The organism is Shewanella sp. 125m-1 (genome assembly GCF_052977065.1).
Genome location: NZ_JBRILT010000018.1, coordinates 1 through 57,671 on the forward strand (window position 1 = coordinate 1; position 57,671 = coordinate 57,671).

General features: G+C 43.6%; 40 protein-coding genes (1 of these 40 running past the window's edge). 23 read left to right on the plus strand and 17 right to left on the minus strand.

Annotated features, from left to right (window positions below):
* Positions 1 to 224 precede the first annotated feature (224 nt).
* Positions 225 to 743, minus strand: a complete 519-nt coding sequence (locus ACVBIK_RS10065) for a hypothetical protein (protein ID WP_447169599.1) — start codon at positions 741 to 743, stop codon at positions 225 to 227.
* Between the two features lie 1,037 nt (positions 744 to 1,780).
* Between ACVBIK_RS10065 and ACVBIK_RS10070 the strand changes: the two genes are divergently transcribed.
* The 3 genes from ACVBIK_RS10070 to ACVBIK_RS10080 all read left to right on the plus strand — a co-directional run bounded on the left by ACVBIK_RS10070 (position 1,781) and on the right by ACVBIK_RS10080 (position 4,999).
* Positions 1,781 to 2,143, plus strand: coding sequence for a hypothetical protein (locus ACVBIK_RS10070; RefSeq protein WP_447169600.1), 363 nt, complete (start codon positions 1,781 to 1,783; stop codon positions 2,141 to 2,143).
* 206 nt (positions 2,144 to 2,349) lie between these two features.
* Complete coding sequence (locus tag ACVBIK_RS10075) at positions 2,350 to 3,318, plus strand: dihydrodipicolinate synthase family protein (RefSeq protein WP_447161731.1); 969 nt, start codon at positions 2,350 to 2,352, stop codon at positions 3,316 to 3,318.
* Between the two features lie 637 nt (positions 3,319 to 3,955).
* Positions 3,956 to 4,999: a helix-turn-helix domain-containing protein gene (locus tag ACVBIK_RS10080; RefSeq protein ID WP_447161730.1), complete on the plus strand. Its 1,044-nt coding sequence runs from the start codon at positions 3,956 to 3,958 to the stop codon at positions 4,997 to 4,999.
* A 34-nt stretch (positions 5,000 to 5,033) separates the two neighbouring features.
* On the opposite strand, the gene ACVBIK_RS10085 is transcribed toward ACVBIK_RS10080, so the two are convergent.
* From ACVBIK_RS10085 to ACVBIK_RS10100, 4 genes are all read right to left on the minus strand, one after another.
* Positions 5,034 to 6,224, minus strand: coding sequence for an SO2930 family diheme c-type cytochrome (locus tag ACVBIK_RS10085; protein WP_447169601.1), 1,191 nt, complete (start codon positions 6,222 to 6,224; stop codon positions 5,034 to 5,036).
* Positions 6,225 to 6,359: 135 nt separating this feature from the next.
* Complete coding sequence (locus tag ACVBIK_RS10090) at positions 6,360 to 9,011, minus strand: parallel beta-helix domain-containing protein (RefSeq protein WP_447161728.1); 2,652 nt, start codon at positions 9,009 to 9,011, stop codon at positions 6,360 to 6,362.
* Between the two features lie 404 nt (positions 9,012 to 9,415).
* Positions 9,416 to 10,528, minus strand: a complete 1,113-nt coding sequence (locus ACVBIK_RS10095; RefSeq protein WP_447161727.1) for a DUF481 domain-containing protein — start codon at positions 10,526 to 10,528, stop codon at positions 9,416 to 9,418.
* 137 nt (positions 10,529 to 10,665) lie between these two features.
* Positions 10,666 to 11,295 carry an arylesterase gene (locus ACVBIK_RS10100; protein WP_447161726.1) on the minus strand — a complete coding sequence of 210 codons (630 nt, stop codon included), beginning with the start codon at positions 11,293 to 11,295 and terminating at the stop codon, positions 10,666 to 10,668.
* On the opposite strand from ACVBIK_RS10100, the gene ACVBIK_RS10105 reads away from it, so the two are divergent.
* Positions 11,276 to 12,034 (plus strand): ABC transporter ATP-binding protein, encoded by a 759-nt coding sequence (locus tag ACVBIK_RS10105; RefSeq protein WP_447169602.1) that lies wholly within the window; start codon positions 11,276 to 11,278, stop codon positions 12,032 to 12,034. The two genes, ACVBIK_RS10100 and ACVBIK_RS10105, sit on opposite strands and share 20 nt — an antisense overlap.
* Positions 12,025 to 14,478, plus strand: a complete 2,454-nt coding sequence (locus ACVBIK_RS10110) for an ABC transporter permease (RefSeq protein WP_447169603.1) — start codon at positions 12,025 to 12,027, stop codon at positions 14,476 to 14,478. Before ACVBIK_RS10105 ends, ACVBIK_RS10110 begins: the two co-directional genes overlap by 10 nt.
* Positions 14,479 to 14,649: 171 nt before the next feature.
* On the opposite strand, the gene ACVBIK_RS10115 is transcribed toward ACVBIK_RS10110, so the two are convergent.
* Together ACVBIK_RS10115 and folX are read right to left on the minus strand one after the other, a co-directional pair.
* Positions 14,650 to 15,558 carry a TIGR01777 family oxidoreductase gene (locus tag ACVBIK_RS10115; protein ID WP_447161723.1) on the minus strand — a complete coding sequence of 303 codons (909 nt, stop codon included), beginning with the start codon at positions 15,556 to 15,558 and terminating at the stop codon, positions 14,650 to 14,652.
* An 86-nt stretch (positions 15,559 to 15,644) separates the two neighbouring features.
* On the minus strand, positions 15,645 to 16,010 hold the full coding sequence (gene folX / locus ACVBIK_RS10120; RefSeq protein WP_447161722.1) for a dihydroneopterin triphosphate 2'-epimerase: 366 nt from the start codon (positions 16,008 to 16,010) through the stop codon (positions 15,645 to 15,647).
* A gap of 88 nt (positions 16,011 to 16,098) precedes the next feature.
* On the opposite strand from folX, the gene ACVBIK_RS10125 reads away from it, so the two are divergent.
* Complete coding sequence (locus ACVBIK_RS10125; protein ID WP_447161721.1) at positions 16,099 to 17,250, plus strand: AI-2E family transporter; 1,152 nt, start codon at positions 16,099 to 16,101, stop codon at positions 17,248 to 17,250.
* Positions 17,251 to 17,255: 5 nt separating this feature from the next.
* Positions 17,256 to 18,164, plus strand: a complete 909-nt coding sequence (locus ACVBIK_RS10130; RefSeq protein WP_447164152.1) for a class I SAM-dependent methyltransferase — start codon at positions 17,256 to 17,258, stop codon at positions 18,162 to 18,164.
* Positions 18,165 to 18,742: 578 nt separating this feature from the next.
* On the opposite strand, the gene ACVBIK_RS10135 is transcribed toward ACVBIK_RS10130, so the two are convergent.
* The 3 genes from ACVBIK_RS10135 to ackA all read right to left on the minus strand — a co-directional run bounded on the left by ACVBIK_RS10135 (position 18,743) and on the right by ackA (position 23,337).
* Entirely contained in the window at positions 18,743 to 19,201 is a 459-nt protein-coding gene (locus ACVBIK_RS10135; protein ID WP_447161733.1) for a hypothetical protein, read from the minus strand.
* A gap of 688 nt (positions 19,202 to 19,889) precedes the next feature.
* Complete coding sequence (pta, locus tag ACVBIK_RS10140) at positions 19,890 to 22,037, minus strand: phosphate acetyltransferase (RefSeq protein WP_447164153.1); 2,148 nt, start codon at positions 22,035 to 22,037, stop codon at positions 19,890 to 19,892.
* A gap of 103 nt (positions 22,038 to 22,140) precedes the next feature.
* A complete protein-coding gene (gene ackA, locus ACVBIK_RS10145) occupies positions 22,141 to 23,337 on the minus strand; it encodes an acetate kinase (protein ID WP_447161718.1) in 1,197 nt (398 codons plus the stop codon).
* Between the two features lie 195 nt (positions 23,338 to 23,532).
* Between ackA and yfbV the strand changes: the two genes are divergently transcribed.
* Positions 23,533 to 23,976, plus strand: a complete 444-nt coding sequence (yfbV, locus tag ACVBIK_RS10150) for a terminus macrodomain insulation protein YfbV (protein ID WP_447161717.1) — start codon at positions 23,533 to 23,535, stop codon at positions 23,974 to 23,976.
* Between the two features lie 24 nt (positions 23,977 to 24,000).
* Here yfbV and pflA read toward each other — a convergent pair whose 3' ends face one another.
* Both pflA and pflB read right to left on the minus strand, forming a co-directional pair.
* Positions 24,001 to 24,741: a pyruvate formate lyase 1-activating protein gene (pflA, locus tag ACVBIK_RS10155; RefSeq protein WP_447161716.1), complete on the minus strand. Its 741-nt coding sequence runs from the start codon at positions 24,739 to 24,741 to the stop codon at positions 24,001 to 24,003.
* Between the two features lie 64 nt (positions 24,742 to 24,805).
* A complete protein-coding gene (gene pflB / locus ACVBIK_RS10160; protein ID WP_447161715.1) occupies positions 24,806 to 27,088 on the minus strand; it encodes a formate C-acetyltransferase in 2,283 nt (760 codons plus the stop codon).
* Between the two features lie 1,409 nt (positions 27,089 to 28,497).
* On the opposite strand from pflB, the gene focA reads away from it, so the two are divergent.
* The 3 genes from focA to yfcC all read left to right on the plus strand — a co-directional run bounded on the left by focA (position 28,498) and on the right by yfcC (position 33,061).
* Positions 28,498 to 29,445: a formate transporter FocA gene (gene focA, locus ACVBIK_RS10165; RefSeq protein WP_447161714.1), complete on the plus strand. Its 948-nt coding sequence runs from the start codon at positions 28,498 to 28,500 to the stop codon at positions 29,443 to 29,445.
* A gap of 454 nt (positions 29,446 to 29,899) precedes the next feature.
* Positions 29,900 to 31,345 (plus strand): sodium/pantothenate symporter, encoded by a 1,446-nt coding sequence (panF, locus tag ACVBIK_RS10170; protein WP_447161713.1) that lies wholly within the window; start codon positions 29,900 to 29,902, stop codon positions 31,343 to 31,345.
* 135 nt (positions 31,346 to 31,480) lie between these two features.
* Complete coding sequence (gene yfcC / locus ACVBIK_RS10175; RefSeq protein ID WP_447161712.1) at positions 31,481 to 33,061, plus strand: putative basic amino acid antiporter YfcC; 1,581 nt, start codon at positions 31,481 to 31,483, stop codon at positions 33,059 to 33,061.
* A 104-nt stretch (positions 33,062 to 33,165) separates the two neighbouring features.
* On the opposite strand, the gene ACVBIK_RS10180 is transcribed toward yfcC, so the two are convergent.
* The 3 genes from ACVBIK_RS10180 to ACVBIK_RS10190 all read right to left on the minus strand — a co-directional run bounded on the left by ACVBIK_RS10180 (position 33,166) and on the right by ACVBIK_RS10190 (position 38,607).
* Positions 33,166 to 35,889, minus strand: a complete 2,724-nt coding sequence (locus ACVBIK_RS10180) for a TonB-dependent receptor domain-containing protein (protein ID WP_447169604.1) — start codon at positions 35,887 to 35,889, stop codon at positions 33,166 to 33,168.
* Between the two features lie 507 nt (positions 35,890 to 36,396).
* Positions 36,397 to 37,383 (minus strand): TDT family transporter, encoded by a 987-nt coding sequence (locus ACVBIK_RS10185; protein ID WP_447169605.1) that lies wholly within the window; start codon positions 37,381 to 37,383, stop codon positions 36,397 to 36,399.
* Between the two features lie 150 nt (positions 37,384 to 37,533).
* Positions 37,534 to 38,607, minus strand: coding sequence for a methyltransferase (locus ACVBIK_RS10190; protein ID WP_447161709.1), 1,074 nt, complete (start codon positions 38,605 to 38,607; stop codon positions 37,534 to 37,536).
* A 171-nt stretch (positions 38,608 to 38,778) separates the two neighbouring features.
* Between ACVBIK_RS10190 and ACVBIK_RS10195 the strand changes: the two genes are divergently transcribed.
* Complete coding sequence (locus ACVBIK_RS10195) at positions 38,779 to 39,471, plus strand: TetR/AcrR family transcriptional regulator (RefSeq protein ID WP_447161708.1); 693 nt, start codon at positions 38,779 to 38,781, stop codon at positions 39,469 to 39,471.
* A 30-nt stretch (positions 39,472 to 39,501) separates the two neighbouring features.
* Here ACVBIK_RS10195 and cysK read toward each other — a convergent pair whose 3' ends face one another.
* A complete protein-coding gene (cysK, locus tag ACVBIK_RS10200) occupies positions 39,502 to 40,470 on the minus strand; it encodes a cysteine synthase A (protein WP_447169606.1) in 969 nt (322 codons plus the stop codon).
* Positions 40,471 to 40,698: 228 nt separating this feature from the next.
* Here cysK and ACVBIK_RS10205 point away from each other — a divergent pair, with 228 nt between their 5' ends.
* Complete coding sequence (locus ACVBIK_RS10205; protein WP_447169607.1) at positions 40,699 to 41,976, plus strand: RDD family protein; 1,278 nt, start codon at positions 40,699 to 40,701, stop codon at positions 41,974 to 41,976.
* Positions 41,977 to 42,174: 198 nt separating this feature from the next.
* On the plus strand, positions 42,175 to 43,422 hold the full coding sequence (locus tag ACVBIK_RS10210; RefSeq protein WP_447161732.1) for a GGDEF domain-containing response regulator: 1,248 nt from the start codon (positions 42,175 to 42,177) through the stop codon (positions 43,420 to 43,422).
* Positions 43,423 to 43,492: 70 nt separating this feature from the next.
* Here the strand turns inward: ACVBIK_RS10210 and cysZ are convergent, their stop codons facing one another.
* Positions 43,493 to 44,266 carry a sulfate transporter CysZ gene (gene cysZ / locus ACVBIK_RS10215; RefSeq protein ID WP_447161705.1) on the minus strand — a complete coding sequence of 258 codons (774 nt, stop codon included), beginning with the start codon at positions 44,264 to 44,266 and terminating at the stop codon, positions 43,493 to 43,495.
* Between the two features lie 217 nt (positions 44,267 to 44,483).
* On the opposite strand from cysZ, the gene smc reads away from it, so the two are divergent.
* The 9 genes from smc to ACVBIK_RS10260 form a co-directional block, all read left to right on the plus strand.
* Positions 44,484 to 47,939 carry a chromosome segregation protein SMC gene (gene smc, locus ACVBIK_RS10220; RefSeq protein ID WP_447169608.1) on the plus strand — a complete coding sequence of 1,152 codons (3,456 nt, stop codon included), beginning with the start codon at positions 44,484 to 44,486 and terminating at the stop codon, positions 47,937 to 47,939.
* Positions 47,940 to 47,962: 23 nt separating this feature from the next.
* Complete coding sequence (gene zipA / locus ACVBIK_RS10225) at positions 47,963 to 48,877, plus strand: cell division protein ZipA (RefSeq protein WP_447169609.1); 915 nt, start codon at positions 47,963 to 47,965, stop codon at positions 48,875 to 48,877.
* A 133-nt stretch (positions 48,878 to 49,010) separates the two neighbouring features.
* Entirely contained in the window at positions 49,011 to 51,014 is a 2,004-nt protein-coding gene (gene ligA, locus ACVBIK_RS10230; RefSeq protein ID WP_447169610.1) for an NAD-dependent DNA ligase LigA, read from the plus strand.
* Positions 51,015 to 51,536: 522 nt separating this feature from the next.
* The gene (locus ACVBIK_RS10235) at positions 51,537 to 52,019 is read left to right on the plus strand and encodes a DUF2919 domain-containing protein (protein WP_447161701.1); all 483 of its coding nucleotides are present in this window, start codon (positions 51,537 to 51,539) and stop codon (positions 52,017 to 52,019) included.
* 551 nt (positions 52,020 to 52,570) lie between these two features.
* Positions 52,571 to 53,767, plus strand: a complete 1,197-nt coding sequence (locus ACVBIK_RS10240) for an HD-GYP domain-containing protein (RefSeq protein ID WP_447161700.1) — start codon at positions 52,571 to 52,573, stop codon at positions 53,765 to 53,767.
* A gap of 96 nt (positions 53,768 to 53,863) precedes the next feature.
* A complete protein-coding gene (locus ACVBIK_RS10245; RefSeq protein ID WP_447169611.1) occupies positions 53,864 to 54,721 on the plus strand; it encodes an SDR family oxidoreductase in 858 nt (285 codons plus the stop codon).
* A gap of 281 nt (positions 54,722 to 55,002) precedes the next feature.
* Complete coding sequence (locus ACVBIK_RS10250; RefSeq protein WP_447161698.1) at positions 55,003 to 55,641, plus strand: thiol:disulfide interchange protein DsbA/DsbL; 639 nt, start codon at positions 55,003 to 55,005, stop codon at positions 55,639 to 55,641.
* Between the two features lie 547 nt (positions 55,642 to 56,188).
* Positions 56,189 to 56,596, plus strand: coding sequence for a GNAT family N-acetyltransferase (locus ACVBIK_RS10255; RefSeq protein ID WP_447164444.1), 408 nt, complete (start codon positions 56,189 to 56,191; stop codon positions 56,594 to 56,596).
* A gap of 185 nt (positions 56,597 to 56,781) precedes the next feature.
* On the plus strand, positions 56,782 to 57,671 hold the 5' portion of the coding sequence (locus ACVBIK_RS10260; RefSeq protein ID WP_447169612.1) for a PP2C family protein-serine/threonine phosphatase. Its footprint extends 4 nt past the window's final position; only the first 890 of its 894 coding nucleotides appear in the window; the start codon lies at positions 56,782 to 56,784; its stop codon lies beyond the right edge, outside the window.

The window sequence follows — 57,671 nt, forward strand, 5'->3', positions numbered from 1 at the left end:
TCATGAGTATATGCCTATCCTTGACTCTTTTTAGAGTACAGTTTGATAAGCAGTTACACAAAGTTAGTTACAGTCTCGTCAAAAGTGACATTTAAGATAAGCCACCTAAACCAGCGTGAACTCTCGCGCCGCAATTTACTATATAAAGGTATTAGTCGGGCTTGTTCAACACTCGGGATAAGGACGCGGCTGCGCGCGGCCTATCCTTATTTGTTAGCAATAATTTACGCCATAGCCTTTATAGTTTTTAAAGCCTCTTCATATTGAACAGACAAAACTTCATTAATTGCAGTTGGCAACCTAGATATAATTTCACGTGCTTCATTTTCAGGTTTTTGTAGCAACAATGAAAATAGTTCGCCAGATAAAGGGCCTATATAATCATCTGCCATTGATTTTACGCCTGTAGCAAGAACCTCTGAAAATTTCTCAGCGGATTGTTGGTGCTCCTCAATTTTACTTTCATGGGCACTTATTTGTTCTTTATAATCTAATGTGACTTCGCGCTTAATTACAGATTCTATTTTTTCTAAATCGAATGCTTTGGAATACTCTAGTGCTGTATCAACAACAAGTTTTTGGCTTTCAATTGCTTTGGCTTGTTGCGTAACAACATCTTTAGTTTCACGAAGTAAATTTGATTGCTCTGTAATCCTATCTGCTAGGACTTTATTTTTGCTTTTTTGATACCAAAAAATAGCAATTAATAGAATGGTATTAATTATACTTGCTAGATTATCCACTGAACCCTTCCTTTATTGCTAACAGCTTTATTATCTAGCGGCTCGATAATCTTCCGACTAAAATTCAACTTAGCAGTAACCATACCAAGCCAACATACTGTTTTATAGTTAAAAAATAAAATTTAAGACCGATTTTATTAACATCAAGCCCGCAAAAGTGAGCGCCTTGATGTAGAGGTCTCTAAAACCTTTTATCAATCATCGTAAATTCAACAGGTTATCAAGAAAGTAGAAGTTTATCGAGAATAAAGCACCCTATTTTTGCTCACTTTACTCAAGATTTATCTGCGATAAGTTATAACTGTGTATTTATCTAGTACTTTAAAGTCTGCTCTGAATGCCCAAAACATTAAGAAATATAAGCCGCTATTGCTGTTCTCAGGCGCATAAATTTCTCTCGCTAGCTCGTAATGGGGCATTTTCAATTTAGAAATTGAATCACCACGACCAAAAGAAGGCTCCAATTATCCAGTGTAGATGCGGCCGTGACCGTCCATGACATGGACGTCATGGCAGAGCTTCCAGGGACGGACTTGCTGCGTGTCACGGCAGTATCTGCACATACCCCCTGGAGGCGATTAATAACCATGAACTTAAAGGTTCAAACGCACTACTTAGTAACACCAATCCAAAAATAAATGTAATCAGCCTTCATTCCAAGGCTAACCAACTTTGGGGCATTTCCAAGCTAGCAATCAAACCTGCACGGCCCAAATGAAGGCACCAATTATCCGGTGTAGATACAGCCGTGACCGTCCATGACATGGACGTCATGGCCGAGCTTCCAATGATGGATTTGTTGCGTGTCACGGCAGTATCTGCACATGCGCCCGCTGCAGGCGATTGGTAACGGTGAAGCGACAATTGAGAACTCGCTTCCCCGTAGCAACTACTCAAAAAATGTAATCAACCTTCATTCGAAGAGCAACCAACTTTGGGGCATTTCCAAGCTAGTACTCAAACCTATACGGCCCAAATGAAGGCACCAATTACCAGTGTAGATGCGGCTGAGGCCGTCGAAAACAGGGACGTTTTCGTTGAGCTCACAAGGACGTGCTCGCAGCGAGCCTCAGCAGTATCTGCACATTCCCCCGCTGGAGGCGATTGATAACTACGAAGCAACAAGTTCAAAAACTCTACTTGATAACACCAACCCAAAAATAAATGTAATCAATCTTCATTTGAAGGCTAACTCACTTTGGGGCATTTTCAAGTTAGAAACCGAACCATTAGTTCCTAATTTTGTACAGCAATTACCACGTGTAGATACGGCCGTGACCGTCCATGACATGGACGTCATGGCCGAGCCTCCAGGGAAGGACTTGCTGCGTGTCACGGTAGTGTCTGCACATACCCCGCTGGAGGCGATGGATAAAAACATGATAGACAGGCATTGTTAATGGCATCAATAGGATTAATCATGCCTGGCTTGTTGGTTTAGTTATGTTGGTTTATCGAAGAGGCATCTAATGAAGGAACATATTCACATGTTGTTTGTTGCCAATAAGGCCTAGGTTTGCCGAAGGGGTTTAACTTATGTGGTTTGTTTGGTATATTTTATACAATGAGTTCAGTGTGATGTAATTTTTAATAAAAAGGTAATATGATGGAAACAAATAGTACAGATTGGCGATATACAGTTATGCCGGCCGTGTTTACATGGCTAAAAGAGTCAGAATCCGGTGCCGTTGAAATAGACCTTGAAGCAACCCAAAAATACGCTGCAGATATTTTGAAAGTTCAAGGCAAGGGCGGAAGCAGAATGGGTGGGCTTGTCGGCTCAGGCACTCTGGGTGAGAATAGCTACCTAAGCTCTGAACAGCGTCTTTCTTTACTTAAAGCCCTTTCTGATGTTGCTAAACAATATAATGTTCCATTAATCAGCGGCGCTGCGGCCGAAACTAAAGAAGAGCTGGCTAAAATCGTTGCAGAACTCGCGACGGTTGGAGTGGATACTGTAATGGTGATGCCACCCAAAACTAAGGAAGCGCCTTCTGATGAAGAAATGTATGCTTACTATGAGCTTTCTGCAATAGCTGCAAAAGAGGCGGGCATAACAATTATGCCTTACAACAACCCAGATGCAGCCGGATATCATGCGCTTTCAACAGATATTCTTAGAAAACTTGCAGCTCTACCTGAAGTAACGGCTCTTAAAATATCAACTACAGATGTTTCAACTATCGAAACGCTGATGTTAGAGAACAAAGATTTAAAAATCTTGGCAGGTGTTGACACTGTAACTGTACATGCAGGACTTGCTGGCGCATGCGGTGGTATTACCGGTGTAGGGTGTATATTCCCAAAAGCGAGTGTCTCTATGCAAGAGTACGTTAATAATGGCGAATGGGCTGAGGCAAACAAAATTTCTCAGGCTATGAATTCTATCTCATACCTTGATGCTCAACCATTGCTTATGGAATACCTTAAGTTTGCTTTTGGTATTCACCATAATGACGCTGATGGCGGTCTTCTTACCCTTGGTAAGAAGCTAACTCAAGAGCAAATTGATGATGTCCGCGCAAGATATCTTCTAGCGAAAGAAAGACTTGAAGTTCTGGGTTTAGCTGACTAATCCTTTCAAATCTTCAAAAAGAGAAAGCTCCGTTTTTACGGGGCTTTTTGTTTCCGCCTTCAGAATTAAAAAGCGTGCTTAATTTGGAGGGAATATCAAGATATTCCTTTTTTAAATCTTGTAGCCTACAGGCAAGTCATAATCGGTTATGCCTATTGCACCAATATCATGGTCTATTGCTTTCTTAAATAATGTAACAACGTAATTATCCCTGTCAGTTCCATTTTCGCCACTCAGGACCCTTAGGGTAAATTTGCATTGTTAACTCCATTTAAAATTAAAACTTTTAGACTGAAAACATTTAGGTGCCTAAGAAATTAGGGTCTTACCAGACCATCCAGACCATCCAGACCATCCAGACCATCCAGACCATCCAGACCATCCATGTTTCTCGTTCGTAGCACAAAGCTTTGCTTTACTCGCTGGCTTCAGTAATGTTTGCGCATGCGCCCGCAGCAGGCGATTGATAACCATGAAGCAATAATCCAGAACACACTTCCCCGTAGCGAATACAAAAAATGCAATCAGCCTTCATTCGAAGGTAAGCATATTTTTTAAGCTTAAATTAATAAAAGGCTATTAATTCTTATTTAGATCCGCTAAAAATATTATTACCGTTCATCAGTTTTTGAGTGCAATGCAACAGGCCTGCAGTTATAAACCACATATGAGGGTAGGTGATCAGTCATATCCTGCCTATGAGCTAAAGAACTTACTTTGCTATCTTAAACAGCATTATTCGCCAGCATCTGTCGCTCAGCTATATGCAGATATTGGCATCGGTGAGGCTGAACTTATGCTGAGTGAGTTTGTGTATGTGTGGCAGGTTGATTATGCCATGAGCTATATCCGCCGCTTGAGCCAAGATCCTGAGGTTGCAGCAAAAGCTGCAACGGCATATCGAGTGATAGATCTGGCTGTATTACTGCCTTATTTAGCTGAATTTAACACTTTGGGTCAATGCTTACAGTTCGCTGTCTCTCACCCTGAACTTGTAGGCAGCTTTTCTGACACCTTGCTGAGAAATTATGACGGTAAGCTGCATGTTAGATGGTTAAATACCAATAAAGTCGATACAGAGCGTTATAGCAGTCAGTTCCAGCATAGTCTCTGCTCTTTGTTGGCATTTGCTAAGGAGTTGACAGGGAACAATATCCGGCTCTGTCAGGTGAATTTTGCTGAGGCTGAACGTGGGGCTGAGTTTCTCATTAACCAGTCTGGTGCTGACGTTCATTTCAACTGTGAATTTTTTGAGTGGTCGATTGAGCACCGATATCTTAATTTGCCGATAATCTTTAAGTTTGAGCAGCCTGTTAATCGGCTATGCATTGATAATTCGGGATCTTATGTTTCTGATGTTTTGAGTGTTTTACGATTACACGCACCAGAGCTACCGAGCATGGAGGCGATGGCTGAAACACAAAATATGAGTGCTAGAACCTTTAGGCGTAAGTTGGCCAATGCTAATACCAGTTATCAAAAGTTGGTGGATCAAGTTCGCTGCCAAATGGCGATAGACTTGATTTTAACCAGTGATTATTCGATTGAAGCGATCTCGGAACTGATGGGCTTTAGCGATGTGAGCCATTTCAGACAGAGTTTTAAGCACTGGATTGGTCATCCTCCTGGTCACTTTCATCGGTTAAATCGCCCACTTACAGAGAGTGTTACTCGTAACTAGGCGACGGTTCTGCCGCCTATATCGCGAATTAATTTCAGTGCTGACAGTTACCTACCTCAGGTGCCATCTCATCAATCCATTGCTCAATGAGCGCTACTGCATCAGTATGAGCGATACTGCGGCCAATGGGCGGCATCCTGTCCTTGGCTGAATTTAACTCCTGTCGATACACCAAAATCGAATGGTCTCCGTCTCCAGGAATAATATCGTAAGACAGTCCTCTTTCACCGCCATCCCAACCAGGAGGTTGTTTACAAATCCCGTATTCAAAGCTGGTATGGTCAACATAGAAGCCCAGTCTTAATCCTGAAATACTGGCAAACCCTTGCGGGTTATGACAATGGGCGCAATTAATGTCGAGATAGCCTTTTGCTCTGCTTGTGAGTGGTGCTGACTCATCAAAAATATCATAAGCCTTACCGACATTGCCAAGAGCGGGTAAACCCGTTAGCCTGCCAGTTTGTTGCCAAAGGTGGAGCTGGTTTATCTGAGAACCTTGATAACGGACTTCGCGATTAAGCAGGTGCGCTTTTAAGCCGATCGGCTCAATACGACTGCTATCGCTACTGGTTTGGTGGCATAACTTACATTCAGCTCGACTGGGAACGTGATAATCAAAACTTTGGCTCGTGCCTTTATGGTTTAGTGTATGTGAAATGTCTTTTCCGGCGACCTGCAGTGTTGCTTCTCCGTCTTGCCAGATATAGGGCAGCGTCGTCCAGCCAGTGTCTCTGTGGATCAAAAGCCGTGTTTCAATCAATACTTCGTTATTTGCACCGGTAACTTGCGTATCAAATGGCAAAGAGAAGGTTTTCACCAGCACCGTTCCAACTGGCATATCGAAGGTTCCGGTAGGGTCAAAAGCGATAACTTTATCTTCAGGCACAAAAATAAAGCGGTGTTTGCTGGCATAGTTAGAGAAAAGTTGAGTCGATAGTTGGTAGTTTATCCCCGGAGCCACAGGGGAGCTTGTAGGGATACTGGGGTCGATAAATAAGCCATATTGAGCCAAAGAGTCACACTCTTCATTCATCAATGCGTCCCAATTGACCTCAGTCGTATTGGCTTCGCAGGCAGAGCTTGGAGACGAGTCTGGTGTGGGATCTGGAGTGGGTTCAGGAGTGACGCTAGGAGTATCTGGCTGTATAGCCACTTCAGCCGGCTCATCAGAGCCACCGCAGCTCATTAAAGGCATGAGTAGGGTAAGTAAAATGAGTTTACGCATACATCACCTAGGGTTATTTTGGTGTTAGAAAAAAGGCCGGGAGTTCCCGGCCTTTATATTAATGAGTGCTGCGCTGACTTATGTAAGCTAAATCATTAGCAGCGCTCTCATACCATTACTCTTGCAGTCAGTCAGTTAGTTAGAGCAGCTTGCTTGTGGTAAGCGCTTAATCCACTCGTTGATGAGGGCGACACCTTCAGCGTGGGATAAGCTACGTCCAATCTCAGGCATTCTGTCACCAGGGTTATTGGTTTCCATTCTAAAGTGAAGAATTGACTCCTCAGGTTTACCTGGAACGATATCAAAACCGAGTGATCCACCGCCATAAGCAACAGGTGACTTACAGGTACCGTGGGATAGACCCGCATCATCAGCATAGGCTCTCCAATACTCGAGCTTGAGGCCGGTATTCGATGCATTACCCTCAGGGCGGTGACAATGGGCACAGTTTATATCTAAGTAGCCCTTAGCTGCATCCATGAGATCGCTATCTGATAGCTGAGCAACACTGGCTTCATCACCATCGTTATAAGCGGGCACTGTATCAATGGTCGCAATATCTGGTACACCTTGCAAAATACCTGCTGCTTGCCACTTTAATAGCTGGTTCATGCTGCCGTCACTGTAGGCGTAATCTTTATTCAGATGACGTGCTTTAGGACCAATAGGCACAAATTTAGCGGGGCTGTCAGCATCAGGTTTAAACTGATGACACTGCTTACACTGGTTCATGCTCGGTACAACATAGTCAAACTCCATGTCTGCACCGTTATGCATAACGCTCTTGCCTTGGATTGCACCAGCTTTTGCTAATACGGCATCAGATTTTTGGGCATTCCACACATAAGGTAGTGCAGTCCAACCTGTTGCACGGTTGATTAGTAGACGTGTTTCAACTAAATCTTCGTTAGTAATACCGCGTTTGCTGGTATCTGCAGGTAGCGCGAATGATTTCACTATGACAGTACCCACAGGGAAGTCCATTGATTCTGTTGCCGAGTAGTTGGCTTTCATTCCTTCAGGCACAAATACATAGCGGTACTTACTCGAATAATCGGTAAATAGCTGGGTATTCATATCGTAAGGAATACCGCCAGAGTTTGGCGCGTCGGTTGGGTTGCTCATATCAGAGAACAGGTTATAGTCAGATAGGTTCGGGCAGTTAGCCTTGAGTAGGGCATCCCAAGATGCGTTTGCCCCTTCAGCCTTACAAAGACTTAAGTCACCATCACCCTCTAAGCCACCTTCGTTTTCGCCGATGCTGCCACCGCCGCCAATGAGGTTACCGCCATCACAGCCTTCGGTTTCATCATCGACACCGCAACCAAAGATTTGGTCACCAAAAGTAACGGTATGAACAGGCAAGCTGACTTGTTGACACTTCATGATGTCGGCTTGAGTTTTCTCATACAGGAATTCAGGGCGGGCCACATCAGTGTTGTCATTTGCATATAAACGACCAAAAGAGACGTCGCCATTGTCGCTGGCACACACGTTATCACTCCCGTCGGCGGCGAATGGCAGTTCTTGTAGACCTAAATAAGCGGCGGTACCGTTGTTTGACAGTAACTCACCGAGTCCATCGTAAAGAACGCCCGGGAACTGACCGTGAGTAAACAGATAGCCTTTAATAATATCGTCAATCAGATAGCCGTTTGGCTTTTTGCCGTAACCTTCAATAACATTATCGTGAAGGTAGATATTGCGTGGCGTAGGTCGCCAGCCATCTTCGATCGGCTGACCTGGTTGACCGTAATTAGCAACAAAGGTCGAGATATCGGGCTCTGCGATGAAGAAACTTGAGATGGTTACACCCATGGTATCGTGGTTAGTGATCTCATTGTTGAAGATCTCGACATCATCGGTAGACAGAATAATCATCCCAGTTCCCGGTGGAACGATATGTACACCTGCTGGGTTGGCTGAGGCGTTAGCAAAGTTCTTTGTATTGTTATCATAAACTTTGTTATTAAAAATTCGCACACTTGAGCCGTACCTGTGGTTACCAATGGGTAAGTCAAATACTAAAATACCACCGGTATTACCCATGGCTTCGTTATCATATACGTCGGCATACTTTGAATTTTCAATCTCAATACCAGCCACGTTTTCTTTGGCGATATTGCGACGTACAACGATATATTGTGACTGACCGACATAAATACCAGCGTCTGCACTACCACGGACATAGGTATCTTCAATAAGGATATTTTCACACTCTACCGGGTAGAGACCGTATGCCCCGTTGCCTTCATCTAGCTCACCTTCCCATACTGTCGCGAGGCGGCGTAAGATAATCCCATTAGTATTTTTGAGCTTAATACCATTGTTTTTGGCTTCGTTAACCGATAGATCCTGAATGATAATGTTGACCGCATTCTGAACAAAAATACCATCACCTGAGTTAGCGTTTGAGAAGTCTAGAACCGTCTCTTCCATGCCGTAACCCATAATGGTCACGTTCTTTGCATAGCTGCCGTCACCATCAACATCGCCATCAAATAGCAAGGTTGATTCGATCTCAAAGTTGCCCTTAGGCAGAACGATGACATCGCCACTTTGGGCATTAATCAGCGCTTCCTGAATACGGATAGTTAGGTTTTCACCCTCTTCTATCATGATGGCGCCATCGGGGAAGGCGGGACTCGGTTCTGGTGCAGGTGTTACGACTTCTGTCGTTTCGTCTACTACCTCATTTTCGTCATCTGATGAACAAGCCCCTAAGCTTATTGCAATAGCGCTGGCTATCAAAGTCGGCATGAGCCATGAAGGTTTCTTGTTGAGCATAGCGTCTCCAAAATTATTGTTATTATGCGACTACTAGATTGCACTGACGTACAATATAAGCAATGTGAAATGTGGACAACAATTTCGCAACATGGTGTTATCAATTGCTTTTTGGGCATGGCTTAAACAAGGCCGGTGGTTTTAACTACTGAAAAATATTGTGAAGACGGTCACATTTAAACGCGCGTGTTAAAACAGCATGATTGAATGTATCGATTGATATTTTACCGAACCCTTACTGGTTTATTGGCCTCTTTCACTCAATTCATTTAGTGGCAGCTGAGCAATATGCAGCGTAGATAGAGGGCGGGAGACAGGCAAATACTGACAACATAACCAAAAAATCCCTGACATGGAACATGGCAGGGATTTTATTTAAAGCGTCAATACACTTACAGCGGATCTTAGATATCGATACCAAAACCGACGATAAACTGATAATCGTCTTGCTTAGGGATAAAGCCATTTGAGTCTGGCTGCGGATTATTGATGCGATCCCAAACAAATGACAAATCTAAGTCGAATATGCTCGTTAGCTCAATCGCTAATGTTGCAATTGCATGGTGGGTGTAGCCACCTGATTTTTCGTTGCCGTACTGAATGCGGTACAAGGTATTGAAATCGATATCACTGGTGATTTCGGTGTCATACACAGTTTCAACCACCATGGCGGCACTGCCGTCGTCAATTTTTTCGCCTGCTGCTACTTCATCAAAGCGAGTGTAAGTATATGCAGGACCGCCACTGATACTCCATTCTGTTTTAGAGTTGTCTATGATGTTGTAACCCAAACCCGAACCGACTGTGATTCGATAAGCGATGTTTGAGAAAGGGTCTTTATAGACTTCGGCAAACACAGGTCTTAAGTAGAACTGCTTTGAGATAAACCAGTCAAAGTTAGTGTTGATACGGTGGTTATTAATGCGGTTTTCACCATCAGTTTTAGAGTAGTTACCGATGTAATCTAGGTTAAATCGAGACTCGGTTGTACGGCGCATCGTTTTTGCTAGTGCGCTGTAATCGATTTGATCTGTATTTCCACTTCTAAAGTTGGCACCTAAGCTGATTTTACTCGACCAGTAATTGGCCTCAGATTGATCGCCAGCAATAATCGTCATGATCTGTGAGTTATCAAACTCCTCACCATTGATATAAGACTTACCGTTCTCTACTAATAAGTGACCCGTTTTAGTCGTAAGATCGGTAAAACCTATGCTGACGAGATTGCTACTTTGTAGCACTTTAACGTCTTCCCAGTCGATATAAACGGTATCGAGTTCATCACTTTCAAACTCTAGCTTATCGTCATAAAGGTTTTTAATTTCACCTTTAAGTAGTTCAAGAGACGTGAGCTGTAGCCAATCATATTGACTATCCACTGGTGGGTAGAGCAGCTCTGGTGTCATCGACTGCTCTTGAGCGACGGCTTGTGCTTTTAGTGTGGTATCTTCTGCAGACAAGGCAGAACTGGAGTAAACGGCGGCGAGACAACTCGCCGCTATAAGTGTATAGCGCATTTGGTATTCCATTAAAATCGTCCTGAGTTACAACTGTCCTATGGCTGACTTTATTATGTTGAGATCAGCTTTTATTAAGATACGAATTCGCGAGTCAGGTTAAATATTAAACAATTGGTGCAATGATTTAATGCAGATTATAAGGCCTGCTCAAACCATGGCAACATAAAATCGGCAATTGTTGGCTGCGCTTTTTGGTTAGGATGAATACCATCTCTTTGCATTAATGAGGAGTCGGTGACTATCTGCTCCATGAAAAATGGCATCAAGGTCAGCTCATGTTCTGTTGCGAGCTCTGTAAAAACGGTACGTATTTGTGACGCATACCTTGGCCCATAATTTGGGGGCACCATGATCTCGCTAAGCAAAATAGTGATTTGCTGCGCTTTTGCAAGCTCAATGATTTTTGTAAGATTTGTTTTCAACTGTTTTGGTGGAAAACCACGTAGTCCGTCGTTACCGCCAAGTTCAATTAATAAGACTTCAGGCTGAGCAGACTCAAGCAGAGCGGGCAGTCTACGTAGACCGCCTGCGGACGTTTCGCCGCTAACCGAGCCATTTACAATGGTGTGCTCTGGCATTTTTTCACGTAATAATTGTACCCAGCCTTCATTTTCAGGCATACCATAACTTGCACTTAGGCTATCACCTAGGATTAATATAGGGGCAGCACTCAGTGGAAAGCTGCTGAAAATCAATAATAAGACCAAACCGCCGAGCCGGCTTTTTAAGTCGAAGAAGGATTCTATGTCTGAAAATAGCGCCATAACCGTAAGTCACCTAGTTAAATCAGTTGTTACTCAAGAGGGAGAACTGACTATCCTCAACGGCATTAATATGGATGTCAAGCAGGGAGAGAGTGTGGCGATCCTTGGACCATCGGGTTCGGGTAAATCAACCTTGTTAGGACTACTCGCCGCATTAGACTCACCAACCAGTGGTTCGATACACCTCGATGGTGTGGCTTTAGAAAACCTAAATGAAGAGTCTAAAGCTGCACTACGTAAGCAAAAGGTCAGTTTCATTTTTCAATCTTTTATGTTGGTCGACACCTTAAATGCACTTGAAAATGTGATGTTGCCGGCTGAACTTGCCGGTGTGACGAAGGCTAAGGAGAAAGCCGAATCGATGCTTGAACGAGTGGGACTAAGCCATCGTTTAACTCATTTTCCGAATCAGTTATCTGGTGGTGAACAACAAAGAGTGGCGATTGCCAGGGCGTTTATCTGTGAGCCTAAGGTGTTGTTTGCCGATGAACCAACAGGGAATTTAGATTCGGCTAATAGCGATAAGATTGCTGATATGCTGTTTGAACTGAACCGTGAAAGTGACACGACCTTGGTTCTGGTGACTCATGACATGCAGCTTGCGAGTCGTTGTGAACGTCAGTTAATTATGGACTCAGGCCATTTGAGTGAAAAAGGTGTGCAACAACCGACCAAGCAAGATGTTAGTCATACCGAGGCGGGTACGGATGACGCCGAAGAGGCAAGCGCATGGAGTTAAGTTTAGCTTGGCGATTATTTAAAAGAGAGCTGTCCCAGGGGCAATTGTTGCTGATTATTCTGGCCATTACCTTGGCCGTATTGTCGGTAACAGGACTTGCGAGCGTGAGTGAGCGCTTGCAGTTAGCCATTAACGGTCAAGCCTCAAAGTTTATTGCCGCTGATCGTATTATTGACTCTCCGGATCAAATTGATCCGACAATATTAACCTTGGCTGACGAGCTAGGTTTAGCTCGCGTAGCAAGTATGCAGTTCAACTCGATGGTGTACGCTGGCGATGCGTTTCAGTTAGTTACCGTCAGAGCGGTCGAGCAGGGATATCCATTAAAAGGGGATATCGAACTGAGCAGTGGCGCAGCTAATGGCTTACCTCTACCAAACACTATCTGGTTTGAAACCCGCTTAGGCGGCTTATTAAGTTATCCAGAGCAGATAGAACTTGGCAATGCGAACTTCACTTTATCCAATGAAATTATTCGCCTGCCTGATGCTGGCTTTAATCCGTTCGCATCATCCCCTGTGGTGTTGATGCGGATTGAGGATGTGGCTAAAACGAAGGTCATTCAACCGGGTAGTCGAGTGACTTATCGTTACCAATTTACGGGTGACTCAGGGCAATTAGCGGCATTTGAACAACAGGTAAAACCGCTGCTAAATACGAGCCAACGTTGGGTTGATGTGCAGTCTGGAGATTCTCCTATTGCCGAGGCGGTAAAGCGTGCTGAGCGTTTTTTACTGCTAGCCAGTTTGTTAGGAATTGCGCTTGCCTGCGCAGCCATAGGTATTGCAGCGCAGCGTTATTGCCAGCGCCATTATGATGTGGTGGCCATGCTAAAGACATTTGGCGCCTCAGCAAAACAAATTCGTGTTCTTTTTGGTACTCATCTATTGCTGGTTACCGCCGTCGGTGTGCTACTTGGTTTACTCGGTGGTTTTGTCTTAGATAGAGGCATTACCGCATTTTTACCGGCAGAAATTGCTGCTTATACGCCACCAATCGGCAGGCCAATTATGTTGGGGATAGGCACGGGCTTTATTAGTGCTTTTATGTTCTCGGCATATCCACTGATGCGTTTATTGGCCATTCCCCCTTTAAGAGTGCTTCAACGTCAGCTTGAAGGGTTACAGCTAGGCATGTGGTTACATCTTTTGTTAAGTCTTAGCGCCATGGCACTGCTTGGATATTTATATTCGCAAAGTTTAGCGCTGACATTAACCGTTGTTGCTGCGGTATTGTTACTGGGGCTCTTACTGAGCGTGCTGGGTTTTTTCATGATCCGCTTGGGCCACAGCGTGGGCATGAAAACGACTAACCCACTGCAATTGGCATTAGCGGGTCTTAGACGCCGTGCTAAACAAAACGCGGTGCAGCTTGTCGGCTTTAGTAGTGCGCTAGTATTACTACTGACGATTTTGGCCCTTAGGCAAGATTTATTGCAAGAGTGGCAAAAGCAGCTTCCAGAGAACTCACCTAACTATTTCTTGGTTAATATCGCACCGGAAGAGACACAAACCATTAGCGACTTCTTGGCGCCACACCTTAAGTCTGCACCGGTTATTTATCCAGTGATCCGTGGTCGGTTAACGGCGATTAATGGACAAGAGTTGATCTCCAGAGCACAAGAGCAAGATGGCGTAGAGGGTAGAGTCGGAATATCCAGAGAGTTGAACTTAACCTATAGAGAGAGCATGCCGCCCAATAATGAAATTTTAGACGGGCAGTTTAACCAAGATAAGTCCGATGTTTCAGTTGAGTCCGGGGTTGCCGAGCGTTTAGGCTTATCAATGGGGGATAGCTTAACTTACACCATAGATAACCAAGATCTTACGGTAAATGTGGCTAGCATTCGCGCCGTTCATTGGGAAACGCTGCAGCCTAATTTCTTTATGATTTTTACTAAAGAAGCGCTAGCCCCATTTGCGTATACCTCGATGTCGAGTTTTCATTTAGAGGATTCTCAGCGTGGGCTAATTCTGGATTTGATTAAGCAATTTCCGACGGTATCAATTATTGATGTGGGGGCCATGGTAAGCCAGCTAAGGCAGATTATCGACCAGGTTTCCTTATCACTCACTCTTGTATTGATATTGGTGTTACTTGCTAGTGCCTTGGTGATGATAGCTCAGACTGAAGCTGGTATGGCAACCAGACAAAGAGAGTTGGCTGTATTACGTACTTTTGGTGCATCAGGCTGGTTATTGCGCGCAGCAACGGGGCTTGAGTTTGCGCTGCTTGGCACCATAGCGGGGGTACTGGCGGTGATCGTTGCCGAGTTCACCTTATATTTATTAAAGACACAGGTGTTTGAACTTAACGTGTATATGCACTGGCCATGGTGGGGAATTGCGCCTTTATGTGGCGGCTTAGTGGTTGCGCTATTGGGTATTTGGCGTTGTAGACAATTGCTCAATAAGTCATGTGGTGAGTTACTTAAGGGGCATTAATGGCGGTCCATTGAAAAAGAGAACAGTTTCGAGATTCTCAATTCGAGCTTCTTAATTCGATAATAAAAACCCAAAAAGAAAAGGGGTAGCTTAGCTATCCCTTTTCTTTTTTGCTTTTTAACTTTTTATTGTTGTCGATTTTGATGGGGTATCATTGAGATCTAAGTAACGTTACTTAAGCAGCACCTGCTTGAGTGCGAGTTCCAGTTCTGGATATTCGAACTGGAAACCAGAGGCTAATGTGCGCTTAGGCGTAACGTATTGCCCCTCAATTAATAGGCAAGACATCTCACCGAGAGCGAATCTCAGTGCAAAGGCCGGCACAGGAATAAAGGCGGGTCGTTGTAATACGCTAGCAAGAGTTCGGGTAAAGTATTTGTTGCTCACAGGGTTAGGGGAGCTGCCGTTGTATACGCCTTTACAATCAGGGCTGTTGAGTAAGTGAAGGAACAGTTGAATAAGATCCGATTGATGGATCCAGCTCATACCTTGCTCCCCATCGGCAATGGGGCCACCAAGTCCTAATTTAAATGCGGGTAACATCTTAGCGAGTGCTCCGCCCGCACTGCCAAGAACCAGCCCAATACGGACAATGCATACTCGAGTTTGCTCACTATCTGCCGTCAATGCGCCTTCTTCCCAGCGCTGACAAACCTGGTGGGTAAATTCGGCTAAATTGGTACTGCTGGTTTGATAGTTTTCATCGACCGCGTGTTGACCTTGATTACCGTAATAACCCACAGCAGAAGCACTTATAAAAGTGTGTGGAGGCGTGGTACTTTTCGCAATCAATGAAGTTAGCTGCTCGGTGAGGGTCCATCTACTGTTGCAGATCGCGAGTTTTTGTAAGCCGCTCCAGCGCTTGGCTGCGATGGGCTCGCCTGCGAGGTTAATTACAGCATCAAATTGATCTAAGTTATTTAGCTCATCGAGCGAAATGATGTAATGATGTTTAGCGCCGAGCTTAATGGCTGAGCGCTGGGGATCACGACTAAGGATGGTTAATTGGTGTTGCGGATCGATGGCATTAACCAGTTGCGTACCGATAAACCCGCTGGCGCCAGTCATTAATATATTCATAGGCTTAAATAGATATTCTCAATTTAGGGGCTAATCATGATGATTAAGGCCATGACATTTAGTACGCCAGAGAGTGAGTGTTAGATCTATTGCTTTTGATAGCATAGCTCTAGTGACACTGAATCTGCGAAGCGTAAAGCATGTGGTTTATCAATTTCTACTTTAGCAAAGTCGACCCATGGGTGTTCACTGGCAATATCTAAGACTTGGCTAGTAAGGTTTTCCAATAAAGAAAAGCGGTTGTTTTCAACTAAAGCAATGATCTTTTTCGTAATCGTGCGATAATTCAAAGCATCATCCATATTATCGCTGTTTCTCGCTCTATCAGCACAGTAGTGAATAACTACGTTAATGGTGACATCTTGCTTATTTTGTATTTCGTCTTCCTTAATGCCAATAAAGGTACGTAATCTTAGGTTCTTAATACGGATCACGGCGATTTCTGGTTTCATAGATAACGATGTCCCTGTTGTAGTGTTATAAGAAGCAGTTTATATAACCCTATCAATATTATAGTGAATCAAGAAGGATTTTATTGTAATGACTCGATTTGAGAATCAAGGCGTGGCATTTAAGGGCTTTGCTATTTCAGCGTTTATCGTTGTTATTTTAGCAGGCATTAAAGCTGCTAGCCCGATTGTGGTGCCTTTTGTGCTATCAGTGTTTATCGCAGTGATTTGTAATCCAATGATCAGTTGGATGACACGTCACCGAACACCACGTGGCTTAGCTGTGCTGCTGCTGATGGTGTTTATTGTGTTGATGGGGCTATGGCTTGCATCGGTGGTGGGCACCTCGATTAACGAGTTTTCGAAACAACTCCCTTTTTACCGCGATCAGCTGATAGGGCATTTTTCTTGGGTAGTGGAGAAGCTCGCGTCGTTTAATATCCACATCTCCAAAGAGCAGATCTTGGCATATTTCGATCCTGGGGTCGCATTGTCGATGACGACAAATATGTTGTCTGGTGTGGGCAGTGTGATGGCTAACTTATTCCTGATTATTTTGACAGTTGTATTCATGTTATTTGAATCGAATGGTTTTTCGACCAAAATGCATTTGGCGCTGGACGATCCAGATATGCGCTTAAAGCAGGTAGACCGATTCTTACATTCAGTGAATCAATATATGGTGATTAAGACGCTAGTCAGTTTAGCGACCGGCCTTATTATTGGTGTTGGTCTTTACTTTATTGGCGTCGACTATGCTTTGCTATGGGGCGTGATAGCGTTTCTGTTTAACTACATTCCTAATATCGGTTCAATCATAGCCGCTATTCCTTCTGTACTATTGGCATTTATCCAATTAGGCCCTGGAGCGGCTGGTGGCGTGGCGTTATTGTATCTTGGTACAAATACGGTTATGGGCAATGCCGTTGAGCCTAGATATATGGGCAAGGGCTTAGGTTTATCGACCTTAGTGGTATTTTTATCATTGATCTTCTGGGGCTGGTTATTAGGCTCTGTAGGCATGTTATTGTCTGTGCCATTGACTATGATTGTAAAAATAGCTTTAGAGTCGAGCTCTGGCGGCCGCTGGCTAGCGGTGTTACTCGGTGATGATATCTCAGAGGCACAACTTCAAGAGGTAAAAGAGCCCGGATCAGCTACGTCAGAAAATGAACTGTTAGAAAGTAATCCGTTAGAGGGAGCTCAATTAGAGAGTTCAGAGTTAAAGAATAGAGAAAAGTGAGTTTGATGCAGTTATTTATTGAAGCAGTAAAGCAAGTTGAGCTGTCAGAAGATGTGAGCAGACTATTTCATGGGCGAGGAGGGCGTTTTAAAGGTTCAGAACATCTTTGTCTAGATTGGTTCTCACCTGTGTTGTTGTTAACCAGCTTTAAAGTGTTAGAAAGTGATGACTTGAGTCGCTTATGTGATGCGATAGAGCAGCGCTGGCTTGAGCTAAAAGGTGATGAACCACTGAATTTGGTGTTCCAGTATCGCCGAGGTGGAGAAACTCATACCGAGATCATTGAGGGGGAAGTCCCTGAGAAGCATATTGTCAGTGAAAATGGTGCTCATTTTCAAGTGCATCTTATGCGCGGTCAAAACCACGGCTTGTTTCTCGATATGCGTAATGGACGTCAATGGATCCGTGAACATAGCGCCCATAAAAAGGTGTTGAACCTGTTTGCTTATACCTGTGGTTTTTCAGTCGCAGCGCTGCAGGGTAAGGCTGATGAAGTCGTTAACATCGATATGAGTAAAGGTGCCCTATCTATAGGTAAACAGAACCATCTGCTAAATGATTTAAAAGCGGGGGCGCGTTTTCTTGGTCATGACATCTTTAAATCTTGGGGAAAGCTGACCAAACTCGGTCCATATGATTTGATCATTGCGGATCCGCCAAGTAATCAAAAGGGCAGCTTTGTCGCGACTAAAGACTATGCTCGCTTATTAAAGAGGTTGCCAGAGCTTCTAGCCGATGACGGTGACATGTTACTTTGTTTAAATGCACCAGAACTCAGTATTGAGTTTTTAATGGAGCAGGTTAACGAGTACAGTCCAAGCTTAGTTTTCTGTGAACAGCTTGATAACCCCGCGGTGTTTGAAGATATCGATCCTAACAAAGCGCTTAAAGTGCTACGTTACCAAAAGAGTTAGTCTGTAGACTGAGATCTTAAAAGCCAAACATCATGTTTGGTTTTTTTATGCCCTAACATTAAGAGGCTCTATTTGATGATGAGAGGAGGGCACTATTTGGTAGATTTTTTCGACGTATAAAGTTGGCTGTTAAGTTCATTTTTGAATTAAAAGGTGAAAGACTTTCATGTTGATCGACAGGAACACGTGCTTTATCGGGTTATTTTGTATTTAAGTGCTGCCTTTGAGTGCTATTTCTGAAAGTTTTCTGTAAGTCTCTTGGCGATGCTGTTATACTCGCGGTTAGAAACAAAGCATAATTGGCATGTTTTTAAAAAAAGGCAAAATGACACACTTTTGATGTCATGCCTTTGTACCCTACACCTTAATCAAAGATCCGGAGTTATTATGGAAGTTCAGGAATATGAAGGCGCATACTATCAACTACAAGATGAGATGTTAGAGTCTCTACCAGTTGAAATGGATGAAGAAGCGTTTTTAGATTAAGGACAATATCCTAAAGCCAGAAAATAGCTGAGCTTTAAAGATAAAATAGCAACCACTAGGTTGCTATTTTTTGTTGAGCTTGGAAGCTGGGTTTAGCCATTCACTTGGCGCTTTTCTGGCATGATTTCTACAATAATCCAGTTTCCCTGACGCTTGTGTAAACGAAGCGTACGATCATCAATCCAACTTCTTCCGCCACGTAAGCCTTTAATTTTGACGATGACAGTAACGTCATCGGTGAATTTTCTAAAGAAATCGATATCGACTTCATCTACTTCAAGCTCAACGTCTGTCATCGACAGGTTCAACATATTACGCTGCACTGAAGCTGCAATATAATAATGACTCAAGATCTCTTTAAGTGAGTCATCAACATAAAATTTGGCATTTTCCACATTTCTATCGATGTAAACCGCGCTTAAGAAGCCTATAGAGGTTAATTCTGGCGTTCTAAGGGATTGCTTGGCTGAAAGACTTGTGTCATTGCTGTGCTGCTCTGAGGGGCTACATGCTACAAGCCCTAAAATTGCTGCAAAAAGTAACGGTTTAATCATGTTATAAGTGATGAAGGATTTGCTGCAGTATTACGATTCTTTTGTATCAAGGCAAGTCATTCATAAAAGATCGCTTGAAAAGCTTGACCTAGATAAAGATCTGAGGCATATCTGTATAGATAGCTTAAACATGTTATCCACAGAATCTGTGGACAAGTATGTTGAAGACTATTTTTAACTTGTTTAAGTTGTTGATATATAGCAAGTAAAAGTGCTGGTTATTTTTTGACTCATTCCTGGTTTCCCTCTTTTTTCGCCTGCAATCTTTGTTAATAGCTAACTTAATACTTGTATTAGCGATCTCTCGATTTATTTTTATCCCTATCAAGAAGCCTTATCTATCTAGTGGATTTATTTCAGATTAACTTGACGTTATTCAATGGTAATCACTCATGATTACTCCGAACTTTCTATACAGCGTTTTCACTAAACGGATTTTCTACATACCGACTTGGTACATACAAACTCTCTATTTACTGACGTTCCTTATACTGAGAGGGTTGTCTTTAGGGATGTTGCATGAGGTCGACTGACAATAAAGTAAGTTTATTATTGAGAAGGATTTTTTTGCCATATGCGGCAGAAGCGCTCAAAGACAGGCACTGCACTCCTGAAATCGCCATATCGATAGATACAAAAAAGCCTGCTGATGCAGGCTTTTTAATGGCTTGATTAGATAGGCTAATTAAGCTTGTTCGTTTTGTGCCGCTTGAATTGCTGTTAGTGCAATCGTGTAAACGATATCGTCAACTAATGCGCCGCGAGATAGATCGTTCACTGGCTTACGCATACCTTGAAGCATTGGGCCAATAGAGATCAAATCAGCACTACGTTGTACCGCTTTGTAAGTTGTATTACCCGTGTTTAGATCTGGGAATACAAATACTGTCGCTTGGCCTGCTACAGGGCTGTTAGGCGCTTTAGAGCGAGCAACGTTTGGCATAACAGCTGCATCGTACTGAAGAGGACCGTCGATGATAAGATCTGGGCGCTTCTCTTTTGCAATACGGGTCGCTTCACGTACTTTATCGACATCAGAGCCAGTGCCTGAACTACCTGTTGAGTAACTGATCATTGCTACACGTGGCTCGATACCAAATGCAATTGCAGATTCTGCAGATTGAATTGCGATATCAGCTAATTGCTCAGCACTTGGATCTGGGTTAATTGCACAGTCACCGTAGATGTAAACTTGATCAGGCATTAGCATGAAGAAGATAGAAGACACTAGGCTTGAACCTGGTGCAGTCTTAATTAACTGTAGTGGTGGACGAATTGTGTTAGCTGTAGTGTTAACCGCACCCGATACGATACCGTCTACTTCACCTTGAGCAAGCATCATAGTACCTAGTACCATGTTGTCTTCTAATTGCTCTTTAGCAACAACTTCAGTTAGACCTTTACCACGACGTAGCTCTAGCATAGCTTCAACGTAGCGACCACGAGATGCTTCCGGATCAACGATTTCTACGCCATCACCTAATACAACGCCTTGCTGAGTAGCAATACGTTCAATTTCTTCGCGGTTACCTAAAAGAACACAACGAGCGATACCACGTTCAGCACAGATAGCTGCAGCTTCGATGGTTCTTGGCTCATCACCTTCTGGTAGCACAACAGTCTTACGCGCAGCTCGAGCAAGTTCAGTTAGCTTGTAACGGAATGCTGGTGGCGATAAACGGTGCTCACGTGGAGAGTTTTTAGTGATGCTCTCAACCCAGTTTTGGTCGATATGGCTAGCAACGTACTCTTGAACTTGTTCAATACGTACCGCATCATCTACAGGCACTTCATGATCAAAACGCTGAATGTTTAGCGCAGTTTGCCATGTGTTAGTATCGATTAAGAATACTGGTAAGCCAGTTTCAAAAGCTTGCTCACAAAGTTCCATGATCTGTGGTTCAGGCTCATAACCGCCTGTTAGCAACAAGGCGCCGACTTTTACGCCGTTCATTGATGCAAGACAAGCTGAAACGATAACGTCTGAGCGGTCGCCTGAAGTCACTAATAGTGAATCAGTTTTAATATGAGAAACCATATTAGGGATGCTGCGTGCACAGAAAGTCACTTTGCGCATACGGCGAGTGTTCATCTCACCAGCGTTGATGATTTTAGCGCTCAAGTGCTTAGCAAGATCTGATGCACGTGGTGCAACAAGATCTAAGTTGTAAGGCACGCTACCTAAAATACGTAGTGGGCTCTTACCTGGCAGTTGGAACATGCTCGCTGCATCTGGGCGTTGCAGTTCGTCGTGATCAAATACTTCTGATAGATCTGGACGTGCACGGCCTTCGTCATCAACCGGTGCGCCAATCTTGTTGACGATAGCACCGATTAAACGTTTGTTTTCGCTACCACCCCAAGAGTTGTGTGAAATCTCTAGGCGGTTCATTAATGCTGTTGCACTTTCGTTACCTGGAGTGGCAACAAAAATGATATCAGCATCAAGTGCTTTAGCGATTGCATGGTTAACATCGCTAGAGAAAGGGTGATTACGAGTTTGGACTAAACCTTCAACGATCAACGTTTCAGTATCATCAGCGCATTCTGTTGCACGAGCAATGATCTGCTCCATCAACACGTCAGTTTGGTCTGCACGAATTAGTTTTTCTGCATGCTCCATCTCGAATGGCTCGAGTGGATTAACGGTTGGAGACTTGCTCAAAATAGTCGTTGAGCGCTCTGGACCATTGTCGTTTGGACGTTGCTGGGCGATTGGTTTGAAAAAGCGTACTTTAACGCCATGGCGTTCAAGTGCACGAACCATACCTAGGCTGATGGAAGTTAAACCAACGCCTGTACCCACTGGAATGAGCATAATGTTACGAGACATATTGACCTCTTGAAACTCGGTGATGCCATACAAGGTATGGCTAAAATCTATACAGCGCTAACAGCAGCTAATACGAGGTATTAGCTGCATTTTGTTGCTTAAATTACTTGATTAGTTCGATTGCGTCTTGCGCAATAACCCACTCTTCATTAGTTGGGATAACCATAGCAACTGTACCTTCGTCGGTAGTGATCTTGCCACCATTACCAAAACGTGCAGCAGCGTTACGCTCTTTATCAACGTTGAAGTTGAAAATCGCTAGAGAGTTAAGTACTTTCTCACGGATTAGGTCAGAGTTTTCACCGATACCGCCAGTGAATACTACAGCGTCTAGACGCTCTAGTGGCACAGTGTAAGAAGCGATGTACTTAGCTAGACGGTAGCAGAAGATTTCTAGTGCTAGCGTTGCGCCTTTATGACCACTTTCGAAACCTTCTTCGATGCCGCGGCAATCGTTAGTTAACTCAGAAATACCGAGTAGACCACTTTGCTTGTTCAGTACAGATTCAACTTCATCTAGCGTGTAACCAAGACGGTTAACTAGGTGGAAGATAACTGAAGGATCAACGTCACCACAACGTGTACCCATTACCAAACCTTCTAGTGGAGTTAGACCCATAGAAGTATCAACACTCTTACCGCCTTTAATAGCAGTAACAGACGCGCCGTTACCTAAGTGAGCACAAATGATGTTTGTGTCAGCTTCATCTTTACCTAGTGCAGCAGCAGCTTCGCGGCTGATGAATAGGTGGCTTGTACCGTGCATGCCATAGCGACGGATAGCATTTTCGCGGTATAGCTTGTATGGAAGCGCGTAGATGTATGCTTTTTCTGGCATAGTTTGGTGGAACGCAGTATCGAACACAGCTACTTGTGGTAGTTGTGGGAAAGATGCTTGCGCTGCACGAATACCGATTAGGTGAGCAGGGTTGTGAAGTGGTGCTAAAGTTGCACAATCTTCAATACCGTGAATCACAGAATCGTCAATAATGACTGAGTGAGTGAACTTCTCACCACCGTGAACAACGCGGTGACCAATTGCTTGGATCTCTGCAGCGATTTCTGGGTGAGCACCTAGAATGTCTTTAACAATGTATTCAACAGCTTCTCTGTGAGCAGTGAAAGCACCTAGGCTCGCTTCACTTTTCTGGCCGTTAACTTTCCATTTGATTCTTGAATCTTCAAGACCAAAACACTCAGCTAGACCTGAAATTTGGTCATCGCCAGAAAGCGCATCAATTACTGCAAACTTTAGAGATGAACTACCGCAGTTAAGCACCAATACCAGTTTGTTTGACATGTTTAAACCTTTCGCAATAAAGGGTGAAGCCGTTTGACTCACCTAATAACAAAACTTCATATGGCAACTATAGCCGAAGTCGTAAAGTATGCTCTTTAAAAGAGCAAAATTGTGTCTTACTCTGCGCTAGCCCTTGGGGCAGGCCGAGTGTTTATGCTAAAGTTAGGCTGTTAATTTTATTTATAGGTGCCATCGTTGAGCATTCAAGTTCTCAAAACATTGGGCGAAGGTCGTCGTTATATGAAAACCTGGCCTATGGTTCGACAACTCAGTTTTTACTTTCCTGAGTATCGCGTTATGCAAGCGACTAAACTTGCATTGCCTTTAATGCCTGTGTTGGCTATTTTGGCGGCAGCGAGTCAGCTGTATCTTCATGGTTGGGGCTATCTGCCCCAGGCCATAACCATCGCATTATTCTTTATCAGCTTGCCTATTCAAGGCTTACTCTGGTTAGGCTGGCGTTCTCGCCACCCTTTACCCTTATCTCTGCTTGACTGGGGTAACCAACTATCGACTAAATTATTGCAAATGGGCGTTAATTGTCGACCACTTGGCGCTAAAGCCTGTTACTTCGATATGGCGTTAATACTAAAAGCGGCTTTTGAACGCTTAGATGCCAGTTATTGGGAAGAACTTTAGTTTAGCGCTGAGGATTAAACGCGGTTAATAAACTGCGTTTATTCCCATATCGGTAAAGACTTTCTTAATCTGTTCCATGGTTTCGGTGCTTGGCGGAGAAATAGTATTAAGTTCATATTTCTCTCCCATGGCTTCCCATTTATGTTTGCCTAGCTCGTGGTAAGGGAGTAACTCGACCTTTTCCACGTTAGTCATAGGCTTAATAAATTCAGCTAACGCTTGAGCTGATGGGATATCGTCGGTATAGCCACCAACAACCACATAGCGAATCCATGTTGTTTGCCCACGCTTATGCAAATATTCTGCAAACTGCAGCGTGCGCTGGTTGCTGACATTGGTCAGAGCGATATGCTGTGCATCATCAATCTGCTTAATATCTAGCATCACTAAATCTGTATTATCGAGAAGTTCATCGATAATGGGGGTGTGTTTACGAACGAAGCCATTAGTATCAAGACAGGTATGAATACCTTCTTTTTTACAGGCTTTGAAAAGTTCAGCAACAAAATCAGCTTGTAAAATCGCTTCTCCGCCGCTTGCGGTCACACCACCGCCACTGGCTTCAAGAAAAGGTCGATAACTAATGATTTGACTCATTAAGTCATCGACTTTCATTTCTTTACCACCGTGTAAGTCCCAAGTGTCGCGGTTATGGCAGTATAGGCAGCGCATTAAGCAGCCTTGCATAAAGGTGATAAACCGAATGCCTGGGCCATCTACTGTTCCAAAAGATTCGATAGAATGAATCCGACCGATAACTGCCATTGATACTCCTGTTAGGCTGACGTGTGCTTTGCACAACATCAGCCGAATCGACACTTAAATTAACTTACAGACCTTTAGTAAAGGTACGGGTAATAACGTCTTGCTGTTGCTCTGGTGTTAGTGAGTTAAAGCGTACTGCATAACCAGAAACACGAATTGTCAGCTGTGGGTACTTGTCTGGGTTAACCACGGCATCTTCAAGCATTTCGCGGTTCATTACGTTAACGTTTAAGTGTTGACCACCTTCACGGCTATCGTTATGTGCGAAGTAACCATCCATAAGCGCTGCAAGGTTAGTCTTACGTGCATCATCATCTTTACCTAACGCGTTAGGAACGATAGAGAATGTGTAAGAAATACCGTCTTGTGCGTGAGCAAATGGTAGTTTAGCAACTGATGTTAAAGAAGCAATTGCGCCTTTCTCATCACGACCGTGCATTGGGTTAGCACCTGGAGCGAATGGTGCGCCAGAACGACGACCGTCAGGTGTGTTACCTGTCTTCTTACCATAAACCACGTTAGAGGTAATAGTTAAGATAGACTGTGTTGGGATCGCGTTACGGTACATCTTCATGTTACGGATCTTCGCCATGAAGCGCTCAACCAATTCAGTTGCGATATCATCAACACGTGGGTCGTTGTTACCGAACTTTGGATAGTCGCCTTCGATGTCGAAATCAACAGCAATGCCATTTTCATCACGGATTGGCTTAACTGTTGCGTACTTAATCGCAGCAAGTGAGTCAGCAGTGATAGAAAGACCTGCGATACCACACGCCATAGTACGACGTACGTCACGGTCATGAAGCGCCATTAGAGCAGCTTCATAAGAGTACTTGTCGTGCATGAAGTGGATAGCGTTAAGTGCAGACACATACTGTGTAGCAAGCCAGTCCATCATAGTGTCTAAACGACCCATAACGTCATCATAGTTCAGTACTTCGTCTGTGATTGGAGCAGACTTAGGACCGATTTGAGCGTTAAGTTTTTCGTCAACACCACCGTTAATAGCGTAAAGCATCGTCTTGGCAAGGTTGGCACGCGCGCCGAAGAACTGCATGTGCTTACCAACAACCATTGGGCTAACACAACAAGCGATAGCGTAATCGTCAGATTCGAAATCTGGACGCATTAGGTCATCGTTTTCGTACTGGATAGAGCTAGTATCGATAGATACTTTAGCCGCGTACTTCTTGAAGTTTAGTGGTAACTGCTCAGACCATAGAACCGTGATGTTTGGCTCTGGGCTAGGACCCATGTTGTATAGAGTGTGCAAGAAACGGAAGCTTGACTTAGTAACAAGTGTACGACCGTCAAGACCCATACCCGCGATAGACTCTGTTGCCCAGATTGGGTCGCCAGAGAATAACTCATCGTATTCTGGAGTACGTAGGAAACGAACCATACGTAGCTTCATTACGAAATGGTCAACCATTTCTTGAGCTTCTTGCTCAGTCAATGTGCCATTCTTAAGATCGCGTTCGATGAACACATCTAGGAAGCTAGAAGTACGACCTAAAGACATAGCCGCGCCGTTCTGGCTCTTAACTGCAGCTAGGTAGCCGAAGTAAGTCCACTGGATAGCTTCTTTAGCGTTAGTCGCAGGTAGAGAGATGTCGAAGCCGTAGCTTGCTGCCATCTTCTTCATTTGACCTAGTGCTTTGTGCTGTTCTGCAATTTCTTCACGAAGTTGCATAGTGTAAGACAAGTCTACGCCAGTTTCGAAATCAGACTGTAGAGATCCGAATTGAGCAAACTTGTCTGCCATTAGGAAATCAATACCGTATAGTGCGATACGACGGTAATCACCAATGATACGGCCACGGCCATATGCATCTGGTAAACCAGTCAATACGCCAGACTTACGACAACGCATGATTTCTGGAGTGTAGATGTCAAACACACCTTGGTTGTGTGTCTTACGTAGTTCTGAGTATACGTACTTAACGTCAGCATCTAGTTCGCGGCCGTATGCAGCACAAGAACTTTCAACCATACGAATACCACCGTTAGGCAACATAGCACGCTTTAGTGGCGCTTCAGTTTGCAGACCAACGATAGTTTCTAGATCTTTAGTAATGTAACCGGCTTCGTGAGAAGTGATTGTTGATACACGTGAAGTATCAAAATCAACAGGTGCGTGAGTGCGGTTCTCTTCCTTAATGCCAACCATAACTTTGTCCCAAAGTTCGGTTGTTGCTTCAGTAGCACCAGCTAGGAAAGACTCATCGCCTTCATAAGGAGTGTAGTTAGCTTGAATAAAGTCACGCACATTGACTTCAGTTTTCCAATCGCCAGCGGTGAAACCTTCCCACGCGGTTGCAAACTGTTCAGTTTTATCGGTCATCGTACTATTACCTTCTGTTTTAGATAAAGGTTATTGGGTATCGATAAGGCTCAAAAACGAGGCGTGCGATACACCAATAGCTAAGTCTTAAACGCCCCAAAAGGCTGGAAGCCTAATTTAACTTGGCGCGTTTTCGAAGTGAATTCACTTCATTGTAATCTGTATTGGTTAACCATCTTTCGTTCCCCAGTATATATTCTGACTGAAGATGTGGAATTGGTAAGACCAATTAACCATGAATATATTAGCATAACCTAGGATGCGCTGCACTTAAATCAGCTTCCAATTGCTTGAGAAATGCAAAAACTGTTACCAAGGTAGCACTTTTTGCGCGAACGAGGTTTTAACGCCCGATCTTATTTGCTTGAGTTTAAAACTGGTCTGATTTTCGCAAGTGATTTTTCGTCTAGTGTAAAGTCACCTAACACTAGCCATTAAAAAATCGAACGGCGATAAATCTCATTAGATTAAAGGCCATATAGATGCCTTATTATGTGACGGCGGTATGAATTATAGATGAAATAAACGCCAAGTTAAGGCTGTTAACAATGTGATAGTCATTATCTGAAGCGGCAAAGCGTTGAGTGTATTTCTAAGCTTAATAGTGGTGCGCGCACGAAAGATTGCATGGATTGCATATAATAAACATTTGTTTCTAAGGCTTAACCACAAGGTTTTTGAAGGCGTTAATGGTTTCGCTTTGCGGTGTCAAAGTGAGGTCGCCTGGTGTTTTTGACCTCTATGGTAAGGGCTGAGTAGATTAATATCTTGCTATTGTTGCTACATTATCAGTCTTCTGTATCGGCTAAAAATTAGCTCTGCTAGCACGAGTGGTTTATTGGGTTAGTGTAAATCAATCTAAATCTAACTCTGGCTGTTGCATTCTATTTTGGCTATGGAACCAAAATATAGGAGCTAAGCTATTACAAAAAATGGAGATCAAGCGTTGTGCTTACGGCCTCGTTATTTTACGTTACCCTATGCAGATAAGTGAGCAAGATAAAGTCATTAGATTGTTGTGTAACTGGAACGGTTTGGCTGCGTGGTAGATAGAGGTTAGTACTGTTCACTGAGCGCTGAACACTGCTTTTTAGTTTGTTAACTTTGAGAGCCAGTACAATAAAATAGACAGAGTTAGATCTAGATTAAACTATGATTATATTTCCCTATATTAGTAAGGCGTTTTTAATGCCTTTAGTTTGCAGCTATGTTATCTTACCAAACTTAAAATGCAATTGGTCAGACCAATTTACCTTTCGGGTTTATCTATTAACTGATTGTCATTGATTTTACACAAGTTATTTCTAGGCTTATTTTATAGTACGTGATTGATGATTACGGGTGTTGTGGAGAAAGTTTATGCGATTTGTATGCAGTTTTAACAAAGTTAGTGGCTTTAGGTGGGCACAATGACAGTTAATAATCAGCAAAGTCAAAGTGTTCAGGTAGAAGGTTCACTTCAAACGTCTAATGCTAACCCTGCGGCTAAGGTGAGTCTTACTCAACAAGCAGCCCTCTACGGTGCAGATAAAGTAACCAAATCTAAATGGCAATCTTTTGGCCTAGCGATATTTGCAGGTGCATTTATTGCTTTAGCGTTTGTTTTTTACATTACTGTTACTACAGGTAGCGACGGTTCTTGGGGGCTAACGCGTTTCGTTGGCGGACTCGCTTTCAGTTTAGGTTTAATCCTTGTTGTGGTTTGCGGGGGAGAACTGTTTACCAGTACCGTGCTAAGTAGCGTGGCGTGGGCTCAAAAACGTGTGGGTCATATCGCATTGCTGAAGTGTTGGGCTAGAGTTTATGCTGGTAACTTTGTTGGCGCTATGCTCATGGTGTTACTGATCACTCTGGCTGGCATGTATCAGCTTGATGGTGGTCGTTGGGGCTTGAGTGCACTGAACATTGCACAGCACAAATTACACCACACCTGGACCCAAGCTTTTGTATTGGGCATTTTGTGTAATATTATGGTGTGTCTTGGGGTGTGGATGACATTCGCTACTAAAGATGTACTGACAAAAGTTGTACTCATTATGTTACCCGTTGCTATGTTCGTAAGCAGTGGTTTCGAGCATAGCATTGCCAATATGTTTATGGTTCCGTTAGGGATTGCAATTCAACAGTTGGCCGATCCTGCTTGGTTTGAAGCGTTGAATATCAGCCGTGAGCAGTTTGCTGATTTGACCGTAATGAATTTTGTTCTAAATAACCTTATCCCTGTCACCTTAGGTAACATTGTTGGTGGTGGTGTGTTTATAGGTTTAGGCTATTGGATGATAGAGAATGGCGCTAATCGTTATTCTGCTCAAGACAATCCACAGCAGATTGCGCCAAAGACGAACGCTGACAATTAAGCGAGTAGGCTAATAGCCGCATTCGAAAACAAGCAGTTCATTTTTATGAGCTGCTTTTTTTTTACCCATCAAATAGTTTATGGCATGCTTAATACTGAAGTCGCAGCGATTAATTGTGACATTACGCAATAATTTAATGGTTAGTTTGTTTTCCCATCATGTTTCTAACGCTGTTTGTCAGCGGCTGCTGGTATCACTCATTAATATTGATTAAAATCCCGCGCCTAACTCTTCCATTGCGTGACTGCCTGCAATTATATGCGCTTGCTTACAAAAACCTCACTCGTGCTGACCTTTAGTTACTTTTTTCTCTGGTGCTTTGGCCCTTTATGGCTGAGAGAACTGGGAAGTTGGTTCGGTTTACCCCTATGGTTTTGGTTTTCCTGTATTGCAGCACCAATTTTATTGATAGTAAGTCTTAGCTTTTTCCTGACCAATATGGCTGACAAACAAGATGACTAGTTTGCTTCCCGTGCTTATTTATCTCGCTTTGAGCCTGGTTGTCACCCGTGTATGGAGCGCACGTCAATCTAAACAATCTCAGGCACTGCATGAAGATAAAGCCAAGCGCTTCTTCATAGGCGGTCCGTTTTTGGGGGGGCCGTTACTGGCACTCACCTTAGTTGCAACTTATACCAGCGCAGGCTCTTTTATTGGGGGGCCAGGGGCGGCGTATAAGTTTGGTTTGGGCTGGGTTTGGTTAGCACTTATTCAAGTACCTGTGGTTATTCTTACTCTGGGGGTTTTAGGGCCTAAATTTCTTGCGCAAAAAAAGCAATACAGCACCATTATTGAATGGCTAGATATTCGCTATAAAAGCACAGGATTAAGCATTATTGCCATGTTGAGCTTAGTCGTCGGCTTTATTGCCATGATTTCGGTGCAATTTATAGGTGGTGCGCGGTTACTTTCTGGTGTGACAGGCATTAGCTACGAGTTAGGCCTAGCGGTATTTGTCATCACGGTAATGGCTTACACAATTACTGGTGGCTTTAGAGCTGTGGTGCTTACCGATGCACTGCAGGGTATGGTGATGTTAGTGGGACTGATGATATTACTACTGGTGATCCTTACGCAGCCAGAGCTCAGTGCGCAGCTTAGCGAGGAAACGGCAAAAGCACCTCAGTTACTTAGCCCTCACGGCATGGGTGACTATCTTGGTTGGCCAATGATGCTCTCATTTTGGGTATTGATCTGTTTTGGTACAATGGGCTTGCCACACACGATTGTCAGGTTACTCGCAGTTAAAGATAACCAATCATTAAAGCGCGGTATGATTTGGGGAACGTTAATCTGTTTCTTGATGACATTACTGCCGCATCTTTGTGGATTTTTAGGGCGTGCATTATTTCCAAACCTTTCAGTTCCCGATGAAATTATGCCCACCTTAATTGCAGAGTTAATGAGCCCATTTTGGGCGGGTATTTTATTAGCGGCGCCGATTGCTGCGGTCATGTCATCGGTTGATTCAATGTTGCTCCAATCAGCGGTAAGCATTGTGCGTGACGGCGTGGTGAAAACCCGACCGAAGATGAGTTCAACAGCTCAAGTTCGTTTGACTCAAGTAGTGATGGTACTGATCACTGCCTTAGCCTGCTTTTGGGCAATAAAACCGCCGGATATGATTGTTTGGATTAATCTTGCGGCTTTTGGTGCACTGCAAGCGGTATTTTTATGGCCGATTATAGCCGGGTTATTTTGGCCTAGTGTGAATGGGCAAAGCGCTTTAGTGGCGATGTGCAGTGGTATGGCAAGTTATCTCGCGCTGCAGTGGCAAGCACCACTGACATTCAATATTCATCCTATTGTCCCCGCGCTGCTATTCTCGCTATTGATGTTAGTGATTAGTCATGTCATACAGTTATCACGAGCAAAACGTTCACTGCAGAATGATTATTAAGCTGTATTGCAAGCCTGTTGTAAGCATATTGTAAGACTAGGGTAAGCAGTAAGCTGTCTAAGGTTAACCCATTGCTGGAAAAGGGTTGGCCATTGGTTTATATTTGCCGCCATATAATAATAAAATGGTGGCATAATGGACCCTGTTAGTACTTCAAATGACACAACTAATCAAACGGTTAGTCATGGTGTTGCTCAATCATCTGAGCAAGCCTCTCAACTGCGTAAATCATGGCAAATGCCTGATACCTTAGTCATTATCTTTTTTGTTGCAATCGCGGCTGCGATTTTGACCTACTTTGTTCCAATTGGCTCGTTTCAGACTCAAGATGTCAGCTATGTTGTTGATGGGGTAGAGAAGAGTCGAAGCGTTATTGATCCCAATTCTTTTACGTATGAAGTTGATGAACTGGGCGAGCCTATTCTACAGCCTGTTGCGTTATTTGAAGGCCATGGAGGCGTTGGCTTTTTTAATTTTGCCTTCGAAGGTCTCGTTTCAGGGTCTAAGTGGGGCAGCGCCATTGGCGTGATCATGTTTATGCTCGTGATTGGCGGCGCTTTTGGCATTGTGATGGCAACAGGTACCATAGATAACGGGATTTTGAAGCTAATAGATGCCACACGTGGCAAAGAAGGCTTGTTTATTCCGGTTATATTTATCCTGTTTTCACTTGGCGGTGCGGTATTTGGTATGGGGGAGGAGGCGATAGCCTTTGCCATTATTATCTGCCCGTTAATGATCCGTTTAGGCTATGACGGCATCACCACTGTAATGGTCACCTATGTGGCAACTCAAATTGGCTTTGCCGCATCTTGGATGAACCCGTTTAGCGTTGCTATTGCACAAGGCATTGCTGGCGTACCTGTATTATCGGGCTCGGGCATGCGCTTTATTATGTGGACAGGTTTTACCTTGATGGGCGTAATCTTCACCATGCGTTATGGTGCAAAAGTAAAAGCCAAACCTGAGCACTCTTTCAGTTATCAAAGTGATAGTTATTTTAGAGAAAACCAAAAGCAGGCCAATTTAGAGAGCCGCTTTAATCTTGGTGATATCTTAGTGTTATCGACTATCGTTGTGACCGTTGCGTGGATCATCTGGGGGGTGATAGCAAAGGCTTGGTTTATCCCCGAAATAGCCAGTCAGTTTTTTACCATGGGTATTATCGTCGGTTTAATCGGTGTGCTGTTTAAGCTAAATAACATGAATATTAACACCGTTGCAGTGAGCTTTAAGCAGGGCGCTGCCACCATGCTTGAACCTGCTGTGTTAGTGGGTTGTGCATCTGGTATTTTGTTGTTACTAGGTGGTGGTGATGCTAAAACACCAAGTGTATTGAATACCATTTTAAGCGCCGCAGGTGAGTTTATCGGTCAGCTGCCAAGTGTGATGTCAGCTTGGTTTATGTTTGTGTTTCAATCGGTGTTTAATTTCTTTGTGACCTCTGGTTCAGGTCAGGCTGCACTCACCATGCCGCTCATGGCACCGCTGGCTGACCTTGTAGGTGTCACACGTCAAGTTGCCGTATTGGCTTTTCAGCTAGGTGATGGCTTTACTAACGTTCTAGTGCCAACGTCTGCAACCTTGATGGCAACTCTGGGTGTATGTCGAGTGGATTGGGGGCAGTGGCTTAAGTTTATTTGGCGCTTTATGTTGGCGTTATTTACTGTATCGAGCGTGATTGTTATCGCTGCGCACTATATGGGATTTAGTTAAGCGAGAATAGATTGAAACGTAAAATGAACTGATAAAAAACGGCATCTTAGGATGCCGTTTTTAGTGTGAGTAAAGCGATAGTTAGCTCTTAAGTAAGTGCTTGCTTAGAACTTCACTTCACCTTCAACAAACCACTCACGACCACGTGCATTGTATATGCTGCGTGGGTAGTGCGGCCATGATGTTGCAGTTGGGTCAAAGTTAGGGCCTGCATCAAACAAGTTAACAACACCCGCTTTAACTTTTATTGAATCAGAGATGGTGTAACCTGTCGTTAGGTTCCACTTAGTTTGCGAGGCAACTTCATGGTCCTCTTCAATAAATACATCGCCTGCGGCTTCTGCAGCTTCTTTGAAAGACTTATATTGTGAACCGTGCATGCGCGCAGTGTGGTAAGCGCCAAGTGTCGCCTCAAAGTCTTCAATGAAATAACCAAGTACTAAGTTGGCACGGTACTGTGGCAAACCACCGTTTTCGATATCATCTTCAATAGGGTCGCTCTGAGTTAGCTGATACTCTGAATTCAAGATATAGGTACCGCTAAAGTTAAGCTTTAGTTCACCAAAATTATTTAGATCCCAGTTATAGCCAGCAGTTAAATCAAAACCACGTACTTCTTGGTACGCCAAGTTTTGGGCTGTTGCATTGATATGAGTAATGGTGCCATTATCGTCACGGGTGATCATGTCTTCATACAGCTCATATTCACGAGCAGCTTGTGAAGCACTGATGTCACTTACCATGTCGTCAAGCTTCCACTCCCAAAGATCGAACGATGCGTTAAATGAATCTCCGCCCCATACCGCGCCAATGTTTGCTGTGTAACCTGTTTCAGCTTCTAAGTCTTGGTTAGCACCAGTTGTGGTATCGATGTGAAGTTCATTACAGATAGCATTGAGGTTTTCATCTGGGTAACTTGTACCTGGTGTTCCGCCCATCGCTTGGCACTGCTTAAAGTCAATAACGGTGTTAAAGCCGTTTGTAGGATCGCCATATACGCGGTGCATATCTGGAGCGCGGAAAACTGAGCTCCAAGAACCACGAACAAGTAGCTCTCTTAATGGACGATACTCAACTGCGATTTGTGGTGAAAGGTTACCACCAAAATTGTCATAGTGGTCATAACGAAGCGCCGCATCAATGGTTAAGTCATCCAGCACTGGAATACTCAATTCTGCATAGGTTGCCCAGTTTTTACGCTCACCAGCACCTGACGAACCGCCTTTACCTAAGATGTTACCGTTTTTAGATTCAGAGTCTGAGTCTGTTGAGTAGTCTTGTATCGTGTATTCAGCACCGTATGCGAACATCACCTCGCCAGCGTCCATATCAAATAGTGCGCCTGTGATATTTGCTTGAATGTTCTTCTGTGTTGATTGAGCGCGCTCAAAAGAGCTGTAAGATGCTCTTTCTGCATCTTCTGCAGACATGTTTTCTAGTAGAGAGTTACCATTCTCACCGGCAGTTATGTAGTTAAACATACCAGCTACAGTCGCGTTACCGTTGCCAAATACATCAACACTGGTGCGGCCATAGTTAACTGATGCATCCCAGCTATATTCATCAGCAATCATGCCTTCAAGACCAGCGGTGAAGAAATAGTTGCGGGTCTTGGTTTCAGTTGTGCGGTTACCTAATTCATGTAAGCGACGAGCATAGTAGTAATCACCATCTTCAGCATTGGCAAAGTCACCGTTTAGTGCGGTTGACTTATCATCAAAGACCTTGCTGAGGTAGTTATCTGCGCCAACTTGGCCATAGCTAACCGTTAATTGATCGCCATCAACAGCAATATCGTAGTCATCGATTGCAGAAGGTTCGATATTAGTAACAGATTTAGCTTCTGCAAAATCTAAACGACCCACAAAAGTCACATCTTCAGCAAGTTCATAGTTAAAGATGGTTGAGCTGATAAAGCGTGTGCTTTCTGGTTGTAAGTCACGCCATTGAGAACGGTCGAATCCACAAGTGCTACCAGTCCATAGGAAACCACCAGCTTCACATTCGGCAGGGGTCAGTACGCGTTGACCCGTTGGTGTCACACCATCTACAGCTACACCTGCGATTCTGGCACCGTATGAACTGTAGCTTGAAAAGTCACTGTGAGGGACTTTGTCAGTATGTAAACCGAAGTTTTCTCTATCTGTTGCTTTTAGTGACTCATTGTCTGTAAATTCGATAAAGCTTGAAACGTTACCTTTGTCAGAAGAAGCACCTATCGATAGTGCAACGCGATCGTTGCCTCCGCCACCATTTGTTGTATCGCCGTGACGATATTTAACCGCAACACCTTCGAAATCTTTTTTCAAGATGATATTGATGACACCACCAACGGCATCGGCACCATAAATAGCTGAACCGCCTGACTGCAAGATCTCAATGCGTTGAACTGCTTCCATCGGCAGGTTTGCTGTATCAACGAAATTATCAGTACCGCCAGCGGGCTTTGGATATTGGTTTAATCTTTTGCCATTGATCAGTGTCAATGTACGGTTTGCACCTGCGCCGCGAAGGCTAATAGAAGAAGCGGCAGGTGTGAAGCCATGAACTGATTGCGTCGTCATAGCACCTGTAGATGAGGTTAAGCTTTCTAAGGCATCTTGAATGCTAGTGAAGCCCTGATTAGCCATTTCATCAGCACTTAACACTGTAACAGGTGTTGCTGTTTCCATATCGCTACGCTGAATACGAGAACCCGTCACCTGGATGCGTTCTACATTTTCATCATCAGTTGCTGCAAGTACTACTGGCGAGCTTAGTGCAGCAGCCGCTGCACCTGTTGCTAACGCAAAGCGGATCGCTTTGGCCAATCTTGAGTTACGCTTCATATTGTTTACTCCCTTGGAACTTATAATAGTTATATGTTTTGTTTAGGTTCTGCTTCTTAAGATGTTGCAAATGTATTTAAAAAGAGGTCCCGAGAGTGGATGTAAGCACAACTAAATAACTGGGGCAACATGCTATTTACAGGTGTTGTGTGCGCAAGTCTTTACGTTAATTTACGAGTGAGTAACATGCTCGTAACTGTGTTGTGGCTTCGGTGTTTTTCGTGTAACTAAGTTGGTGTTGCTGTTGTCTATTTTGTTGTGAAGGTTTACTTGGTGTGATCATTTTGTTTTTACTTGTGGCGCTTACTGTTACTGATGTTGGTGTGTTTTTGCTGAGTGTTAAGCTGTATACGCGTTAGTGTAGCGTCCTATATAAAAAACCCTAAGTGTGAGGGTGGTCACACTTAGGGTTTCGGGGAGTAGGTGTTGATGGTAAATGTTACATTTAGTTTACCGGTTTTAAAGGCTAAATGAGGAACACCTAAGTGGCGTAATTAACATCATTTTTTAAGCTGTAACTCGACCAAGAATGCTTGTCTTATAATGGATTAAGTATTTTATCGCAACATAGGTAACAACGAGCGTTGCAACGATAAGCTCAAATTTTGCAGCGATGAGTAAGTCAAAAGAGAGCGCACTGCTACCGTATGTTGCAACGACCCAGTTAACGGTTTTAAATAAAGCTGTAGCACCAATAACCATAGGAAAGGTGAATGCGGCGTAACCTGGTGAGAAAGGCAATCGGAGTAAGTGAAAGAAAGCCAAATAAATTACGCTGGTCATTAGCAATGCAAGCGTGAGTAATACACCCACTATAATCAATGAAGGTTGAGCTGAAATTGTTAAGTAACCAGCCAAAGAAAGGCTAGCGGGTGCAGCTAAAATTGCGATGGTAGGTTTAGCGGCTTCAGCAATGGGTTCACAGAAGATCAAACGATAGAGCATGATAGGCAGCATCACTAGATAGCTCAGCATGCCAAAGGTAAGAATTGCATCTGCTAACCATTGATACTGCATTTCAGCACCATGAGGAAAAGAGACTGCGGCAACAATAATACCGATAGGTGGCACAAACCAACTTGGTACCATATGGTCGAGTTTAAAATCGATGGCACGGTAATAGACGAATAAGGTTAAAAATACCATATGAATGCCAATCGCTAATAACCATATTACTACAGCAATACTGTGATTAAAGTGCCCGATGGCAGCTGAAACCACCATGAGTCCCATCGCAAAAGTAGGGATGACACTACCCACGACAGGATGAGTTAATTCTTGCATCAGCACTTTGGGGTGAAGCACGAATTTGGCGACTAACATCAATAACATAACACTCGCGATTGAAGCGCCAGCTAATTGAGCCTGACCACCAAAACTCGGCATCATACTTTCCCATGCCCAACCTAAGCTACCAATAGCCAGTGCAAGGCCTGCCATAGGGCTAGGTAAACGTGATACTCGGTGTCTTAATTTTGTGTGTGATGTGGCCATAGTATTATCCTGGAATCAATCTTATAAGCTTATTTTAGAACCGTTACTTGGTAATTAAAATTGAAACTAAATTAATCTTAACTTCAATTTTATTGATTAAGTTGGCCCGATTCTTGGTTCTTGATTTTGACTGATGGTTTTATTAGGTGATTAAGGCTTGAGCTTACAACGGAGTAAGGTGTGGCCTAGACCAATGTTGTCAATATCTTCATCAACAAATAGCCCTGCTTGGCTGATTAGCTTAAGTAAGGTTTTACTGTGATACATGCGGCTGTTGCCGTTGGCGATGGCGGTAAAGTATAAAGAGGTTGCGTTGACGCAATAAGCACCGGCCTCAAAGGGCTGACGATCCCAGAAGGTTTCTAAGATACAAAGTTCACTGCCTGGCTGCATGACCGATGCAGCACGTTTTAAAATACTCAGGATTTCAGCTTCGGAGAAACAATCTAAGAATTGGCTCATCCAATAAAGATCACCCTTTTCACAAAAGGGTTTATTTTCATCGAGCAGATCGGTGACATAGGCATTAACTCGGTCAGATACTCCGGCATTCACTGCGTTTTCCATTGCGACCTGTAATTGACCGGGCAGATCCATAATGGTGATCTGGACCTGGCTGTCATAGCCTGTGCAGGCCAATGCCCATTTTCCAGTATTACCGCCCACATCGACAATATGTTTGGGTTTAGCTTGAAAAATTAAAGGAAGCAGCGATTCAAACGCATGATCTGAGTAGTAGTGATCAAACTCAAACCAGCTTTTTTTTATCTCATCGGGAAGTTGACTCAAACCTGGGTAAATCGTTGGCCAGTCGCCAAGGGAGCTTAATCCTTTAGGCTTACCTTCTTTTAACGACGCTTCTAGTTCAAATAAACCTTGATAGCACACATCATGGGTAAAGTTTAAGTTGGTTTTTGCCATATCATCATGCAGCAAAAAATGGCCAATTTTATCTAATACATAAGCGTCTTCATTTAAATAGAGCAGACCCATACTGAGTCCCATATCGACCAATACTCCCACAGCATACGCTGATAACTCAGATTGCTGTGCCAAGCTATTTACGCAGCAGCCTTTATCGCCGCTTTCGGAGATGAATTGTAAAAGGTTAAATTTTAGAAGACAGCGTGCTACTTGAAAGCTAATTGGTGCAAAAGCAATTTTTTGTGCTTCAAACTTTGCATCAAAAGCACTAATAGAAAGGGGGGAGCGATAAAAAGACATAAGTTAAACCAAGTTAAGCTTCTAGAGTATTAGTGGAGCCAAATTTTACATGTTACAGTTTGTTTATTGTTTGAAGTTGATCTGACTTCAGACGCTTACCTGTGTGCCTCACAAGGTATGAAGCGAGATTAATGGTGAACCCTGCGTATTTTTAGTCTGAAGGAAGTTGATATGCTCGTACCTCTGACCTATGTCGGTCGACAATCAAGCCGCAGTGATGGCCAAGCTCGGCGTATAGAAATTTTAGAAGCCACCTTACGGTTAATCGTCAAAGAGGGGATCCGTGGTGTTCGTCATCGCGCAGTGGCCAGTGAGGCTAATGTACCGCTCTCTTCAACCACCTATTATTTCGATGACATTAAAGATCTGATCAGTGATTCGTTAACCTATTTTGCTGAAAAAACCTTGTGGATGAATAAGGCATTAGAACAAAATAGTTACGCGTTGGTAGAAAGTGTCATATTGGAGCAGCAAAGGGCTGATGAGCAACAGGTCAAAGCATTTATTATTGATCATTTAAGCCAATTCATTGGCGAGCATATAAAAGAGCAGTTATCACATCGAGACGATAGAATACTTGAGCTTGCATTCCATGAAGAAGCATTGCGTAATCCTCAGCTTGCTTTGGCCATCAGCTTATTAGATGAGACGTTTCAGACCAGCATTAAGACATTTTTTAGCACTATGGGTTCTTGTACCGCTCATGCGGATGCATATCAAATATTAGCGATTATTAAGTTGCTAGAATATCAATATCTTATTCGCGGCAGTATCGACGAAAAAGAGATGTTGGAAATTATTCGCTCGAGTGTGAACCACATAGTTAAAGCGATTACAGTCAAAGCAATAAAAAACCCAAGCTAATGCTTGGGTTTCTTGGCAATTGGCTACAGTTTACTGTACGTTTTCAGCGTCGCTAAACTGGCCTTGGAACAGGGCTGATGATAAGTAACGCTCTGCTGCTGAAGGTAGAATAACTATGATATTCTTGCCTTCAAATTCAGGTAATGCAGCGATACGGTTAGCGGCTACTACAGCTGCGCCCGAAGAAATACCCACTAAGATCCCTTCCTCTTTCATCAAACGTTGAGCCATTTCAATAGACTCTTCATTGGTTACCGCTTCAACGCGATCAATAAGGGTTAGATCTAAGTTTCCAGGGATGAAGCCAGCGCCAATACCTTGGATCTTGTGAGGTCCAGGTTGTACCGTTTGGCCAGCTAAAGTTTGTGCGATAACGGGTGAGTCAACAGGCTCAACAGCAACCGATGTAATCGCCTTACCTTGAGTGTTTTTAATATAGCGGCTCACGCCGGTAATTGTACCGCCCGTACCGACACCCGCAACAACAACATCGACTTCACCGTCGGTGTCATTCCAAATTTCTGGTCCAGTCGTTTTTTCGTGAATTTCTGGGTTAGCAGGGTTATTAAACTGCTGTAATAGGACATACTTTTCAGGATCTGATTGACGGATCTCTTCCGCTTTATCAATAGCGCCCTTCATGCCCTTAGCGCCTTCAGTCAAAACAAGGTTAGCGCCAAGTGCTTTAAGTAATTTTCTACGCTCTAAACTCATGGTGTTTGGCATAGTTAAAGTCAATTTGTATCCGCGAGCGGCAGCAACATATGCTAGAGCGATACCAGTATTGCCTGACGTTGGCTCAATAAGCTCTTGCTCTTGAGTCAGCTGACCTTTTTTCTCTGCATCCCAAATCATATTGGCACCGATACGGCACTTAACACTGAAACTTGGGTTACGCGCTTCTACTTTAGCAAGCACTCTACCATTGCTCACACGATTTAGACGGACAAGAGGGGTGTTACCAATTGTTTGTGAATTATCTTCAAAAATTTTGCTCATGGATTGCTTGCTCCTTTATATGCACAGCTAAATCATAATAGGCTTTCACAGCAATAGAAGTGATAGTTTGTTCTTCATTATGCTTTTTAGTTATTAAAGCGTTTGCTGTTATACATAAACGTCAGGTTTAAACAAAAAATATTATGTTAATGTTGTGTAAGTCAAGTCGATTACATTCAATAAAATTAACGGTTTATATGCCTATTGTAAAAGGTGATGAGGGTTTTGATGAACCAACAGAAAATAACTAAGCAGGATGATCCTAAGACCTGGGTAACACCATTTGCCTTTGATGTGGCGCCCAATATTCTTTACTTGCCATTAGCAAGTCCGGTTAAGCGAGGCTTAGCTATGATGGTCGATGGACTGTTGGTAGCTGTATTAGCCGAAAGCGCAGGCTGGATTTTTGTTGTACTGGTACTGGGTACGTTAATTATCCAAAAACAGAGTAAAACCGTGGGCAGAGTGTTTAAGTGGGGCTTATACCTACTGATGTTGCTTGCGTTGGTCTCGGCACTAGTGGGCTACTATGGCGATGTCACGGCTGACTTATCTGAACAAGGCAGTGACCTAACCAGCAATCGTCACCAACTGCAGCCAGAAAATAGTGACGCAGACTTAGCAACTTTGACTGAAATGATAGGCTACATCCCGGCCGTTTTTGTGGCGAGTCAATGTGAGGATTTAGCCTGTGCACAATCGAAGCTGGCCGAAGTGGAGCAGGCATTATCTCAATCAAGTTTACCAGCCGCAAAGCAGACAGAAATCATCAATGACTTAGTCGCAGGGTTACCGCTTTCGAGTATTGAGAAGCAACCGCTTTATCGACAGCAGGGGCTTGAACAAGTTGCGCCGCACGTTAATGATTCAGATCTTAATGACTCAGACTTACATGACGCTGCCGTCAATAAGCTAGACGTTAATCACTCAGATGCTAATGGCTTAGGTGTTGATGATGTAGGCGTTAATGATTTAAACATCAATTCAAATACTGCGATGAGTACCAATCCCGCCATAAATAAAGATACCATTATTAAAGCAGCCAAAGACTTAGATCTTGAGATTGGAGCTGGTTTTCCTGAGTCAACAGTCATTGAAGATGAGGACTCGACAACCAGTCCACTGGCATGGATAAAAGGCCTGTTAAACGATCTGGGTCTAGGCTTTGGTTGGGCAGCTTTTTATTTTACAGTGTTCACTGCCTGGTTTGATGGTCAAACTTTAGGTAAAAAACTATTTGGTATTCGTGTTATTCAGCTCGATGGCACTAAAATTTCACTCTGGGATGCATTTGGTCGTTATGGTGGCTACGCAGCTGGCTTTACCACTGGTTTATTGGGTTTTTTCCAAATTTACTGGGATGCTAATAGACAAGCGATTCAAGATAAAATCTCGGCAACTGTGGTTATCGATGTGCGTAAAACAAAGCATGAAGTGGCACTGGAACATGCATCTATTGATAACAAGTTTGTTAACTCTGATATCGAAAATGGTGCAAACATTTGACATAAGGATACCGTTTTTTACCAACATTCGTTAAGCTTGCCGCCATAAGAAGCGCGTAGATGCATTATGCGACAGCGTAAATCTCCCATTTTATTATGTACAGTTAACACATCAGTCAAAAATATTGATTAATGTAGAGTCGGTTAAGAAGCTCGTTAACTGCACATAACAAGGAGTATGGGAAGAAGGAGAGCAAGTTTGCGGATATTAGTGGTTGAAGATAGCCAAGTAGTTTCTCGGGTAATGCGGCACTTACTGACTCAAGAGTTATGTTGTGAGGTCGATGTCGCCCCGGATATGGCCAGCGCTAAAGAGCTGTTGGCACAAAATGAGTACTTTGTGGCGATCACAGACTTAAACCTTCCTGATGCACAAGAAGGTGAGATAGTGAAGTTTGTGTTGGCAAAACAGATCCCTTGCATTGTATTAACCGGTAGCTGGGACGCCGAGCAGCGCGCTCGACTATTGCAGCTCGGCATTGTGGATTATGTATTTAAGGAAAACCGCTTTAGCTATGAATATACCGCTAAGCTGGTGAAACGTTTAAGCCGTAATCAAAGTGTCAAAGTGCTGGTTGCCGATGACTCGGTTGTTAGCCGTAAGTTTATTCGTAGCCTGTTGGAGCAGCATCTATTTCAGGTTATTGAAGCTGACGACGGAATTGCAGCACTAGAAACCCTTAATGATAACCCCGACATTACTTTACTCATCACTGATTATAATATGCCAAGGCTGGATGGTTTTGGGTTGATTATTAAGGTGCGGGAGCGACTGAGCCGCGAAGAACTCGCCATTATCGGCCTATCTAGCGACAGTGATGAAAGCTTATCAGCACGCTTTATTAAAAATGGTGCGAATGACTTCCTGCAAAAGCCGTTTGTGCATGAAGAGTTTCATTGCCGGGTGTTAACAACACTGGACTCGTTAGACATGGTCACAAAACTGTGGGAACAGGCGAATCTCGATTACCTTACCAACGTGTTTAATCGTCGCTATTTCTTTAATTTTTATCAAGAAAAGTTAACTTTGATTGCTCAAAAACAAGGTTCTTTAGCGTTGGCATTACTGGATATCGACTTTTTTAAAAAGGTGAACGATACCTATGGTCATGATGTTGGTGATGAGGTGTTAATCGAGTTTTCTGCACGATTGAAGCAGTCATTTTCACAGCATTTTACGGTTGCACGAATTGGTGGTGAAGAGTTTGTGGTGGGATTTAAAGGCCTTAATGTAGAGAAAGCGTATGCCTTGCTCGACAGATTCCGTATGCAACTTGAGGTCACACCGATAGAAACCTCAAAAGGGACGTTAAATATTACGGTCAGTACCGGTGTAACAGAGTTTACCGCCAACGAAACCGTAGATGAGTTGCTAAACCGCGCTGATACGAGTTTGTATGAAGCTAAAAGTGCTGGACGTAACCTAGTTTGTATCGCGCAAAGCTAGCTTTTAAGCTTGATTGCAACCATGAAAAAGCAGCCCGATGGCTGCTTTTTCTCAAAGTATGGTTTTTAGGTTATTCAGGGGCAATAGCATCGTTTTTATAGGCGGTGCGATACTTATCGACCCACATGGCCGTCGCGCCACAAATTGCAACGGGCATGACCACAAAGTTTAAAATGGGGATCATCGAGAACAGGGTGACTGCGGCGCCAAAACTAAAGCTGCTGCCCTTGGTCTGATTGAGCGCAAACTTCATGTCCTGAAACGGCACTTTATGGTTATCAAATGGATAATCACAATACTGAATTGCCATCATCCAGGCACTAAACAGGAACCACAAAATAGGCGCAACGGTTTGCCCTACAAAAGGGATCCAAAATAGCAGTAAGAATACGATGGCTCTAGGGAGATAATATTTAAGCTTTATCCACTCTCGGCCCATGATCCGCGGCAGATCTTTAATCAGATCGATACCGCCACCGGTGTTAAGAGGCTTACCCGTAAGTTGCTGCTCTACCTTTTCGGCTAATAAACCATTAAAAGGGGCGGCAAGCCAGTTCATAACCGAGCTAAAAATAAACGACAGTACGACTAATAAAGTTAGTACGGCTAATGGCCACAAGATAAAGTTTAGCCAGCTTAAATAGTCGGGAAGTTGACCTGAAAGCCAGGCAAACACACTCTCTAATTGACCAATGGCAAAATAGACTAGACTACCAAATAACAATAAATTGATTGAAAGTGGAATAAAGACAAATCTTCTAAGGCCAGGCTGCTTGATTAGACGAAAGCCATCGAGAAAATAATTAACACCGCTTTTTTTTTGTACTTGATTGGTTTTATTCATAGAAGTATTACGTTGTTAAGAATGCATATTCGTACGATTGTGAGTCAGTCGGTATTTAATCACAAGTTAAAAGCGCTTAATCATCAATAAAAAGCGTTACAAAATGCAGTGAGCTTTGGTAAAGTTACACTCCATATAAATGCGATTGCTAGCTATCCAATGCTAGGCGTCGAACTTAATCGCTAACATGTTAGCGAGGAAATGACAAAACGGCACCATGAGACTTAAACAGATTAAACTTGCCGGATTCAAGTCATTTGTCGATCCAACCAAAATACCTCTACTGAGTCCACTAAGCGCCATTATTGGCCCGAACGGCTGCGGCAAATCCAATGTGATTGATGCGGTGCGTTGGGTATTGGGTGAAAGTTCTGCCAAACATCTGCGTGGCGACTCTATGGCAGACGTTATTTTTAATGGCTCTACCGCAAGACGCCCCGTGTCAGTTGCCAGCGTGGAATTGCTATTTGACAATCAAGATGGGCGCCTAGTTGGCCAGTATTCCAGTTATCAAGAAATTGCCGTTAAACGCCAAGTGAGCCGAGACGGTGATTCTAGCTATTTTCTCAATAACCAAAAGTGCCGCCGTAAAGATATTACCGATCTTTTTATGGGCACAGGTCTTGGGCCCCGAAGTTACGCCATTATTGAGCAGGGCACTATTTCACGGCTCATTGAGTCCAAGCCTCAAGACCTAAGGGTTTTCATTGAAGAAGCGGCGGGGATCTCTCGTTATAAAGAACGTCGTCGAGAAACTGAGAATCGCATTCGTCACACCCGAGAGAACTTGGCGAGGCTCGGTGATATTCGCTCTGAATTAGCTAAACAGTTAGATAAATTGGCCGAACAGGCTGAAACCGCTAAAAAGTATCGTGAGCTAAAGCAAGCTGAGCGCAAATGCGATGCCGAATTATCGGTATCACGCTATCATGAGTTGTTGCAGCAAACCGCAAAAATTGATGAGCAACTGGGTAAGTTAGGGGTGCAGCAAGCACAGTTTTTGGCTGAAAATCAGACCATAGAGCTGAGATTAACAGAGCTCAATTTAACGCTAAGCGAGCTTGATACTAAAGAAGCACATCAGGTCGAAGACTTTTATTTGACCAAAACGCACATCGCGAAGTTAGAGCAGTCTCTCAAGCACCGTGAGCAACAGGATGAAAGCCTGAGTCTACGACTACAAGAGCTTTCGGCGCAGATGCTCACTTACCGTGCCCGTTTAGCCGACGATGAAGCAAAACAAACTCTGCTAACTGAGCAGCAAACCAGTGCTTTGCCCGAAGCCAGTCTATTGCGACAGCAATTGGCAGAACATGATGCCGAGCTTTCTACCTTAGTTGAGCAGCTTGACTATCTGAGCGAGCAATTAACTCATTTAAATGAGGCTCATACTCAGGCAAACCTTGCCTTTGAGATGAATCGTAATCAGCTCAGCCATGCTGAAACGGATATTGCTAATAAACATCAACGGGTCGCGAGACTAGAAGAGCAAACACTGCAAACGGCAGCAGAGCTTGAACTGTTGACGTCGCAAGATATCACTGAGCAGGTGAGTGAGCTTAGTGGCGTTATTGAGCAAGAACAAGAAATTGTCGATGAACTCAATTTCCAGCTGGAAGTCAAACAACAAACTGAACAAACCTTGCTCGCCGAACAGGACGCTCTGAAAGTCAAACTTGCAGATGAGCAAGGGCGGCTATCGGTCGTGTCTCAGTTATTACCAGCCGATAAGGACGGTGATAGCCAAGAGCTATGGCAAGTGATCGATGTTACTCCCGGCTGGGAAAGCGCCGTTGATATTTTATTGTCAGGGATATTGAGTGCACCAGTGTTACCCCAAGACGACTCGCAACGTAATAGTCTAGGTGATGACCAAGATAAAGATACTAATCAAGCGCAGTTTGGTTTTGAAGCTGGAAGCACACAACTTGCGGCCATCAAGGCGCCGGTAAACCTAGCTCCCTGGTTAAAACATGTCACCTGGGTTGAGACAAAAAACCACGCCATATTGCAACGAAGTGCACTCAAGGATGACGAGTTAATTGCGACCGCCGACGGTTATCTTATCGGTGTCGATTTTATCATTGAGAAAACCCAGGCAGCAGGCTCGATTGTCGAGCTTAAAAATGAACAAATTGCCTTGCAGCAAAGTGTGGCTAATAGCCAAGCGAGCTTAGCAAGATTAAGCGAAAATCTCGCCGAGATAAAGTTATTGCTGGCGCCGCTTGTTAGCCAAGCTCAGCAAAAACAGCAGTGGATTCAAACTAAGCAGATAGAGCTTGCCAGTTTAAGTTCACAACTGCGTTCGCAGCAGCAATCGATAACGGATATCGCTTCTAGACTCGCAAAAATTGAGCAAGAATTAGTTGAAGCTAAGCAAGAGTTACAGGCCTTTGAACTCAGCGCTGAGCAGCGTAAGCTGCAACATCAGTTACTGAACGAGACACTGGAACAGACGCTGCGGGCTAAAACCCATGGTCAGCAGCAAAAAGCACAAGCGGTTGAAAAAGTTGCACAGCTAAAACCACTACGGCAGCAGTTAGAAGCCAAAGTGACGCAAACCTCAATGAGTGAGCAGAGCTTACACACTCAGTTAGTGCTCATTGAACAGCAAGTAAATCAACACCAACAGCGTTTGCTAGAGCTTGAACAAAATGAGTTGCAACTACATAAGCAATTAGAGGCTAAAGACAACGAGCTTGAAGAGGGACAGTCACAATCCCTTAAAGAACAATTAGAGCAGGCTCTGCAAGCGCAACAAATTAAGCAAGAGGCGTTAACGGTTTTAAGACAGCAGCAGGCTGAGTTACAAGAACTGTGCGATAGTGCAGGAACGAATAAAAAACAACAGCTTGCAAAGTTAGAAGACTTGACTCAATCCTCCAGCACGTTAAAGTTACGTCGTGAAGGTATAAAAGGTCAAATTGACAGTCAGCAGCGATTGTTAAATGAACAAAACGTTGATGTTGAACTAATATTATCTACATTAGACGATAAGAAGACCATGTTGTGGCGTCAAAAAGAGCTAGAACGACTACGGGCACAGATAGCACATTTAGGGGCTATCAACTTAGCGGCTATTGAAGAGTACGATCAGCAAAATCAACGTAAGTTGTATTTAGACAGTCAAGATGGTGACCTTAATGCCGCGCTAACCAGTTTAGAAGAAGCGATTCGTAAGATTGATAAAGAGACCAAGAGTCGTTTTAAAGATACTTTTGATAAAGTGAATACTGACTTAGGGATCTTGTTTCCTAAGGTCTTCGGTGGCGGAAGCGCATATTTAGCGTTAACCGACGATGACCTATTAGAAACTGGCGTGACCATTATGGCTAGGCCACCGGGTAAGAAGAATAGTACTATTCACCTTCTTTCTGGTGGAGAAAAAGCGTTAACCGCTTTATCATTAGTTTTTGCTATTTTTAGATTGAATCCAGCACCATTTTGTATGTTGGATGAGGTTGATGCACCTTTGGATGACGCCAATGTCGAACGTTTTTGTCGTTTGGTGAAAGAGATGTCCCAAAGCGTACAATTTATATATATTAGTCACAACAAGATCACCATGGAATTGGCCGATCAACTTATCGGTGTGACTATGCATGAGCCCGGTGTTTCGCGCATCGTGGCTGTTGATATCGATGAAGCGGTGGCATTAGCCGACGCAGGATAAACATAAGAAATACAGGGTAATCAATGGAAAATTTGCAGCTGGTATTGCTTCTTATAGGTGCGATAGCCATTATCGCCGTACTTGTGCACGGCTTTTGGTCCATTAGAAAACAGCAACCTAAGGGATACAAGCAAAGCCCCATGGCGGATATCAACCGTGAGCGTCGCGATGCCGAAGGTTTTGATAACGATGGGATTGGTGAAGTTAGAGTGGTCAAGCCAACGTCAGTAGACACGGCAACGAGCGATGTTAACGAGCAAGAGCCGCTGTTCACAGAGCCGGTTGAAGAAGCGTTTGAGTTAAGCCAGGCTCCTGCGGCTAAAATGAATAAGGCTCGTGTAGAACCGTCTCTATCGGCAGAAAATCCGGCTTTTAGTGATGAAATGCCAGTGCAAGAGTCTTTGTTTGCAAGTGAAGAGCCTTTATCTGCTGCTGCCGTTGAACCTCAACCAGCGCCTTTAAAGCCGGCAGCACAAGAGCCCGCAACCGTAGAAGAGCCAAAGCAAGCCGCTACAGATGAGCTAGGTGAACCACAAGATGTGCTGGTCTTACATGTTGTGGCTAAAGAGGGCGAAGAGCTTAGTGGCGCAGAGTTATTGCCATGTTTGCTAACACTTAACTTCAAGTTCGGTGATATGAATATTTTCCATCGTCATGAAGATAATGCTGGTACTGGAAAGGTACTGTTTTCGATGGCGAATATGGTTAAGCCTGGCGTATTTGACCCGGATAATATGGAGCAATTTAGCACGCAAGGTGTAGTGCTGTTTATGACGCTACCTTGTTATGGCGATGCGTTAATGAATTTCTCTATTATGCTGAACTCGGCTCACCAAATTGCCGATGATTTAGGTGGTGTGGTGCTCGACGGTGGCCGTGATGAGTGGTTAGAGAGTACTAAGCAAAACTATATCCAGCGGATCAGAGCGCAGGCCTAAGCGCAAATTGAGCATAACCATAAAAGCGAAGTTTTGAGGAACAGGGCAAATCAGATCCCAAGCCTAGGCTTTTAACACATATACATATTTGAAAGGCCGCATCAGCGGCCTTTGTTATTATTTGGACATTAAGATGCACGCTATTCAAACTGAAATTGCTCAGCTTACCGCTGAACTTAATCAACACAACTATCGCTACTATGTTGATGACAGCCCCTCGATCCCCGATGCTGAGTACGATCGCTTATTGAACAGACTGAAAGCGCTAGAGAATGAGCATCCACAATTTTGTTTAGCTGATTCGCCGACACAAAGGGTTGGCGGCGAGGCTTTGGCTAAGTTTGAGCAAATTAAACATTTAAAACCTATGCTCAGTCTAGATAACGTATTTGATGAACAAGAATTTACTGCGTTTAATCAACGTATAACCGATAAAACCGGCAGCTTAAGCTACTGTTGTGAACCTAAGCTAGATGGTCTTGCAGTGAGCATTATTTACCGTGATGGTGTGTTTGAGCGAGCGGCTACTCGCGGTGACGGCCAGACTGGCGAGAATATCACTGAAAACGTGCGCACAATTAAATCTATCCCATTGCGTTTACGTGGCGCTAACTTTCCGCCGCTACTTGAAGTGCGTGGTGAGGTGATTATGCCGCACAAGGCATTTGATGCACTTAATGAACGTGCTCGTGCTAAAGGTGAGAAATTGTTCGTTAACCCACGTAACGCAGCAGCGGGTAGTTTGCGCCAGTTAGACAGTAAGATCACCGCGAGCCGCGCTCTAGGCTTTTATGCTTATGCGTTAGGTGTGGTGGAGCCTGATTCTTGGGAACTTGCCGACAGTCATTATGGTCAGCTTGAACAATTGCGCTCATGGGGCGTGCCCGTTAGCCAAGAAGTTAAAGTGTGCGAGTCTGTGGCACAGGTGATGGAATATTATAATGATATTCAACTGCGCCGTAGCAGCCTAGAGTTCGAAATTGACGGTGTGGTGATCAAGGTTAACCAAATTGCTCACCAATTAAGTTTAGGTTATGTAGCTAAAGCACCGCGCTGGGCAACAGCATTTAAGTTCCCTGCACAAGAAGAGATGACCCTATTAGAGGGCGTCGACTTTCAGGTGGGGCGTACTGGTGCAGTCACGCCGGTTGCTCGTTTAAAGCCGGTGTTTGTCGGTGGCGTAACCGTATCAAATGCAACCTTACATAACGCCGATGAAATTGCCCGACTTGGCGTAAAAATCGGTGATACCATCATCATCCGCCGCGCGGGTGACGTGATCCCGCAAATTGTTGCCGTTGTGGCTGAAAAGCGTCCTGATGATGCCAAAGAGATCTGTTTCCCTGCGCATTGTCCAGTTTGTGGCAGCGAAGTTGAGCGAGTCGAAGGTGAAGCGGTTGCACGTTGCACCGGTGGACTCTTTTGTGAAGCGCAGCGCAAAGAAGCGATTAAACATTTTGCATCACGTAAGGCGTTAGATATCGATGGTATGGGCGATAAAGTTGTTGAGCAACTCATTGATAAAGAGTTAGTTGCAAGCCCTGCCGATCTATTTAAGTTGACCGCCTCTGCCATGACGATGTTAGAGCGCATGGGCATGAAGTCTGCGACTAAACTTGTTGCCGCTATCGATGTCGCTAAACAAACCACTTTTGCCCGTTTCCTCTATGCATTAGGAATACGCGAAGTGGGTGAGGCGACAGCCGCAAACTTGGCTGCCTATTTTAAAACCCTTGATGCACTTAAGTCGGCGAATGAAGAAGCCTTCATTAGGGTCGATGATGTTGGCACGATTGTGGCGGCCCATCTTGCTCACTTTTTTGCCCAGCCTCATAATCTTGACGTTATTGATAAGCTGATTGAAGCTGGCGTACATTGGCCTGCAATAGAAGAAGTGGCAGAAGAAGATCTATCACTTAAAGGCCAAACGTGGGTATTAACGGGAACGTTAACTCAATTAAACCGCAATGATGCTAAAGCAAAGCTACAGGCACTAGGTGCTAAGGTAGCTGGGAGTGTATCGAAAAATACCGATTGTTTAGTCGCGGGTGCCGCGGCAGGGTCAAAACTGACTAAGGCGCAAGAGCTAGGGGTTAAAGTTATCGATGAAGAAGCCTTGATTGCTATTTTGGCTTAAGGTCGATTTGCTCTAAAAGAGAGATAAATTTAACACGTGAGTTGGATTAATTTAAACGCTCCTATGCTGCTTTGGCTAGGAGCTTTTTTATTATCTGTTAATACCAATTGCATTAAGGAACTGTTCATTCAGCGTGAATTCAAAGGGCTGAGGGCAAGTTGGGAATTTGATGCGAATCGTTATTCTCGGCTCTGGGCTCCTGCTTCGCTCTACCTCCTAAATATATGTAATCGTATATGAAGAGTTTCGGGCGTAGCATGCAGTGCTTTGCCATGTTTTAAATATCACCAGCCAGTGGGAAACGCTCAAGTGTTCCACTTCTGTTTTGCATTGACTCACTAGGGAATAACCATTCTGTCATCGATGCGTCTTGAATTGAAAAGCTCAAGCGCTTCTGAATTGATTAAATACCTAATGTAATTGGTATAAAGCTTGAAAATCATTTAATTGCCACCACATCTAACAGTAGGTTTAGCTTAAGCACTGACTTGTCGTCTTGAGTCATCAATCAAAGGAAATGGTTTGAATTTTAGTAATATCACATGGCTCGATGATAAAGGACATGTAAAACCGCCAATCATGCTCTATCTGTTACTGGTGTTTATTGCCCGTGGTTGGTGTGTGTTTATCGCATCACTGACTCAAGCCAGCGATAGAGCTGCCTTAGTTGAATTATTTTACCCGCACAAAAGTGACTTCTTGCTGGCTTTAGCCGCAGGTGCAGGAGCCCTCATTGTTTATGGCGCCGTGATAGCAGAAAGAAAACGTGCGCCTAACTGGGTACGACCTGTTTTTCCATATATGAAGTGGATGCTGGTATTGCTGCTATTTATTGATGGTGGCTTACTTATCCAGCGTGTGTTGCATACATACTATGTGTACAGCTGGAGTATAGGGCTAGATGCATTGTTCTTATTCTGGAGTGGTTTATATCTATATAAGTCAAAGCGTTTGAAGCTGTACTTTAGTGACTGGAAAGAAAATGATAGCAAGGAAAAAGAATAAAAAAAAAGACGCTGCAAGCAGCGTCTAAAGAATCTTGATTCAGAGAGTCACTCTGTACATATGATCCAAAGAGTTACAATAAAAAACCTTTAAAGATAAATAATAATCAAACTGCGACTATGACTTAGCAAGTTAAAGGACAATTGACAGTATTGCTTCTTAAACATCATCTTCGGGGCGACCGATCTTAAGAAACAGTTTCAGTATAGGGGTGTTGAATATTGTATGCAATATTCAATTTGTGGTTATTCTCGATAAAATGAGATAAATAAGGAATAACATATACTCAAACAGCGTATTTTTAACCAGACTCACTTGAATAAAACCCTCATATTGAATTTTAACGTGTCAATTTAGCTCTATTTGTCATAAAGTTGACACCAGTCTGCAGTCTAGTGAGTAAGATAATCATTATCGACTTGGCTCAGACCTAAAGCAGCATTGCCGTTAGGCTTTGGTATTAGCTGTGGGTTTAAAGAGTGCTTAAGCTTATGTACTCTGATTGGTTAGCAATAAAAATCGGCCTAAATGCCGATGCTGGAGTGACTTAAATGTCAAAGGCTGCCGAGATGCAAATTCCTTTGTCTGAGTTGAAAGTTGGTATGACCGTTAAGCTTCCTCTTTCATGGACGAACCATCCTTTTCTATTCAATCGTATCGAAATAGAGAAATTAGCACACATTGAGTTAATTAAAACGCTTAATGTGTCATTCGTGTACCTGATTTCCGGTGTTGAGTTGCTGTCAAAAAAATCTGCACCAGTCAAAGTCAAAATCGCCCCAACCCCAGAAGAGATCGCTGCTGAGTATAGTGCGCTCGTTAGAAAGTCTATTCGAATGGGCCAACAAAGGTTTACCAAGGGCGCGAGTGATTGCAGAGCAACTTTTTCAAAGTTAGGCGCCGATCCTCAAGGCGCTTACCGAAGTGCCGCAACCTTAGTTGAAGAGCTAATGGATCACCTAAAGGAGATGGAAACTCCTTACCTAACGTTGGTGAATGCGGGCGACAATATATCGGTTAACCAGCACGGTGTATCGGTAGCGGTCTTATCTATGATCCTTGGCCAAGCACTGGATATGACTCACTCACAGTTGCGCGATATTGCCATGGGAGCGCTATTTCACGATATCGGTAAGCAGAAAGTACCGGACGTGATCCGACGCAAAAAAGGCCATCTATCAGAACATGAAGCCAATTTCTTAAATATGCACGCCCAGTTTGGCTATGACATGCTGAATAAGTCAGGTTTATTTCCAAGTGCCGTGTTAGATATTATTTTGCATCACCATGAATGGATTGATGGTAGCGGTTATCCTCATGGACTGAAGGGGCAGCAAATCGCCATTGAAACGCAAGTGGTGAGTTTAGCGAATGATTTCGAGCGCTTACTTAGGGCCGGTGAGGCTAGATCGCCACAAGTGGCGCTAGGTTACCTATTTAAGAACCGTGTCGATAAACATGACCCAAAGTTAATTTCGACTTTAGTTAAAGTGCTGGGGATCTACCCGCCAGGAACCTTAGTAACCCTGTCTTGCGGTGATGTAGCCAAAGTGATGGTAACCACATCTCAGGTTAAAAAGCCCATAGTCTGGAGTTGTAGCATTGATGGTAAAAATGGTCAGTTGCGATTTTTAACCGAAGAAGAGCAAGAGATTGTCGCTGTAATAAAACTTGAAGCGCTTTCATCTGCAGCGGTCAAAACACTCGATGCAACATCACCAGTAAGCTTTTACTTCAGCACCTTATAACAAGTTTCCTTATCTGTTAGCACAAAGCTAGCCTATCTCTTAGCTTGTGCTTTAAACTGACACGTATTAAGAGTTATAAATTCAGAGACAGAAAATATGATTAAATCAGTCTGTATTGTCGGCTGTGGTTGGTTTGGGCTTCCGCTCGCAAAGGCTTTGGTTGAACGCGGTGTGACTGTTTTTGGCAGTAAGCGGGAGTTAGCACAAGCGCAGGCATTAAAAGAGCAGGGCATTAATGGTTTTAAGCTTGATTTAGATGATGCACAGCTGCAACAGCAGAGTGCAGAGAAAAGTGCAGAGAAAAGTGCAGAGATAACCCGGGCACTGACTGTTGACTGTTTAGTGGTTAATATTCCTCCGGGGTTAAGAAAAGATCCCGATGCCTATTTGTCACGGCTAGCTAAGTTAAACCAACTCATAGATCATCACAGTTACAAAAGGCTTATTTTTGTGAGTACTACGGGCGTGTATCCGTCTATCGATGGCGAACTTACAGAGCAAGACGCTAAAGCTCACTCAGAGAACAGTGAAAAACTTTTACAAGCTGAGGCGCTCTTTGCCGCTAAAGACAATGCCTGTATTGTTCGATTTGCCGGGCTGGTTGGACCTAAGCGGCATCCCGGGCGTTTCCTTGCGGGTAAAACAGAACTTGCTGGTGGCAATAGTGCGGTGAACCTTGTTCATCTAAATGACTGCATTGTTGCCGTGACGACGCTATTGTTTAGTTCACCTGAGAATACAATTTATAATGTATGCGCACCGACTCATCCTACGCGCGAAGCATTTTACGCAAAAGCCGCCAGTGACTTAGGCTTAGTGATACCGCAATTTATAAAGGATGGCGCAGCAACTAAGCTTACTGGTAAGTCGATTAACAGTGATAGATTGATGACAGAATTTAGTTTCGAATATCAATTTAGTGATCCTATGGATATGCTGACCAGTTGCCACTAATGCAGAGATTAATCATTCAAGTTCGTTGAGCGCTATGCGACTCAAACTCTCAATAGACTCCTTAACGGCTGTTAATATAGAGTCCTTAACGGTTTTTAATATAGAGCCTTAAACTTGTTGTGATACAGAGTCCTTAACGGCTGTTAATATAGAGTCCTTAACGGTTTTTAATATAGAGCCTTAAACTTGTTGCGATACAGAGTCTTTAACGGCTGTTAATATAGAATCCTTAACGGCTTTTGAAATAGAGATAAACGCCAAATTTGAAACTAGGGGTAAATATGAAGTCGTTTAAACAATCACTTGGTCGAATGTTTGTTATTTTCGCCATGCTATGGCTGCCTTTGCAAAGTGCATCGGCTGCTCCTTACCAAGAAGGTGTCGATTACGTCAAAATTGGCGGGATCCCAGAGACGACGACGCCAGTAGTACGTGAGTTCTTTTCATATAATTGCGGCCACTGTTATCGCCAAGATCCATTCTTTAAACAGACTGCAGATCTTCTCGGCGAAGAGGTTCAATTTGAGCGAACGCCTGTTGGCGCTGGTCGCACTAGCTGGATTTTAAGTCAGGAGGCTTACTATCTAGCGCAAAAGTTTAATGTGACCAAGCAAGTTCACGGTAATATCTTCACCCGTATACATGAGCAAGAGGGCGCTTTTACACGGCCTGAACAGTTAAGAGACTTTTTTGTAAGTCAGGGGCTTAATGCACAAGAGGTTGAAGCGGCGATGAATTCGACAGACGCTAAGCTCGCCTTGATGAATTATGATACTCAGGCTCAATTAGCTGAAATTCGCGGCGTACCCTCGCTTGTGGTTAACGGTAAGTACCTTGTAAAGAACCCGGGTAAGACACCAGAGGATTTAGCCAAACTGGTACGCTACTTGAGTACACTTGAGGAAGACAGCAAGCCATAACGGATTTTGCCTTATAGCCTTCTTGTTATTGATAAGCTCACTTAACCGTGGGCTTTTTGTTATTCAAACCCCAATAATCACAGCGTTCAAAATCACAGATGTTCAAACATCACAGCGCTCAAAATTACTGATATTCAAAAATCATATTGCTCAAAATTACAGGCCACCATAATCACTAATACCTCTTCCCAAAGGATAATCTCACCACATCACCAAGCGCGATGCTTTCACAAAGAATATGAAGGTAAAGAACACGCACGTTAAAGGCTTGAACTGTGCCTTTCTTCGTGCGAACAGTGTTCTTCGTACTGAGGCGCTTTTAGTTAATAATGAGCTCAGCTGAGGCGAAACATACCGCTATGAAAATTGTGAGGGATGTGATAAAACCAAATAAAACTAGAGTCTTATGTTCGATAGTTTACCGTGAAATTGATAAGTTATTGAAAATAAATTGTTTGAGGAAAGGATGTAGAGGCCTCTACATCAAGACGCTCAAACCGCAAAAGTACTGTTTGGCGTAATACTGTTTGGCAATGATGGAGTATGAATGAACATTGAAGTTAATCTCGACAGGAATATAAATGAAGATGAAGTTATCGATTTATATAAGGCGAATGGATGGTCTTCTGCTGATAAACCCGTAGAACTGATGGCTGCATTAACAAACTCTCACTCTTTAGTAACCGCTAGGTTTAATGGCAAATTAGTCGGTTTAGCAAATGCCATATCTGATGGCCACTTAGTAGTTTATTATCCTCACATGCTGGTTCATCCGGATTATCAAGGGAAAGGTATTGGGCGAAAAATGATGGCAGCGTTCCAATCAATATACGGTCATTTGCATCAACAAATGCTAACGGCAGACGGCGAGGCTATAGATTTTTATAAAACCTTAGGTTTTGTGCGCGCGGGTAAAACTGAGCCTATGTGGATATACTCGGGAACGGAGCATTAACGGCATAACAAACACGGCTAGACCGCTTTCTCATCGCGTATGTTGAACATGCCCTGACTCGTTGCAGTGATGTGTTACTGTGATTTGTTTTTGGGCGTTTTACTTGAGGGACATACCATAAAGCGGGTTGTTACGTTATATTGACACCATTGACTTAAGTACGGGCTTGCAACAAAGAAACTGCTATGGAACAAGACGCTATAAAAGAACACATCCAGCTATGGTTATCTCGGACAGTTGCAACAGGAGCTGTTAGAGACTTGTTCGATTCTTCAATCGCAATGGGTTGTGATATCGGCAATATTAGGCCAGAAAATCAAGATAGAGTTGCATGCGTACAAGTGCAAGTATCTGCTACTCACTCTTTCATCATTGGGATTTTATGTGATGGAATGGGGGGGATGGCCTCAGGTGCACAATGTGCTAGCCTAAGTATCGGTTCATTTATAAGCAGTTGTATAAGGAATCGACAGCGTTCCTTGGCTGAGCGATTAATAAAGGCTGTTGAAGATGCAAACACCGATGTTTATTCACTCTTTCAAAGTAACGGCGGCGCGACCTTATCGGCTTTTATTTACGATAGTCATGGCCAATTTGAAGCTATAAATGTGGGTGACAGCCGTATATACGCAAATTTTGCTCACGGTATTAAACAGTATTCTAAAGATGATACTTTTGCAGGGCAAAATGCAGATGCGGCAGGGGTACATTTAAGTAAAGGCTTGTTGCAATATGTCGGGGTTGGTCCTGAATTAAAAGCACAATTAGTGGGCTTGCCAAAGTACCGTAATATAAAACGGCTCATTTTGACGTCTGATGGCGCGCATTACATTGAAGCGAATACCTTTAAGCAAATTTTGAATCAGAAGTTACCGGCCTGCGAGCTTTGTAACAGACTCATTCAAGTTTCAAAGTGGTGTGGTGGCTATGACAATACCTCAGTGTTAATTGTCAATGACGTGCTCAATCTTTTTGCGCAGCCAGAGCAAACATCTTTACCGCCTGGAATGGTTAAGCTTTGGGACCCGTTTGGGGAAATACAATTTATCGGTGCGGTAGCACCGGTTGACAAGGT

Excerpts from the sequence above, each read along its gene's own strand:
- ACVBIK_RS10075 (WP_447161731.1), top strand. The coding sequence starts at position 2,350 with ATGGAAACAAATAGTACAGATTGGCGATATACAGTTATGCCGGCCGTG.
- ACVBIK_RS10080 (WP_447161730.1), top strand. The coding sequence starts at position 3,956 with ATGCAACAGGCCTGCAGTTATAAACCACATATGAGGGTAGGTGATCAG.
- ACVBIK_RS10085 (WP_447169601.1), bottom strand. The coding sequence starts at position 6,224 with ATGCGTAAACTCATTTTACTTACCCTACTCATGCCTTTAATGAGCTGC.
- ACVBIK_RS10090 (WP_447161728.1), bottom strand. The coding sequence starts at position 9,011 with ATGCTCAACAAGAAACCTTCATGGCTCATGCCGACTTTGATAGCCAGC.
- ACVBIK_RS10095 (WP_447161727.1), bottom strand. The coding sequence starts at position 10,528 with ATGCGCTATACACTTATAGCGGCGAGTTGTCTCGCCGCCGTTTACTCC.
- ACVBIK_RS10105 (WP_447169602.1), top strand. The coding sequence starts at position 11,276 with ATGTCTGAAAATAGCGCCATAACCGTAAGTCACCTAGTTAAATCAGTT.
- ACVBIK_RS10100 (WP_447161726.1), bottom strand. The coding sequence starts at position 11,295 with ATGGCGCTATTTTCAGACATAGAATCCTTCTTCGACTTAAAAAGCCGG.
- ACVBIK_RS10110 (WP_447169603.1), top strand. The coding sequence starts at position 12,025 with ATGGAGTTAAGTTTAGCTTGGCGATTATTTAAAAGAGAGCTGTCCCAG.
- ACVBIK_RS10115 (WP_447161723.1), bottom strand. The coding sequence starts at position 15,558 with ATGAATATATTAATGACTGGCGCCAGCGGGTTTATCGGTACGCAACTG.
- folX (WP_447161722.1), bottom strand. The coding sequence starts at position 16,010 with ATGAAACCAGAAATCGCCGTGATCCGTATTAAGAACCTAAGATTACGT.
- ACVBIK_RS10125 (WP_447161721.1), top strand. The coding sequence starts at position 16,099 with ATGACTCGATTTGAGAATCAAGGCGTGGCATTTAAGGGCTTTGCTATT.
- ACVBIK_RS10130 (WP_447164152.1), top strand. The coding sequence starts at position 17,256 with ATGCAGTTATTTATTGAAGCAGTAAAGCAAGTTGAGCTGTCAGAAGAT.
- pta (WP_447164153.1), bottom strand. The coding sequence starts at position 22,037 with ATGTCTCGTAACATTATGCTCATTCCAGTGGGTACAGGCGTTGGTTTA.
- ackA (WP_447161718.1), bottom strand. The coding sequence starts at position 23,337 with ATGTCAAACAAACTGGTATTGGTGCTTAACTGCGGTAGTTCATCTCTA.
- pflA (WP_447161716.1), bottom strand. The coding sequence starts at position 24,741 with ATGGCAGTTATCGGTCGGATTCATTCTATCGAATCTTTTGGAACAGTA.
- pflB (WP_447161715.1), bottom strand. The coding sequence starts at position 27,088 with ATGACCGATAAAACTGAACAGTTTGCAACCGCGTGGGAAGGTTTCACC.
- focA (WP_447161714.1), top strand. The coding sequence starts at position 28,498 with ATGACAGTTAATAATCAGCAAAGTCAAAGTGTTCAGGTAGAAGGTTCA.
- panF (WP_447161713.1), top strand. The coding sequence starts at position 29,900 with ATGACTAGTTTGCTTCCCGTGCTTATTTATCTCGCTTTGAGCCTGGTT.
- yfcC (WP_447161712.1), top strand. The coding sequence starts at position 31,481 with ATGGACCCTGTTAGTACTTCAAATGACACAACTAATCAAACGGTTAGT.
- ACVBIK_RS10180 (WP_447169604.1), bottom strand. The coding sequence starts at position 35,889 with ATGAAGCGTAACTCAAGATTGGCCAAAGCGATCCGCTTTGCGTTAGCA.
- ACVBIK_RS10185 (WP_447169605.1), bottom strand. The coding sequence starts at position 37,383 with ATGGCCACATCACACACAAAATTAAGACACCGAGTATCACGTTTACCT.
- ACVBIK_RS10190 (WP_447161709.1), bottom strand. The coding sequence starts at position 38,607 with ATGTCTTTTTATCGCTCCCCCCTTTCTATTAGTGCTTTTGATGCAAAG.
- ACVBIK_RS10195 (WP_447161708.1), top strand. The coding sequence starts at position 38,779 with ATGCTCGTACCTCTGACCTATGTCGGTCGACAATCAAGCCGCAGTGAT.
- cysK (WP_447169606.1), bottom strand. The coding sequence starts at position 40,470 with ATGAGCAAAATTTTTGAAGATAATTCACAAACAATTGGTAACACCCCT.
- ACVBIK_RS10205 (WP_447169607.1), top strand. The coding sequence starts at position 40,699 with ATGAACCAACAGAAAATAACTAAGCAGGATGATCCTAAGACCTGGGTA.
- cysZ (WP_447161705.1), bottom strand. The coding sequence starts at position 44,266 with ATGAATAAAACCAATCAAGTACAAAAAAAAAGCGGTGTTAATTATTTT.
- smc (WP_447169608.1), top strand. The coding sequence starts at position 44,484 with ATGAGACTTAAACAGATTAAACTTGCCGGATTCAAGTCATTTGTCGAT.
- zipA (WP_447169609.1), top strand. The coding sequence starts at position 47,963 with ATGGAAAATTTGCAGCTGGTATTGCTTCTTATAGGTGCGATAGCCATT.
- ligA (WP_447169610.1), top strand. The coding sequence starts at position 49,011 with ATGCACGCTATTCAAACTGAAATTGCTCAGCTTACCGCTGAACTTAAT.
- ACVBIK_RS10240 (WP_447161700.1), top strand. The coding sequence starts at position 52,571 with ATGTCAAAGGCTGCCGAGATGCAAATTCCTTTGTCTGAGTTGAAAGTT.
- ACVBIK_RS10245 (WP_447169611.1), top strand. The coding sequence starts at position 53,864 with ATGATTAAATCAGTCTGTATTGTCGGCTGTGGTTGGTTTGGGCTTCCG.
- ACVBIK_RS10250 (WP_447161698.1), top strand. The coding sequence starts at position 55,003 with ATGAAGTCGTTTAAACAATCACTTGGTCGAATGTTTGTTATTTTCGCC.
- ACVBIK_RS10255 (WP_447164444.1), top strand. The coding sequence starts at position 56,189 with ATGAACATTGAAGTTAATCTCGACAGGAATATAAATGAAGATGAAGTT.